This is a genomic window from Kitasatospora sp. NPDC056800 (assembly GCF_042789775.1).
Lineage (GTDB): Bacteria > Actinomycetota > Actinomycetes > Streptomycetales > Streptomycetaceae > Kitasatospora.
Window position 1 is genome coordinate 1 of record NZ_JBHUAL010000044.1, and the last position, 47591, is coordinate 47591.

The 47591-nt window shown below is 73.8% G+C and carries 37 protein-coding genes and 1 tRNA gene; 11 read left to right on the forward strand and 27 right to left on the reverse strand.

Annotated elements, in window-relative coordinates; all coding sequences use genetic code 11:
• The 7 genes from ACFRQN_RS12855 to ACFRQN_RS12885 form a co-directional block, all read right to left on the reverse strand.
• A partial coding sequence (locus ACFRQN_RS12855) for a Rho termination factor N-terminal domain-containing protein (RefSeq protein WP_380740217.1) occupies positions 1 to 1323 on the reverse strand: 1323 nt, incomplete at its 3' end.
• 602 nt (positions 1324 to 1925) lie between these two features.
• On the reverse strand, positions 1926 to 2864 hold the full coding sequence (gene thrB / locus ACFRQN_RS12860; protein ID WP_049655887.1) for a homoserine kinase: 939 nt from the start codon (positions 2862 to 2864) through the stop codon (positions 1926 to 1928).
• A gap of 364 nt (positions 2865 to 3228) precedes the next feature.
• Positions 3229 to 4329, reverse strand: coding sequence for a threonine synthase (thrC, locus tag ACFRQN_RS12865; RefSeq protein ID WP_049655889.1), 1101 nt, complete (start codon positions 4327 to 4329; stop codon positions 3229 to 3231).
• A 10-nt stretch (positions 4330 to 4339) separates the two neighbouring features.
• Entirely contained in the window at positions 4340 to 5632 is a 1293-nt protein-coding gene (locus ACFRQN_RS12870; protein WP_049655891.1) for a homoserine dehydrogenase, read from the reverse strand.
• A 138-nt stretch (positions 5633 to 5770) separates the two neighbouring features.
• Entirely contained in the window at positions 5771 to 7162 is a 1392-nt protein-coding gene (gene lysA, locus ACFRQN_RS12875) for a diaminopimelate decarboxylase (RefSeq protein WP_117489540.1), read from the reverse strand.
• Between the two features lie 89 nt (positions 7163 to 7251).
• Positions 7252 to 8913, reverse strand: a complete 1662-nt coding sequence (gene argS / locus ACFRQN_RS12880) for an arginine--tRNA ligase (protein ID WP_049655895.1) — start codon at positions 8911 to 8913, stop codon at positions 7252 to 7254.
• Positions 8914 to 8996: 83 nt separating this feature from the next.
• Positions 8997 to 9452 (reverse strand): response regulator, encoded by a 456-nt coding sequence (locus ACFRQN_RS12885; RefSeq protein ID WP_049655897.1) that lies wholly within the window; start codon positions 9450 to 9452, stop codon positions 8997 to 8999.
• A 223-nt stretch (positions 9453 to 9675) separates the two neighbouring features.
• Here ACFRQN_RS12885 and ACFRQN_RS12890 point away from each other — a divergent pair.
• Positions 9676 to 9747: transfer RNA gene (locus ACFRQN_RS12890), tRNA-Arg, on the forward strand.
• A 123-nt stretch (positions 9748 to 9870) separates the two neighbouring features.
• Here the strand turns inward: ACFRQN_RS12890 and ACFRQN_RS12895 are convergent.
• The 4 genes from ACFRQN_RS12895 to ACFRQN_RS12910 all read right to left on the reverse strand — a co-directional run bounded on the left by ACFRQN_RS12895 (position 9871) and on the right by ACFRQN_RS12910 (position 15491).
• A complete protein-coding gene (locus ACFRQN_RS12895) occupies positions 9871 to 10848 on the reverse strand; it encodes a trypsin-like serine peptidase (protein ID WP_380740220.1) in 978 nt (325 codons plus the stop codon).
• Between the two features lie 108 nt (positions 10849 to 10956).
• Entirely contained in the window at positions 10957 to 11889 is a 933-nt protein-coding gene (locus tag ACFRQN_RS12900; RefSeq protein ID WP_380740222.1) for a carbohydrate kinase family protein, read from the reverse strand.
• 81 nt (positions 11890 to 11970) lie between these two features.
• Positions 11971 to 13500, reverse strand: a complete 1530-nt coding sequence (locus ACFRQN_RS12905; RefSeq protein ID WP_380740248.1) for an MFS transporter — start codon at positions 13498 to 13500, stop codon at positions 11971 to 11973.
• A 266-nt stretch (positions 13501 to 13766) separates the two neighbouring features.
• Complete coding sequence (locus tag ACFRQN_RS12910) at positions 13767 to 15491, reverse strand: DUF885 domain-containing protein (RefSeq protein WP_380740224.1); 1725 nt, start codon at positions 15489 to 15491, stop codon at positions 13767 to 13769.
• Positions 15492 to 15610: 119 nt separating this feature from the next.
• On the opposite strand from ACFRQN_RS12910, the gene ACFRQN_RS12915 reads away from it, so the two are divergent.
• Complete coding sequence (locus tag ACFRQN_RS12915; protein ID WP_380740226.1) at positions 15611 to 16345, forward strand: TetR/AcrR family transcriptional regulator; 735 nt, start codon at positions 15611 to 15613, stop codon at positions 16343 to 16345.
• 74 nt (positions 16346 to 16419) lie between these two features.
• Here ACFRQN_RS12915 and ACFRQN_RS12920 read toward each other — a convergent pair whose 3' ends face one another.
• The 8 genes from ACFRQN_RS12920 to ACFRQN_RS12955 form a co-directional block, all read right to left on the reverse strand.
• Positions 16420 to 17271, reverse strand: coding sequence for a fumarylacetoacetate hydrolase family protein (locus ACFRQN_RS12920; RefSeq protein ID WP_375876482.1), 852 nt, complete (start codon positions 17269 to 17271; stop codon positions 16420 to 16422).
• Between the two features lie 204 nt (positions 17272 to 17475).
• Positions 17476 to 18687: a serine/threonine-protein kinase gene (locus ACFRQN_RS12925; RefSeq protein WP_074001441.1), complete on the reverse strand. Its 1212-nt coding sequence runs from the start codon at positions 18685 to 18687 to the stop codon at positions 17476 to 17478.
• Positions 18688 to 18802: 115 nt separating this feature from the next.
• Positions 18803 to 19783 carry an ABC transporter substrate-binding protein gene (locus ACFRQN_RS12930; protein WP_375876485.1) on the reverse strand — a complete coding sequence of 327 codons (981 nt, stop codon included), beginning with the start codon at positions 19781 to 19783 and terminating at the stop codon, positions 18803 to 18805.
• 44 nt (positions 19784 to 19827) lie between these two features.
• Positions 19828 to 20580: an amino acid ABC transporter ATP-binding protein gene (locus ACFRQN_RS12935; RefSeq protein WP_049655467.1), complete on the reverse strand. Its 753-nt coding sequence runs from the start codon at positions 20578 to 20580 to the stop codon at positions 19828 to 19830.
• A 53-nt stretch (positions 20581 to 20633) separates the two neighbouring features.
• Entirely contained in the window at positions 20634 to 21647 is a 1014-nt protein-coding gene (locus ACFRQN_RS12940) for an amino acid ABC transporter permease (RefSeq protein ID WP_079271885.1), read from the reverse strand.
• Positions 21648 to 21675: 28 nt separating this feature from the next.
• Positions 21676 to 22620, reverse strand: coding sequence for an ABC transporter substrate-binding protein (locus ACFRQN_RS12945; RefSeq protein ID WP_380740229.1), 945 nt, complete (start codon positions 22618 to 22620; stop codon positions 21676 to 21678).
• Between the two features lie 10 nt (positions 22621 to 22630).
• Positions 22631 to 23149, reverse strand: coding sequence for a GNAT family N-acetyltransferase (locus ACFRQN_RS12950; RefSeq protein WP_049655459.1), 519 nt, complete (start codon positions 23147 to 23149; stop codon positions 22631 to 22633).
• A complete protein-coding gene (locus ACFRQN_RS12955; RefSeq protein WP_380740231.1) occupies positions 23146 to 24300 on the reverse strand; it encodes an LLM class flavin-dependent oxidoreductase in 1155 nt (384 codons plus the stop codon). The genes ACFRQN_RS12950 and ACFRQN_RS12955 overlap by 4 nt, the downstream gene beginning before the upstream one ends.
• Positions 24301 to 24939: 639 nt before the next feature.
• Between ACFRQN_RS12955 and ACFRQN_RS12960 the strand changes: the two genes are divergently transcribed.
• Positions 24940 to 25893: an amino acid ABC transporter permease gene (locus ACFRQN_RS12960; RefSeq protein WP_380740233.1), complete on the forward strand. Its 954-nt coding sequence runs from the start codon at positions 24940 to 24942 to the stop codon at positions 25891 to 25893.
• Positions 25890 to 27830: an FAD/NAD(P)-binding protein gene (locus tag ACFRQN_RS12965; protein WP_380740235.1), complete on the forward strand. Its 1941-nt coding sequence runs from the start codon at positions 25890 to 25892 to the stop codon at positions 27828 to 27830. Before ACFRQN_RS12960 ends, ACFRQN_RS12965 begins: the two co-directional genes overlap by 4 nt.
• Before the next feature lie 66 nt (positions 27831 to 27896).
• Here the strand turns inward: ACFRQN_RS12965 and ACFRQN_RS12970 are convergent, their stop codons facing one another.
• The gene (locus tag ACFRQN_RS12970; RefSeq protein ID WP_380740237.1) at positions 27897 to 29753 is read right to left on the reverse strand and encodes a protein kinase; all 1857 of its coding nucleotides are present in this window, start codon (positions 29751 to 29753) and stop codon (positions 27897 to 27899) included.
• A gap of 177 nt (positions 29754 to 29930) precedes the next feature.
• On the opposite strand from ACFRQN_RS12970, the gene ACFRQN_RS12975 reads away from it, so the two are divergent.
• Positions 29931 to 32210: an FdhF/YdeP family oxidoreductase gene (locus ACFRQN_RS12975; protein ID WP_074001433.1), complete on the forward strand. Its 2280-nt coding sequence runs from the start codon at positions 29931 to 29933 to the stop codon at positions 32208 to 32210.
• 70 nt (positions 32211 to 32280) lie between these two features.
• Here ACFRQN_RS12975 and ACFRQN_RS12980 read toward each other — a convergent pair whose 3' ends face one another.
• The gene (locus tag ACFRQN_RS12980) at positions 32281 to 33822 is read right to left on the reverse strand and encodes an NlpC/P60 family protein (RefSeq protein ID WP_074001432.1); all 1542 of its coding nucleotides are present in this window, start codon (positions 33820 to 33822) and stop codon (positions 32281 to 32283) included.
• Positions 33823 to 34158: 336 nt separating this feature from the next.
• Between ACFRQN_RS12980 and ACFRQN_RS12985 the strand changes: the two genes are divergently transcribed.
• Positions 34159 to 35337, forward strand: a complete 1179-nt coding sequence (locus tag ACFRQN_RS12985) for an anion permease (RefSeq protein WP_380740239.1) — start codon at positions 34159 to 34161, stop codon at positions 35335 to 35337.
• A gap of 26 nt (positions 35338 to 35363) precedes the next feature.
• Positions 35364 to 35618, forward strand: coding sequence for a hypothetical protein (locus tag ACFRQN_RS12990; RefSeq protein WP_049658085.1), 255 nt, complete (start codon positions 35364 to 35366; stop codon positions 35616 to 35618).
• A 99-nt stretch (positions 35619 to 35717) separates the two neighbouring features.
• Here the strand turns inward: ACFRQN_RS12990 and ACFRQN_RS12995 are convergent, their stop codons facing one another.
• Together ACFRQN_RS12995 and ACFRQN_RS13000 are read right to left on the reverse strand one after the other, a co-directional pair.
• Positions 35718 to 37271, reverse strand: coding sequence for an MDR family MFS transporter (locus ACFRQN_RS12995; RefSeq protein WP_049658083.1), 1554 nt, complete (start codon positions 37269 to 37271; stop codon positions 35718 to 35720).
• A 153-nt stretch (positions 37272 to 37424) separates the two neighbouring features.
• Complete coding sequence (locus ACFRQN_RS13000; RefSeq protein ID WP_234348623.1) at positions 37425 to 37874, reverse strand: MarR family winged helix-turn-helix transcriptional regulator; 450 nt, start codon at positions 37872 to 37874, stop codon at positions 37425 to 37427.
• Positions 37875 to 38000: 126 nt separating this feature from the next.
• Between ACFRQN_RS13000 and ACFRQN_RS13005 the strand changes: the two genes are divergently transcribed.
• Positions 38001 to 39041 (forward strand): ABC transporter permease, encoded by a 1041-nt coding sequence (locus ACFRQN_RS13005; protein WP_074001430.1) that lies wholly within the window; start codon positions 38001 to 38003, stop codon positions 39039 to 39041.
• A gap of 81 nt (positions 39042 to 39122) precedes the next feature.
• On the opposite strand, the gene ACFRQN_RS13010 is transcribed toward ACFRQN_RS13005, so the two are convergent.
• From ACFRQN_RS13010 to ACFRQN_RS13025, 4 genes are all read right to left on the reverse strand, one after another.
• Positions 39123 to 40283 carry an ROK family protein gene (locus ACFRQN_RS13010; RefSeq protein WP_380740250.1) on the reverse strand — a complete coding sequence of 387 codons (1161 nt, stop codon included), beginning with the start codon at positions 40281 to 40283 and terminating at the stop codon, positions 39123 to 39125.
• 75 nt (positions 40284 to 40358) lie between these two features.
• On the reverse strand, positions 40359 to 40934 hold the full coding sequence (locus tag ACFRQN_RS13015; protein WP_380740242.1) for a GtrA family protein: 576 nt from the start codon (positions 40932 to 40934) through the stop codon (positions 40359 to 40361).
• Between the two features lie 128 nt (positions 40935 to 41062).
• A complete protein-coding gene (gene lon / locus ACFRQN_RS13020) occupies positions 41063 to 43462 on the reverse strand; it encodes an endopeptidase La (protein ID WP_380740244.1) in 2400 nt (799 codons plus the stop codon).
• Between the two features lie 228 nt (positions 43463 to 43690).
• Entirely contained in the window at positions 43691 to 44458 is a 768-nt protein-coding gene (locus ACFRQN_RS13025; protein ID WP_143204494.1) for a rhomboid-like protein, read from the reverse strand.
• A 561-nt stretch (positions 44459 to 45019) separates the two neighbouring features.
• Here ACFRQN_RS13025 and ACFRQN_RS13030 point away from each other — a divergent pair.
• From ACFRQN_RS13030 to ACFRQN_RS13040, 3 genes are all read left to right on the forward strand, one after another.
• Entirely contained in the window at positions 45020 to 45757 is a 738-nt protein-coding gene (locus ACFRQN_RS13030; RefSeq protein ID WP_181970677.1) for a response regulator transcription factor, read from the forward strand.
• A 93-nt stretch (positions 45758 to 45850) separates the two neighbouring features.
• Positions 45851 to 47038: a cell wall metabolism sensor histidine kinase WalK gene (locus ACFRQN_RS13035; RefSeq protein WP_082346227.1), complete on the forward strand. Its 1188-nt coding sequence runs from the start codon at positions 45851 to 45853 to the stop codon at positions 47036 to 47038.
• Positions 47039 to 47271: 233 nt separating this feature from the next.
• A partial coding sequence (locus ACFRQN_RS13040) for a hypothetical protein (protein ID WP_380740246.1) occupies positions 47272 to 47591 on the forward strand: 320 nt, incomplete at its 3' end.

The window sequence follows — 47591 nt, forward strand, 5'->3', positions numbered from 1 at the left end:
CGACACCAGGTCGATGATCCGGGTGGTCAGCACGCCCGGGTCGGTCTCCAGGCGCAGCCGCTCCTGCGGGTAGAGCGGGGTGAGCTTGTTGAACTCGGGGCGGCCGCGGCCGCTCTCCGGGTCCATGCCGTTGACGGAGTCCAGGCGCACCATGGCGTTGAACTTCTCGCGGCGCTCGCCCTCGCGCGGCTGGCGCACCGCACCGGTGATGGCGTCACCCTTGCGCAGGCCGTTCTTGCGGACCTGGGCGAGCGAGACGTAGACGTCGTTCTGGCCCGGCAGGTAGCCGGAGGTGCGCACGAACGCGTAGTTGTCGAGGATGTCGAGGATGCCCGCGACCGGGATCAGGACGTCGTCCTCGCCGACCTGCGGCTCGGCCACGCCCGCGGCCTCGAAGCCGTCACGGCCACGACGGCCGCGGCGGTCGCGGTAGCGCCCGCGCCGGCCGCGGCGGCCCTCGCCGAACTCGTCGTCCTCGTAGCCGCCCTGCTGCTGGGCCTGCGGCTGCTGGGTCTGCTGGCCCTGACGGCCCTGCTGCTCGGCCTGGCCGCCCTGCTGCTGGCCGCCGCCCTGCTGGGGCTGGCGGTCGGCGCGCTCGCGGCGGTTGCGGCGGTCGCGGCGCGACTCGCGGCTGTCGCCGTCCTGGGCCTCGCCGCCCTCCTGGCGGTCGGTGCGCTCGGTGCGCTCGGTGCCCTCGCGGCGGTCACGGCGCTCACGGCGGTCGCGACGCGACTCGCGGCCGTCCTCGCGGCCCTCGAAGCCGCGGGTCTCGGCCGGGCGGGCCTCGGCCTGCTTCGGCTCGGCGACCGCGACGGTGGCGGGCTCGGCGGCGGCCTCGGCGACCGGGGCGACGGGCGCGCCGGCGGCCGAGGTGGCCCGGCGGCGGGTGCGCTCGGTACGGGCGGGCGCGGCGGTCTCCGCGGCGGCCTGGACCGGGATCTCGATCTGGGCCTGCGGCTCGGCGGCGGCCGGGGCCTCGGCCTTGGCGGCGGCGGCCTTGGTGCGGCGGGCCGGCTTCTCGGCCGGGGCCTCGGCGTCCGCCTTGGCGGCGGTGCGCTTGGCGGCCGGGGCGGTGCCACCGGCGGCGAGCAGCGGGTCCCCGCCGCTCTTCTCCTTGATGGTCTCGATCAGCTGGCTCTTGCGCATGCGTCCGGTACCGGTGATGCCAAGGTCCGCGGCGAGCTTCTGGAGCTCGGCCAGGACCATGCCGTCCAGGCCCGCGGCGGCACTGCGGCGGCGCCGCGCCGGAGCAGCGGGGGCGGCGGCTGCGTCCGACGCCTCTGCGTCCGGGCGCGCGCCCATCAGATCGGTGGAGTCGCTCACTAAGGGTCCTTCCCTGGAGCGGACGTCGGCCTGTCTGGCTCGGCGACCGGTTGTGCTGTCCTGACCAACGCTCGACTGCGTCGGTCCGAGGCGGTGATCCCTCGAATGGCGGGAGCCTGTCGAGAGAGGGTTACGTGCGAGGTGCGGTGCGTGAAGCACGGTGGTGCTGAGTGGCGCGTGGGCCGGTCGTGTGTCGACCTCCCCTGAGGGCGTAACCCCCACGCTTCCTGCGAATCCCGGGCCCCCGTCGCGTGACGGTGGCCCGTGCTCCGCCCGTCCTGGCCTCAGGTGGGAGGCTGCGGGTGGGAGTCAGGTGCCGTCACGGCTTCGGGATGCGGCCGCATGTCGCGCAGGCAGGCTGCGTACGCGCTGCGGTGGGCTCCCGGAGAATCGTCGCCCCGTGCATCGCCGGGACTCCACTGCCGTGGAGCGCTGGGATCGGGACGCGGCGCACCTAGCCCCGGAGGGCACCTGGTGCAGCAATGAGGTTAACACTACCGACCCCCTCAGACATTCCCCAGCCTTGCGCTTGCCAATCGTGTCCGTCGGACCCGGCTCGGCAGGGTGCCGGCGCCGGGTCCCGAGCGGCCCGTTCGGGCTGCTCAGACGTCCAGCGGGAGCACGACGGCCCCGGTGCGGTCGACGTCCAGCCGGTGCGCGGCGAACGCCGGGTCGCCGCCGTGGCCGTGGTGTCCGGCGAAGGAGAGCACCTTGTCGGCGCCCGCCTCGTCGGTGAGGGCCAGGACGGTCGGACCGGCGCCGGAGACGACCGCCGGGAAGCCCTCGGCGCGCAGGGCGCCGACCAGCGCGGCGCTGTCCGGCATGGCGGAGGCGCGGTAGTCCTGGTGCAGCCGGTCCTCGGTGGCGGCGAGGAGCAGTTCGGGGCGCCTGGTCAGCGCCTCCACCAGCAGTGCGGAACGGCCCGCGTTGACGGCCGCGTCGGCCAGCGGGACGGTCTTCGGCAGCAGTCCGCGCGCGGTCTCGGTGAGCACCTCGCCGGCCGGCACGAACACCACCGGGACGACCTGCTCGGACGGCTCCAGCACGACCGCCTTGGCCGACTCCTCGTCGGTCCAGGCGATGGTGAAGTTGCCGCGCAGGCAGGCCGCGACGTTGTCGGGGTGGCCCTCCAGCTCGGAGGCGAGGGCCAGCAGCGCGTCGTCGTCCAGCGCGGACCGGCCGCCGATGGTCACCGCGCGGGCGGCCACGATGCCGGCGCAGATGGCGGCCGAGGAGGAGCCGAGGCCGCGGCCGTGCGGTATCCGGTTGGCGCAGACCACTTCGAGGCCGCGGGGCTGGCCGCCGAGCCGGTCGAAGGCGGCGCGCATCGAGCGGACCAGCAGGTGGCGCTCGTCGCGCGGCAGCGTCTCGGCGCCCTCACCGGCGATGTCGACGGAGAGGCCGGAGTCGGCGACCCGGACGACCACGTCGTCGTACAGACCCAGCGCGAGCCCGAAGGCGTCGAAGCCCGGGCCGAGGTTGGCGCTGGTCGCGGGAACCCTGACCCGGACGGCGGCGGCACGGAACGCGGGACCGGCCATACGGTGGACTCTCCTGGGGTAAATCGGGCGGCGCGGAGCGCGTCGTCGGTGCGAGGGTGGGAACGGACCGCGGCCCCTCCGGGGGGCGGGCGGTCGCGGTGTCGGCGCGGCCCGGACCCGCCGGGCCCGGGGCATGTGCCACACGGCCGAAGCCAGAGTATCGAAGAGAGGTTCCCGAGCGGTACACCCCGTGGGCCTTCGATCTGGTGTGTTGCCGTTCTGGCCGGAAATGCTCACCCCTCCCCGTCGACGGGAGGGGTGGAAAAGGATCGCAATGCGGAACCCAATTGACACAAAAGTGTCAGGGGGGAACTCCGACGGGCCGACCCTCGAAAGAGTCGGCCCGTCGGGGCGTCAGGACCCTTTACCGGTCGAGCAGTCCGAGGCTGCGGGCGGCCGCCTCCGGGTCGATCGGGACGATCTGCGGCTGCGGCGCGCCGGCCACCGCCCAGTCCGGGTCCTTCAGGCCGTTGCCGGTCACGGTGCAGACGATCCGCTGGCCCGGGTCGACCAGACCGGCCTCCGCCTTGGCCAGCAGACCGGCCACCGAGGCGGCCGAGGCGGGCTCCACGAAGACGCCCTCCTGCGAGGCCAACAGCCGGTAGGCGGACAGGATCTGACGGTCCGTCACCTTGTCGATGAGGCCGCCGGACTCGTCCCGCGCGGCGAGCGCGAAGTCCCAGGAGGCCGGGTTGCCGATCCGGATCGCGGTGGCGATGGTCTGCGGCTTGAGCACCGGCGCGCCGTCCACGATCGGGGCCGAGCCGGAGGCCTGGAAGCCCCACATCCGCGGGGTGCGGGTGGCGAGGCCGTCGGCCGCGTACTCGCGGTAGCCCTTCCAGTACGCGGTGATGTTGCCCGCGTTGCCGACCGGCAGGACGTGGATGTCCGGGGCGTCGCCGAGCATGTCGACGATCTCGAAGGCCGCGGTCTTCTGGCCCTCGATCCGCACCGGGTTGACCGAGTTGACCAGCGCCACCGGGTACTTCTCGGACAGTTCACGCGCAAGGGTGAGGCAGTCGTCGAAGTTCCCGTCGACCTGGAGGATCCTGGCGCCGTGGACCAGCGCCTGGCCCATCTTGCCGAGGGCGATCTTGCCCTGCGGGACGAGCACCGCGGAGACCATCCCGGCCCGCACCGCGTACGCGGCGGCGGAGGCCGAGGTGTTGCCGGTGGAGGCGCAGATGACCGCCTGCGCGCCCTCCTCCTTGGCCTTGGAGATGGCCATCGTCATCCCGCGGTCCTTGAAGGAGCCGGTCGGGTTGGCGCCCTCGACCTTGAGGTAGACCTCGCAGCCCGTGCGCTCGGAGAGCACCTGGGCGGGGACCAGGGGCGTGCCGCCCTCCAACAGGGTGACCACCGGGGTGGCCGCGGTGACCGGCAGGCGGTCCCGGTACTCCTCGATCAGGCCGCGCCACTGGTGGGTGTGCGCGCCTCGGACGACGTTCTCGGCAACGGCGTTCATGGCTGGTTCCTTATTCCCCTTCGACCCGCATGATGCTGGCCACGTCCCGCACGCTGTCCAGCGCGCGGAGCTTGTCGACCGTCGCCGACAGCGCGGCGTCGGTGGCACGGTGGGTGACCACGACGAGCGAGGCGTCGCCGTCGCGGCCCTGCTGGCGCACGGTGTCGATGGAGACGCCGTGCTCGGCGAAGACGGATGCCACCTGGGCGAGCACGCCCGCGCGGTCGTCCACGTCGAGGCTGACGTGGTAGCGGGTGACCACCTCGTCCATCGGCTTGGCCGGCAGCCGCGTGTACACCGAGTCACCGGGGCCGGTGGCGCCGGCGAGCTTGTTGCGGCAGACCGCGACCAGGTCGCCGAGCACCGCGGAGGCGGTCGGCGAGCCGCCCGCGCCGGGGCCGTAGAACATCAGCCGGCCGGCCGCCTCGGCCTCGACGAACACCGCGTTGTACGCCTCGCGGACGGAGGCCAGCGGGTGCGACAGCGGGATCATCGCCGGGTGGACGCGCGCGGTGACGGACTCGCCGTCCGCGGCCCGCTCGCAGATCGCGAGCAGCTTGACCACACAGCCCATCTCCTTGGCGGAGGCGATGTCGGCCGCCGTCACCTCGGTGATGCCCTCGCGGTAGACGTCCGCCGCGGTGACCTTGGTGTGGAAGGCGATGCCGGCCAGGATCGCGGCCTTGGCGGCGGCGTCGAAGCCCTCGACGTCGGCCGTCGGGTCGGCCTCGGCGTAGCCCAGCGCGGTGGCCTCCTCCAGCGCCTCCGAGTAGCCGGCGCCGGTGGTGTCCATCTTGTCGAGGATGAAGTTGGTGGTGCCGTTGACGATCCCCAGCACCCGGTTGACCTTGTCCCCCGCGAGGGACTCGCGCAGCGGGCGCAGCAGCGGGATCGCGCCCGCCACCGCGGCCTCGTAGTACAGGTCCACCCCGGCCTCGGCGGCCGCGGCGTGCAGCTCGGTGCCGTCCTTGGCGAGCAGCGCCTTGTTGGCGCTGACCACCGAGGCGCCCTGCCGGAAGGCGGACAGGATCAGCGATTTGGAGGGCTCGATGCCGCCCACCACCTCGACCACCACGTCGATGTCGCCCCGGTTGACCAGGGCCTCGGCGTCGGTGGTGATCAGGTGCTCGGGGACGCCCGGGCGGGTCCGCCCGGCCCGGCGGACCGCGATCCCGGCCAACTCGACCGGAGCGCCGATGCGAGCGGCGAGGTCGTCGGCCGTCGTCGTCATGATGCGCGCCACCTCGGAGCCCACCACACCACAACCCAGCAACGCCACCTTCAGCGGGCGCGTACGCATCATCCGACTCCGCTCTGCATTCTTCTGCTTCGGTAATTTCCGGCGGGTTTTCCTGGACCGCCGGGAACTTCGGTCTCTACCAGTCTCCGGGACTTTCCGTACGGATCTACGGTCGTTCCATGATCTGAGACGAGGATTTCGTCATCCGATATCCAGACGCAGGAGATCCTCCTCCGTCTCGCGCCGGACGATCACCCGCGCCGCACCGTCCCTGACGGCGAGCACGGGGGGCTTGAGGGCGTGGTTGTAATTGCTCGCCATCGACCGGCAGTAGGCGCCGGTGGCGGGCACCGCGATCAGGTCGCCCGGGGCCAGGTCGGCCGGCAGGAAGGCGTCCCGGACGACGATGTCGCCGGACTCGCAGTGCTTGCCGACCACCCGCACCAGCATCGGCTCCGCGTCGCTGGTGCGCGACACCAGGGCCACCGAGTACTCGGCGTCGTACAGCGCGGTGCGGATGTTGTCGGACATCCCGCCGTCCACGCTGACGTAGGTGCGCAGGCCCTCCAGCGGCTTGACGGTGCCGACCTCGTACAGCGTGAACGCCGTCGGGCCGACGATCGCCCGGCCCGGCTCCACGCTCAGCCGGGGGGCGTCCAGGTTCGCGGCGGCGCACTCGCGGCGGACGATGTCGGCCAGCGCGGCCGCGATCTCGGCCGGCTCGCGCGGGTCGTCCTCGCTGGTGTACGCGATGCCGAGGCCGCCGCCGAGGTCGATCTCGGGCAGCTGGACGCCGTGCTCGTCGCGGATCCCGGCCAGCAGGCCGACCACCCGGCGGGCGGCCACCTCGAAGCCCGCCATGTCGAAGATCTGCGAGCCGATGTGCGAGTGGATGCCGCGCAGCTCCAGGCTGTCGTGGCCGAGCACCCGGCGCACCGCCTCGGCGGCCGCTCCCCCGGTGAGCGACAGCCCGAACTTCTGGTCCTCGTGCGCGGTGGCGATGAACTCGTGGGTGTGCGCCTCGACGCCGACGGTGATCCGGATCAGCACCTGCTGGCGCACGCCCTGGCGGGCGGCGATCGCCGCCAGGCGCCCGATCTCCTCGTAGGAGTCGACCACGATGTGCCCGACGCCGGTCTTCACGGCGTGCTCGAGCTCGTCCGCCGACTTGTTGTTGCCGTGCAGCGCGATCCGCTCCGGCGGCATCCCGGCGGCCAGGGCGACCGCCAGCTCGCCCGGGCTGCACACGTCGAGGTTGAGGCCCTCCTCGTGCAGCCAGCGCACGACGGCCTTGGAGAGGAACGCCTTCCCGGCGTAGTAGACGTCCGCGCCGGTGCCGAAGGCGTCCCGCCAGGCGCGCGCCCGGGACCGGAAGTCCTCCTCGTCCAGCACGTAGGCGGGGGTGCCGAACTCGGCGGCCAGCCGCCTGACGTCGATGCCGCCGACGGTCGCCACGCCCTCGGCGTTCCGGGCGACGGTGCGCGACCAGACCTTGGGGTCGAGCGCGTTCAGGTCGGCGGGCGGGGCCTGGTAGTGGCCCTCGGGCAGGACGTCGCCGTGACGGGGGCCTGCCGGGTGTGCGGAGCGACTCATCTTCGGAGATCCTTCGAGACCTATGGCGAGGGGCGGCGACGGTCCACGTTGACCGTCAGCCGCCCCCGCCGTGCGCTTGGGGGTGGTGCCTACATCCGCTCGGGCGCCGTCACGCCCAGGAGCGTGAGTCCGTTGGCGAGCACGGTGCGCGTCGCCTCGACCAGCCAGAGGCGGGCGCGGTGCGTGTCGGAGAGCTCCTCGTCGCCCTTGGGCAGGAACATGCAGTTCTCGTACAGGCGGTGGTACTTGCCCGCGAGGTCCTCCAGGTAGCGCGCGACCCGGTGCGGCTCGCGCAGCTCGCCGGCCGTGGCCAGCACCCGCGGGAACTCCGCGAGGTGGCCGAGCACGTCGGACTCCCACTCGGTGGCGAGCAGCTCGGGCTTGAACTGCTCGACCGTGCCCTTGTCCACGCCCAGCTCGGCGGCCTTGCGGGCCACGCCGCACATCCGGGTGTGCGCGTACTGGACGTAGAAGACCGGGTTCTCGTTGGTCTGGCTGGTCAGCAGGTTGATGTCCAGCGTGATCGTCGAGTCCGTGGAGGAGCGCGCCAGGGTGTAGCGGGCGGCGTCCACGCCGATCCACTCGATCACGTCGTCGATCGTGATGATGTTGCCGGCCCGCTTCGACATGCGGACCTCTTCGCCGTCGCGAAGCATCTTCACGAACTGGCCGATCTTCACCTCGATGTTGTGGTCCATGTCGTCGCCCGCGCAGGCCGCGATGGCCTTGAGGCGGTTGACGTAGCCGTGGTGGTCGGCGCCCAGCATGTAGAGCGCGACCTCGGCGCCGCGGTCCCGCTTGGACAGGTAGTACGCGGCGTCGGCGGCGAAGTAGGTCTTGTCGCCGTCGGCCTTGACCAGGACGCGGTCCTTGTCGTCGCCGAAGTCGGTGGTGCGCAGGAAGACCGCGTCGTCCTGCTCGAAGACGTGGCCCTGCTCGCGCAGCCGGTCGATGGCCTTCTCGACCGCGCCGGAGTCGTGCAGCGTCTTCTCCGAGAACCACACGTCGAAGTGGGTGCCGAACTCGTCCATCGAGCGCTTGATCTCGGCGACCATGAGCTTGAGGCCCTCGGTGCGGAAGACCTGGAGCTGCTCCTCCTCGGAGAGGTCGAGCACGCCGGGGATCGCGTCGGTGAGCGCCTTGGCGATGTCGACGATGTACTCGCCGACGTAGCCGTCCTCGGGCGCCGGGCGGCCGTTCGCGGCGGCCTGCAGCGAGGCGGCGAACTTGCCGATCTGCACGCCGGCGTCGTTGAGGTAGTACTCGGTGGTGACGTCGGCGCCGGAGGCCCGCAGCACGCGCGCCATCGAGTCGCCGACGGCGGCCCAGCGGACGCCGCCGATGTGGATCGGGCCGGTCGGGTTGGCGGAGACGAACTCCAGGTTGATCCTCAGGCCCTTGAGGGCCTCGTTGCGGCCGTAGGCCTCGCCCGCCTCGACGACGGTGCGCGCCAGCGCGCCGGCGGTGGCGGTGTCCAGGGTGATGTTCAGGAAGCCCGGACCGGCGATGTCGACCTTGGCGACGCCGGTGATCCCTCGCAGGCGGTCGGCCAGCAGCTCGGCAACGGCTCGCGGCGGCTTGCCGGCCGCCTTGGCGAGCTGGAGGGCCACGTTGGTCGCGTAGTCGCCGTGGTCCCTGTTCTTGGGCCGTTCGACCGTCACGTGCTCGGGCACGGCGACGGCCAGCTCGCCCGCCTCGACGGCGGAGCTCACTGCGGCCTGGATTGCCTGGGAAAGGTCTGCGGGGGTCACGACGCCAAGCGTAGGCGAGACGGGGTGCCCGCCCGCCACCCGGTTTACCGGTTGAGACGCCGGTGCGCCGTGGTTACCGGGTCTCAGCCGCGATCCGTCCGCTCTGTTCGCTCAGGGCGAACTGCGTCGGACGGGCCGGCACGGCGCCCGCCGGACGGCCCGGCGGACTGTTCCGCGAGCCCCATCAGGCGCCGGACCAGGGCCACCAGGTCGGCCGGGTCGAAGGGCTTGCCGAGGTAGCCGTCCACCCCGACCGTCTCCCCCAGGTCGAGGTCCGCCGGGGTGCAGGCGCTCACGATCGCGATCGGCAGCCGGCTGGTGTCCGGGGTCGCGCGCAGCCGGGCCGCCGTCCGCAGGCCGTCCAGCCTCGGCATCACCACGTCCAGCGTCACCACGTCGGGCCGCACCCGGCGGACGACCTCCAGGCACTCGGCGCCGTCGGCGGCGGTCACCACCTCGAAGCCCTCGAGCTCCAGGTTGACCCTGATCAGCTGGCGGATCACCTCGCTGTCGTCCACCACGAGGACCCGCCCGGACACTCCCGACACCTCACCGAGGGTATCGGCGGCCCCGCCGCCCCGTCCGGCCTTTGGGCACTTCCGCCCCCACCCGGCACACGGCCCGATCCCCGGGTCGATCCGCCGCCCGATTCGCGGCCCGATCCGCGGCCCGGACGATCTTCGGGGAAACCCGTGCACGGACCACCGCCGGAGCCTGGTACTGTTCTCACGTCGGAAGCGCGAGCGACCGACAGGCCAACAGGCCCCCGTAGCTCAGGGGATAGAGCACCGCCCTCCGGAGGCGGGTGCGTAGGTTCGAATCCTACCGGGGGCACTTCGCAGGAAGTGCAAGTCAGGCCCAGATCAGTGGAGTTGATCCACGGATCTGGGCCTTTGTCGTATGCGGACGCGCGACCGGGTCCGGGCCCGGGTGGGGGCCGGGTCCGGGCCCGGTGTCTCAGGCGGCGGCCGCCTCGGCCTGGGTGTACAGGTCCGCGATGGTGTGGTCGAAGAGGGCGCTGTACGAGATGTCGTCGGTGTCGCCGCCCTGCTGGTAGCCGCCGATCGCGCCGATCACGTCGCCGGTGGCGGTGTTGATCCACGGGCCGCCGCTGGTGCCGCCCGGGTAGGCCGGGCAGTGGACGACCCGCTGGTAGGTGCTCTGCTGCCCGGTGGTGTTGGTGCACAGGACGGGCGCCTCGGCGTCGGCGGGGTAGCCGTAGAGGCGGACGGTGGCGCCGAACGGCTCGTCGGTGCCCAGCCGGTTGCCGCCGACCACGTCCTCGACGTTGCGGCCGTTGCTGGGGGCGGTCTCCAGGATCGCGAAGTCCTCGTCCTCGTCGCCCTTCTGGGACCAACCGGTGGTGGTGTGGATCGCGGTCACCCGCCAGGTGCCGTACGGGGCGGAGCCGTCGCGGTAACCCGGGGCGAAGGTGACACCGTCGGTGCTGCTGAGGCAGTGCGCGGCGGTCAGCAGCAGGTTGCCGGTGGCGCTGTGCAGCACGCTGGCGGTGCAGAAGTGGTCGCCGGCCGTCGGCGTGCCGCTGAACAGCGCGCCGACCGTCCCGGTCTCGCGGTCGCCGGCCGGCGCCGGGGCGGTGGTGCCGAGCGCGACGTCGGCGGCGGTGGTGGTCGGGGCGGCCGGCGCGGCGGCGGGGGTGGCCGTCGCGGTGGCCGTCGGGTCGGCGGTCGGCGCCGCGGAGGGCGTGGGGGCCGCGACCGGGGCGGGCGGGGCGACCGCCGCCGGGTCGGCGGCCGGGACGGGCACGGCGGCCCGGGTGCTGCGGGCCGCCTTCCCGGCGGCCGTCGTGTCGGACAGGTCCAGCCCGTGCGTCCCGGTCAGCACCGCGGCGACCGCCACCGCGGACAGCGCGGTGAACAGGGACGGGGCCAGGAGTCTGCGGCGGCGCGAGCCCTCGCGGCGGTGCTTGCCCATGCCTGTCTCTCCTGCCGGGGCGGTCGGTGGCGTCGTTCGGTGAACGACTATGGCGCCTCAGCCTGGAAAGGGCGTGACCGGCTCCTTGGAGCTCGATGAGAAATACCGTCAGCGCGTCAGCACCGCGTCCAGTTCTGCGGCTCCGACGAAAGCGGTGTGCGTCCCGGCGGCGGTGCAGGCGAAGGCCCCGGCCACCGTACCGGCCCGGGCGCAGTCCAGCGGCGGGCGGCCCTGGAACCAGGCGTACAGGAAGCCGGACACGAAGGCGTCCCCGGCGCCGTTGGTGTCCACCACCGGACGGCCCGGGTCGACGGCCGGCAGCCGGCGCGGCGCCGGGTCGTCCCGGGTGAGCAGGTGGCAGCCCTCGGCGCCGGCGGTGGCGACGACCACCCGCGCGCGCCCCTCGGCGAGGATCGCGCGCATCACCTCCTCGTGGCGGCCGCGGCAGCCGGCCACCGAGAGGAAGACCAGGTCGGAGCCGAGCGCGTAGTCGCGGTGGTGCGGGTCGGCGCCGTCCCAGTCGTGCAGGTCGGTGGAGGTGGTGCGGCCGAGGCGGTGCAGGTCGCCGTACATGTCCCGGTTGACGCCGGTGATGGACAGGTGGACGTGCCGGCTGCGCTCGGCGTACGGCAGACAGAAGTCGCGCGGCAGCCGCAGGTCGGCGGGGTGGCGGCCGTCGAAGAAGGAGAACCGGCGGCCGGCCGGGTCCACCAGGTTGACCCCGCGCGGGGTGCCGTACGGGCTCACCAGGTGCGCGAAGTGCAGTCCGTGGCGCGCGTAGTGGGCGCGGACCAGGTCGCCCTGGGGGTCGTCGCCGAGGAAGTCGATGAACGCGGTGCGCAGGCCGAGGTGGTGGGCGCCGAGGGCGACGCCGTTGCCGGTGTGGCCGACGTAGTCCCGCACCGGCTCGACGAACCGCGAGTCGCCGGGCGGGAGTTCCAGCCGCTCGACCCGGACGATGGTGTCCACGCCGCTGCCGCCGACGACGAGCAGGTCGAACTCGGGCGCTGCGGCCTCGGGTGAAACGGTCTCGGGCAGCACGGCGGCGCCTCCTTGGTCCCTGGGCAGTGCCCAGGAGTCAAGCAGGCGCCGGAGGTTGACTGCAAGGACTTGCTGCAAATTTCAATCGGCGGGTGGCCGCTCCGGACCCGCCTCGGCCCGGACCTCGGCCCCGGTCCCGACGTTCGCCCGGACGTCGGCCCGGGCCACGGCCCGCGGGCTCGGCCGCCCGTCCACCGCCCGTACGGCGGACGCCGATGCCGCCCCGCCCTCGACGGCGGCGGCCGCGACCGGGGTCGGCCGGTGGTCGATCATCAGCACCGCGACCAGCGCGGCCGCCAGCAGCACGCCCATCGCCACCCAGGTCGCGACCACGTAGCCGTGCACCGCGCCCTGGGCCCGCACGGCCGGGTCGGCGGCGATCCGGGTGGCCAGGAAGCTCGCGGTGGCACTCGCGGCGACCGTGTTCAGCAGCGCGATGCCGACCGAACCGCCCACCTGCTGAGCCGAGTTGATGGTGGCCGAGGCCGCGCCGGCCTCGTTCGGGGCGACCCCGAGGGTGGCCAGGCTCATGGCCGGCATGAACACCAGGCCCATGCCGAAGCCGATCAGCAGCTCGGCGGGCAGCACCATGCCGGCCCACGGGCTGTCCACCCGCATCTGGGTCAGCCAGGCCATGCCGCCCGCGGCGAGCAGCAGGCCGGGGCCGATCAGGTTCCGGGACGGCACCCTGGTCATCATCCGGGCCGCGAAGCCCGTCGAACTCAGCACGATGGCGACCGTCATGGGCAGGAAGGACAGGCCGGACACGATCGGCGAGAAGTGCTTGATGGCCTGGAGGTAGTAGGTCAGGAACAGGAACAAGCCGAACATGCCGACCATCGCCAGGCCCACCGAGAGCGCGCCGCCGCCCCGGTTGCGGTCGGCGACGATGTGCAGCGGCAGCAGCGGGTGCGCGGTGCGCCGCTCCACCAGGACGAACGCCGCGAGCAGCGCCACGCCCAGGACCAGCGGGCCGATCACCAGGCCGTCGCCCCAGCCCCTGGTCACGGCCTCGGAGGTGCCGTAGACGATCGCCAGCAGGCCGCCGCAGCCGAGCAGCGCCCCGGGCAGGTCCAGCCGCAGCCGGCGGCCCTTCCCGACGTGGTCGCGCTTCAGCACGTTGAAGGCCGCGAAGGCGGTGACGGCGGCGATCGGCACGTTGACGAACAGGCACCAGCGCCAGTCCAGGTACTCGGTCAGCAGGCCGCCGGCGATGAAGCCGATCGCGGAGCCGCCGCCAGCGATCGCGCCGAAGATGCCGAAGGCCGTACTGCGCTCCCGCGGATCGGAGAAGGTGGTGGAGAGCAGCCCCAGCGCGGAGGGGGCGAGCAGGGCGCCGAACGCGCCCTGGAGGGCGCGGGCGCCGAAGAGCATGGCGGGGCCGACCGCCGCGCCGCCGAGGGCGGAGGCGAGGGCGAAGCCCAGCAGGCCGACGGTGAAGACGCGCTTGCGGCCGAAGAGGTCGCCCAGCCGGCCGCCGAGCAGCAGCAGGCCGCCGAAGGCCAGCGTGTAGGCGGTGATCACCCACTGCCGGTCGGCGTCCGAGATGCCCAGGTCCCGCTGGGCGGACGGCAGTGCGATGTTCACGATGGTGATGTCGAGCACGATCATGAGCTGGGCGGTGGCGATGACGGCCAGCGCCCACCAGCGGCGGCGGTCCGCGTCCTCATGACCGGCGACGGTTCTCGCAGTCACTGGTCGAGCCTTCCGGAGTGGGGCGGAGAGGTCACGCAGTCGCCTTCCAGCCAAACCCCGCTCCGGACGGATGGCAAGGAAAAACCTCACCAAATCAGACCTTCAGGACAAAAGAACCAGGCCCCCGGGACTGCGGACCGAGTCCCGGGGGCCTGGTTCCACGGCTCGCGCCGCGTGGTGGCTCAGAGCGCCGAGAGCTCCTCGACCAGGTCGTCCAGCCCCAGCGAGCCCTGCGAGAGCGCCGCCATGTGCCAGGCCTTGAGGTCGAACTCCTCGCCGCGCGCCTCGTGCGCCGCCTTCGCCGCCGCCCGGCCGCGCAGCCAGGCGCGCTCGCCCAGCTTGTAGCCGATCGCCTGGCCGGGCAGGCCCAGGTAGCGGACCAGCTCGCTGTCCAGGAAGTCGGCCGACAGGCCGCAGTACAGGCCGAAGAACTCCCGGGCGTGCTCCGGGGCGACCGGCTCGCCCGGCCGGTACGGGGAGTCCGCCGGGAAGTCCAGGCCCACGTGCATGCCGATGTCGACGATGACCCGCAGCGCGCGCATCATCTGCGCGTTGAGGTAGCCCAGGCGGTGGCCCGGGTCGGTGAGGTAGCCGAGCTCGTCCATCAGGCGCTCGGCGTACAGCGCCCAGCCCTCCAGGTTGGCGCTCACCCCGCCGAGGCTCACCTGGTAGGTGGAGAGCCGGTCGGCGACGTAGTTCCACTGCGCGAGCTGGAGGTGGTGGCCCGGGACGCCCTCGTGGTACCAGGTGGAGACCAGGTCCCAGACCGGGAAGCGGTCCCGGCCGACCAGCGGCAGCCAGGTCCGCCCGGGGCGGCTGAAGTCCAGCGAGGGCGCGGTGTAGTACGGCGCGGCGGCGCTGCCCGCCGGGGCGATCCTCGACTCGACCCGGGTGACCGGCTCGGCCAGGTCGAAGTGGGTGCCCTGGAGGTCCCGGACGGCCTGGTCCATCAGGCCCTGGAGGTACTCCCGGGCGGCCTCGGCACCCTCGATCGCCGGGCCGTCCGACTCCAGCCAGCGCATCGCCGCGAGCGGACCCGCGCCCGGCAGGACCTTCTCGGCCTCGGTCTCCATCTGCGCCAGCAGGTCGTGGAACTCGCTCCAGGCCCAGGCGTAGGCCTCGTCGAGGTCCAGGTCGGCACCGGTCCAGTAGCGCACCCAGCGGACGTAGCGCTCCCGGCCCGCGGTGTCCGGGGCGCCGGCCGCGGCCGGGCCGTACACGTCGCGCAGCCAGTCGCGCAGCTCCGCCAGCGCCTCGGCGGCGGCCACCGCGTGCTTCGACAGCTCGGGGTGCAGGCCCTCCGGCGCGCCCTGGACGAAGGTGCCGAACCAGGCACCGGGCACCCGCTCGGCGGCGGGCGCGTCCTCGCCCAGCCACTCGGCGAACTGCCCGAGCACCGTGGCCACCTGGCGCGGGCCGGACAGCAGGCCGCGCTCGACGCCCTCCGTCAACGTGCGCCGGTACTGCGCGAACGCCTCCGGGAGCCGCGCCATCCGGCGGCCGATCACCTGCCACTCGGCCTCGGTGTCGGTGCCCATCAGGGTGAAGGACTCCCGCACGTCGTGCACCGGGGAGCCCAGGTTGCGCAGCGAGCGGAAGTTCTCCCCCGCCTCGTGGACGGCGAGTTCGGCGGTCAGCCGCTCGCGCAGCAGCCGGGCGCAGCGGCGCTCCGCCTCGTCGTCGGCGGCACCGGCCCGCTCGGCCTCGTCGAGCTTCGCCAGGGTGCGGCGGGCGAGGTCGGCGACGGCCTCGGGACCGGCCGGGGAGAGGTCGGGAAGCCGGTCGTCGTCAAGGTTGAGACCGAGGTACACCGCGGTCAGCGGGTCGAGCTCGGCCAGTTCGCGGACGTGGTCGTCGGCGATGCGGCGAGGGGTGGCGCCGGCGGCGGTGATCAGTTCTTCACGCATTCGGACATCATTTCGTGGCGCGGCAGCTTTGCAACCCCTTTGCGAGCCGGGTTCGCCTGCGAAAATCCGTTCGGCGCGACCGGATCCGATCCGTCCGGCGCCCATTACGCTTGGCCGCCATGGAAGCCAGCCCCGCCCCGGCCGCACCCGAGCCGCGCCCGCGCCGCACCGGCTACCGGCGGCTGCCGGTCCAGCAGCGGCGCGAGCAGCTGATCGCGGTCGCCCTGGAGCTGTTCGCCTCCCGGCCGCCCGAGGAGGTGGGCCTGGACGACGTCGCCGAGGCCGCCGGGGCCTCCCGCCCGCTGGTGTACCGCTACTTCGCGGGCGGCAAGCAGCAGTTGTACGAGGCCGCGCTGCGCACCGCGGCGGACGAGCTGAGCAGCCGCTTCGCGGTACGGCTGAGCGGGACGCCGTCCGAGCAGCTGTCGGCGGTGCTGGACGGCTACTTCGCCTTCGTGGCCGAGCACGACGCGGGCTACTCGGCGCTGCTGCGCGGCGGTTCGGTGGTGGAGACGGCCCGCACCTCGGCGATCGTGGACGACGTCCGGCGGGAGGCGCTGCGCCGGACGCTGCGCCACCTGGGCGTGCGGGAGGCCGGGCCGCGGCTGACCCTGCTCGTGCGCTCCTGGATCGCGGTGGTCGAGGGCGCGTCGCTGAGCTGGCTGGACGAGGGGCGCGCGCTGCCGGTGGCGGAGCTGCGCGACTGGCTGGTGGACCAGTTCACGGCGATGGCGGCGGCGACCGCGCTGCACGACCCGCAGACGGCCGAGGTGCTGGCGGGGGTGCTGGCGCTGGAGGGGCCGCGGCCGGAGCGGGCGGAGCGGCTGCGGGCGGTGCTGGGCGGCGGCTCCTAGCCGGCGCGGCCGCACCCGAGCGGTCCCGGCGCCCCTCCCGACCCCCGTGCCAAGGGTCGGGGCGGCCTACGTGATTACGCCTTGCCGAGCACCTGGCGCTGGCGGCCGAGCCCGTCGACCTCGATCTCGACCACGTCGCCCGGGGCGAGGTACGGCGTGCCGGGGCGGCCCAGGGTGACCCCCGCCGGGGTGCCGGTGATGACCACGTCGCCGGGCTCCAGCACCATGAACCGGCTCGCGTAGCGGACCAGTTCGAGCACCGGGAAGACCATCTCCGCGGTGCTGCCGTGCTGCCGCCGCTCGCCGTTGACCCACAGCCGCAGGGTCAGCGCCTGCGGGTCGGCCACCTCGTCGGGGGTGACCAGCCAGGGCCCGAGCGGGGTGAAGGTCTCCGCCGACTTGCCCTTGTCCCACTGGCCGCCGCGCTCGAACTGGAAGGCCCGCTCGGTGACGTCGTTGGCGATCGTGTACCCGGCGATCACCCCGGCCGCCTCGGCGTGCGAGTCCAGGTAGCGGGCGGTGCGGCCGATCACGACGGCCAGCTCGGCCTCGTAGTCGGTCTTCTCGCCGCCGCGCGGCACCAGCACCTCGTCGTACGGGCCGACCACGGTGGAGCCCGGCTTGAGGAAGATGACCGGCTCGGCCGGGATCGCGGCCCCGGCCTCGGCCGCGTGGTCGCGGTAGTTGAGCCCGATGCCGACCACCTTGCCCGGCCGGGGCACCGGTGCGCCCACCCGCAGGCCGTCGAGGTCCAGCACCGGCAGGACGCCGGCGGCCGCGTCCCGGGCCAGTGCGGCCGGGTCCAGCCCGGCCAGGAAGGCCCCGTCGAGGTCGCGGGTCCGCCCCGAGAGGTCGTACGCGGTGCCGTCCTCACCCAGGACGACCGGGCGCTCGGCGCCCGCGGGTCCGACGCGCAGGAGCTTCATCGATCCGTCACCAGCCTTTCGTCGCAGCTCACCGGGGCGGCCCGGAGGCCGCTCCCGAGTCCGGCAACGAGGTATACCAACGCGCCGGGGCGGCGGGCCAGACCGTCCCGATGGGCGAAATCCTCCCGGTTGGCGCTCCGGCCGCCGCCCCGGCTCGGCGGCCCGCACGGTTGACACCCGCCGGGCCGGCCGCGCGGCGGCGGCTCAGCCGTCCTGCGCGCCGCCGCCGAGCAGCGCCGCCAGGGCGACGGCCCGCGGCCGGCCCGGGCCGAGCCGGGCGGCCTCCCGCTGCCAGTGCGCGAGGTCGCGCCGGGCGTCCGCCCGGGCCTCCGGGGTGGCGCCGGGCACCTGGGCCAGCTCGTCCAGCAGGGCGGCGGCCGCGCCCGGGCTGCCGTCCCGGGCCAGCCAGAGGGCCAGGTCGTGGCAGGTGCGCAGGGTGCGCGGGTCCTCCGGGCCGCAGATCCGGGCGAAGTCGGGGACGAGCGCGGTGAGGATCTCCACCGCCTCCGCGGCCTCGCCGGCCTCCCCGTGCCGCCAGGCCCGGTCGGCCCGCCGGCGCAGCTGCTCCGGGCTGGGGTCGTCCGGGCGCAGCATCCCGGGCCGGATGGCGCGCAGCCGCTCCAGCACCTCGGCGGCGCCGGCCGGCCGCTGTCCGGGCCGCTTGGCGAGCAGTTCGGCGACCAGCCCGGCCAGGGCCGGGTCCTTGCCGCGCACCCGGGGCGGGACCTCCTCCAGGTGCTTGTACATGTACTCGGCGGCCGAGGCGGCGCGGAACGGGCGGGTGCCGGTGCAGACCTCGTACAGCATGATGCCGAGCGCGTAGAGGTCGGCCCGGCCGTCCACCGGGCCGCCGGACCAGCACTCGGGCGCCAGGTACGGGACGGTGCCGACGACGTTGCCGGTGGAGGTGAGCCGGACGGTCTGGGTGACCAGTCGGGCGATGCCGAAGTCCAGGACCTTGGCCCGCTCCCCGTCCTCCACGATCATCACGTTCTCGGGCTTGATGTCCCGGTGGACGATCCCCGAGCGGTGCGCGGCGTCCAGCGCCTTGCACACGTGCCGCATCCAGCGCAGCCCCTGCTTGTGGTCCGGCCGGCCGTCCTTGAGCACCTCGGACAGCGCCCGGCCGCGGACCAGCTCCATCACCAGGTACGGGATCTTCCCGGAGCCGGACTCCGTCCACCCGTAGTCGTACACGGTGACGATGTGCGGGTTGTTGAGGCCGCCGGCCGTCCGGGCCTCGCGGACGAACCGGCTGACCGCCTCCCGGTCGGTGGCGTGCTCGGCGAGCAGCACCTTGACCGCGACCGGCCGGTCGATGGTCGTGTCGGTCGCCCGCCAGACCACGCCGAAGCCGCCCCGGCCCAGCTCCTGCTCCAGCCGGAAGCGGCCGCCGAGCACCTCGCCCTTCTCCATTCCCTCCCCCAACCCGACCGCGCCCGCTCGGCGTTCGCCGCCGGAGGGGTCGGAGGGGTCACCATAGCGGCGGGCGGGGACGAACGGGTGAACGAGCCGGGCCCACTTCCCATGGCTACGGCTTGGGCAGCCCGGGCGGGTTGATCTCGGAGCTCTTCACGGCCTCGTTGTCCAGGCCCCAGCGCTTGAGCACCTGCCCGTACGTGCCGTTCCTGATCACCTCGTCGATCGCCCCGTTCAACGCCTTGACCAGGCCGTTGTCCTTCCGGGTGGTCGCCGCGATCTTGCCGAGGACGTCCGCGCCGCCGCCCGAATAGGTGCCGACGACCTCGGTCTCGCCGGTCTGCACGGCGTGGAAGGCCAGGCTGGGGTTGGGGCCGGTGTAGACCTCGATCCGGCCGGAGGAGAGCGCCAGGTAGTACTCGGTGCCCTGGAAGTACTTGATGTCGATCGGCTTGAGGCCGTTCCTGACGTTCTCCTCGCTCCAGGAGACCAGCAGCTTCTCCTGGTTGGTGCCGGTGGCGACGCCGACCGCCTTGCCCGCGAGGTCCCTGGGGCCGGTGACCTTGAGGCCGCCGCCCTTCTTCGCCTCGAAGCCCAGGACGTCCAGCCGGTAGGTGGCGAAGTCGTACTTCTCCTTGCGCGCCTCGGTGACGGTGATGTTGGACAGGCCGACGTCGTACTTGCCGCTGTCCAGGCCGACGAAGATGTTCTCCCAGGAGACCGGGTTGAACTCGACCTTGAGGCCGAGCACGTTGCCGATCAGGAGGGCGAGGTCCGGTTCGACGCCGATGATGGTCTTGTCGTCGTTGGCGTAGAAGTCCAGCGGCGGGGTGGAGCCGATGGAGTCGACGACGCTCAGCGTCCCCTTCCGTCTGATCTCCTCCGGGACCAGCGCGGCGATCGCGTCGACCTTGGGCGTGGTGACCCGTTCCTGGTTCGGCGACAGGTTCACCACCGTGCCGTCCGGCGCGGTGCTGCCCTTGGCCGGGGCGAGCTCCCCCGCCGCGCCCGTGGCGCCGCTGCCGCAGCCGGCCAGGACGAGGGCTGCGGTGAGCGCGGCGGCGGTCACGAGGGCGCGACGGGGTAGGGACATGGCGGAACTCCTGCTCGGTGAAGGGGGGTTGGGGAAAGGGAAGGTCAGAGGACCTTGGCCAGGAAGGCCCGGGTGCGCTCGTGCCGCGGCCGGTCCAGGACCTCGGCGGGCGGGCCCTGCTCGACCACCACGCCGCCGTCCATGAAGACCACGGTGTCGGCGACCTCGCGGGCGAAGCCGATCTCGTGGGTGACCACGATCATCGTGGTGCCGCTGCGGGCCAGGTCCTTGATGACGTCCAGCACCTCGCCGACCAGCTCCGGGTCGAGCGCCGAGGTCGGCTCGTCGAACAGCAGCACCTTCGGCTCCAGCGCCAGCGCCCGGGCGATCGCCACCCGCTGCTGCTGGCCGCCGGACAGCTGCCGGGGGTAGGCGGCGGCCTTGTCGGCCAGCCCGACCCGCTCCAGCAGCGCCAGCGCCGTCGCCCTGGCCTCGGCCCGGGGGCGGCGCAGCGCGGAGACCGGCGCCTCGACCAGGTTCTCCAGCACGGTGAGGTGCGGGAACAGGTTGAAGTTCTGGAACACGAAGCCGATGCCGGTGCGCTGGCGCAGCACCTCGCGCTCCTTGAGCTCGTACAGCCGGTCGCCGGAGCGGCGGTAGCCGATCAGCTCGCCGTCGATGGCGACGTGGCCGCGGTCCAGCTTCTCCAGGTGGTTGATCGCGCGCAGCAGGGTGGACTTGCCGGAGCCGGACGGGCCGAGCACCACGGTCACCGAGCCGGCCGGGACGTCCAGGTCGACCCCGCGCAGCACCTCCAGCCGGCCGAAGCTCTTGTGCAGGCCGCGGACCTGCACCATCGGGGCGGCCGGGGTCGGGGCGGCCGGGCTCGGCTCGGGCTTCGTCAGGGTGGTCACGACTGTCCTCCGGGGGTACGGGCGGCGGCGGGCCGGGTGCGGTCCGGCAGGCTCCGGGCGAGGGCCCGGACGCGCTGCCACGGGGTGGGCGGCGGGGTGCGCTGGGCGCCGCGGGCGAAGTGGCGCTCGACGTAGTACTGGCCGACCGAGAGCACGGTGGTCAGCAGCACGTACCAGACGGTAGCGACCATCAGCAGCGGCACCACCCGGCCGGTGCGGCCGTAGACCACCTGGGCCTGGTAGAAGAGCTCGCCGATGGCCATCACGTAGACCACCGAGGTGCCCTTGAGCAGCGAGATCACCTCGTTGGCGGCGGCCGGCAGGATGCCGCGCATGGCCTGCGGCAGCACGATCCGCCGGCCCTGCCGCCAGCGCGGGATGCCGAGCGCGGCGGCGGCCTCGCGCTGGCCGGCGTCCACCGCGATGATGCCGCCGCGGATGATCTCGGCGGCGAACGCGGCCTGGTGCAGCCCGAGGCCGAGCACCGCCGCGCCGAGCGCGCTGAGCACGCCGACCGTCTCGACCTCGCCGAAGGTCGGGCCGAACGGGATGCCAATCCCGAACCGCTTGTACAGGTAGGAGAGGTTGAACCAGAACACCAGCTGGACGATCAGCGGGATCGAGCGGAACACCCACACGTAGGCCCAGGCGATGGAGCGCAGGATCGCGCTGCGGGACAGCCGCATCGCGGCCACCACGGTGCCCAGCAGGAAGCCCAGCACCGTGCCGTAGGCGGTGAGTTCGAGGGTCCGTCCGATCGCCCGGAGGATGGTGTCGGCGGTGAAGTAGAGCCGGAAGGTGGCCCAGTCCCAGCCGGGGTTGGTGGCCAGGCCGTGGGCGAACTGGGCGAGCACGACCAGCGCGGCGATCCCGGCGGCCCAGCGCCAGGGGTGCCGGGCGGGGACGGTGCGCAGGCCGGCCAGCCGGTCGAGGTCGAGGGCGGCGGCCGGGGCCGGCCGGCTGGGCGGGGCCGCGCTGGTCCCGGTGGTGGCGGTGGTGGCGGTGGTCATCGGGGGTCTCCTTCGCTCGGGCCGGCGCTCAGGCGTGCTCGGGCGGGCTGATCTGCGACTCCTTGATCGCCGACTCGGCGACCCCCCACTTGCGCAGGATCCGCTCGTACGTCCCGTCCTTGATCAGCTGGTTGACCGCCGACTGGAGGGCCGGGGCGAGCTTCGAGCCCTTCTTCAGGGCGAAGCCGACGTCGAGGCGGTGGAACTCGTTGAGGAAGCGGGTCCCGGAGGCCTCCTGCGCGACCTGGTGGCGCAGGCCGTTGATGGTGGACATCTCGATGTCCACCCGGCCCTGCTGGAGGCTGGTCAGCAGGGCGCCGCTCTCGCTGAACGCCTTGACCTCGTACGGCTTCTTCCCGGCGTCGGTGCAGACGCTCTTCCGGCTGTTGAGGGTGGTCTCGAAGGTGGTGCCGGCGCCGGTGCCGATGGTCAGTCCGCACAGCTGGACCAGGTCGGTGACCGGCTGGATCGCGGTGTTGTCCTTCTTCACCGCGAAGCCCTGGCCGTCGTCGATGTAGGTGACGAAGTCGATGGTCTTCAGCCGGGCCGCGGTGACCCCGAAGTTGCCGGTGCCGACGTCGTACTTCCCGCTGTCCAGGGCGGGCAGGATGGTCTCGAAGGCGGCCTGCTCGCGCTGCACGGTCAGGCCGAGCAGCTTGGCCACCGCGTCGGTGAAGTCCACGTCGATCCCGGCGGGCCTCCGGTCGGCCTGGTCGGTGTAGAAGGCGCTGGGCGGCGTGCCGAAGGACGAGCCGAACCTGATCGTGCCGGCGGCGCGGACGTCCTCGGGCAGCAGCGCGGCGGCGGCCTGCGAGGTCCTGAGGCCGGAGACGAGGTCCTCGGTGGCGGCGGCGGACGGACCGCCCGCCGCCGCGCCCGCGATCTTCGGGTCCGAGCCGCAGGCGGCCAGGGCCAGGACCGGCAGCAGGGCGGCGGTCGCGAGCAGGCGGCGGCGGACGGTGCTGGTTCTCACGGGGGGCCTTTCAGGGAGTGTGGGCCAGAACGGGCGACTGCGGTCCGAGGACCGGCAGCCGCTTCTCGAAGGGGAGCGGGCCGATGGTCAGCGGATCGGCCGAGACGTCGAACAGCGGGGTGTAGCCGGCCGCCAGGTAGAGGTTCCTGGCCTCGGGCTGGCGCGGCCCGGTGGTGAGGTAGAACCGGCTGTAGCCGGCCGCTACGGCCGTCCGCTCCAGCTCGGCCAGCACCCGGCGGGCCAGGCCCCGGCGGCGGTGCGCGGAGTGCGTCCACATCCGCTTCACCTCGGCGGTGCGCTCGTCGTAGCGCTTGTACGCGCCGCCGGCCACCGGTTCGCCGTCCTCCAGCAGGAGCAGCAGCACGCCGTGCGGCTCGGCGAAGGCCTCCCCCGGGTAGCGGGTCATCTCCTGGTGCGCCTCGGGGCCGTACCGGGTGACGTACTCGTGGGTGAGCTCGCGCAGCAGCGGTTCGACCAGGGGGTCGTCGACGGACGCCTTGCGGAACTCCCACCCGCCGGCCGCGCTCACGCCTGCGCCGCGATCAGCTGGTGGCGGTCGCGCTCGGCCCGCTCGGCCCGGGCGGCCCCGGCCTTGGCGGCGTCCCGCTTGGCGACCTCCTCGCGGACGATCGGGATGACGTACCGGCCGAAGTCGATCGCGTCGTCCAGCAGGTGGTAGCCGCGCGCGGAGAGGATGTCCACACCGAGGTCGTAGTAGTCGAGCAGCGCCTGGGCGACCGTCTCCGGGGTGCCGACCAGCGCGTTGGAGTTGCCCGCCCCGCCGGTCGCCGCGGCGGTCGGGGTCCACAGCGCGCGGTCGTAGCGCTCGCCGGCCTCGGCGATCTCGATCAGCCGCCGGGAGCCGGTGTTCTCGGGTGTCACGGCCTCGGGGGTGCTCTCCGGCCGGTCGGCGCCCCGGCGGGCCCGGATCGCGGCCACCGTCCGGTGCGCCTTCTCCCAGGCCAGCGCCTCGGTCGGCGCGATGATCGGCCGGAACGCCACCTGGATCCGCGGCACGTCGGTGCGCCCGGCGGCCCGGGCCGCCTCCCGCACCCGCTCGATCTGCTCGGCGGTGCGGGCCAGCGGCTCGCCCCACAGGCAGTAGACGTCCGCCTCGGCGCCGCCGGCCGCGTAGGCCGCGTCCGAGGAGCCGCCGAAGGAGACCCCGGGGCGCGGCTGCTGCACGGGGAAGACGTCCGAGACGAAGTCGTTGAAGCGGTAGTGCGGGCCCTCGTGGTCGAAGGGCTCCCGGCTGGTCCAGGCCTTCTTGACGATGCCGATGTACTCGCGGGTGCGCTCGTAGCGCTGGTCCTTGGTCAGGAAGTCGCCCTCGCGCTGCTGCTCGTGGTCGTTGCCGCCGGTGATGAAGTGGACGGTCAGCCGGCCGTCGCTGATCCGGTCGAGCGTCGCGAAGGTCTTGGCCGCGAAGGTCGGGTAGGAGACGTTCGGCCGGTGCGCCAGCAGGATCTGGAGGCGGTCCAGGTGCGAGGCGAGGAAGGCCGCCGCGGCCGCCGGCTCGGGGGCGCCGGCCCCGTACGCGAAGAGCACCCGGTCCCAGCCGTGGTCCTCGTGCGCCCGGGCCAGCCGCAGGGTGTAGTCGCGGTCGAAGGCTGCGGTGGTGCGGGCGGTGGTCTCCGAACCGTCGCCGGTGGCGGCGATGCCGAGGAATTCGACGGGCATGGCGGAACCTTTCGGGGTGGGTGGAGGTCCGGTGGACCGCGGGTGGGCGGCACCGGAGGCGGCCGCGGCGGGGCGGCCGTCGAGCGGGTGACGGTGGGAGGGGTGCGGGAGCGGAGGTACCGGACGACGGGAGGGCCGGAGCGCGGGAGGGCCGGAGCGCAGTGCGGGGTCATCGGCGGCAGCGGGGGCCTGACGCGTCGCCGGTCGTCGACGACGGATCCGGCCGCGACGGGGCGGTCCGAGGGAGGGCTCTCCCCGCCGGGGGATCAGGCCGGACGGGCGGCCCGCTGCCGGGTCAGCCGCGACACGCCGCGGACCACACCCGACCGAAGTCGATGTGGTCGCGGGTGACCAGGGGCTGCTCGGCGTACATGGCCCCAAGTTGAACAGTCGGCCGATCGGTACGTCAACCATCCATCATTGCCGCACTGTTGCGATCTCCTGTCGGTTTTTCGACGCGCTTCGACGAAGCCGTCCGGCACCCCCGACCACCCTTGACAGCCGTCGATCGCGCGTGCGTACGATCGACGCGGAGTGCAGTGCCACGCGCCGGCCGTGTTGAGGGACACGGGCCGCCGCCCCCGTACGTGACCACCGCCGTACCTCTCCCCGCCCGCACTCCGCCCAGGAGCCGCCGCCATGGCCACCCCGCAGGACGTCCTGCCCGCCCCCGCCCTCCTCGACCGCCCCGACGCGCCGCCCGCCCCCGAGGCCCGGATCGTCGCCCGCCGCAAGCCCGGCCAGTGGGCCGCGGCCGCCGTCGCCCTGCTGCTGGCCGCGATGGCGGTCAACTCGGTGGTCCGCAACAAGGCCTTCCAGTGGAGCATGGTCGCCGACTGGTTCACCGCCCGCTCCGTGCTCGACGGCCTCGCCCTGACCCTCTGGCTGACCGCCGCCACCCTCGCCCTCGGCTTCGTGCTCGGCACCGTCCTCGCCACCATGCGGCTGTCCGACAACCCCGTCCTGCGCACGCTCAGTTGGGGCTACATCTGGGTGTTCCGCTCCACCCCGCCACTGGTGCAGCTGCTGTTCTTCTTCAACATCGGCGCGCTCTACCCGACCCTCGGCCTGGGCATCCCGTTCGGCCCCGAGTTCGTCACGGTCAAGACCGTCAACCTGATGGGCCCCACCCTCACCGCCGTCATCGGCCTCACCCTGCTGGAGACCGCGTACGCCGCCGAGGTGATCCGCGGCGGCATCCTCTCCGTCGACCGCGGCCAACTGGAGGCGGCGGCCGCGCTCGGGCTCGGCCGGTGGCGGGTGCTGCGCCGGATCGTGGTGCCGCAGGCGATGCGGGCGATCGTGCCGACCGCCGGGAACATGCTGATCGGCGCGCTCAAGGGCACCAGCATCGTCAGCGTGCTGGCCGTCTCCGACCTGCTCTACTCGGTGCAGCTGGTCTACCTCCAGTCGTACCAGGTCATCCCGATGCTGATGGTCGCCACCATCTGGTACCTGGTGGTCACCACCCTGCTGTCCATCGGCCAGTACTACGTGGAGCGCCGCTTCGCCCGGGGCGCCACCCGCGACGGCCTGCCGCCCACCCCGCTGCAGCGGGCCCGCGCGGCCCTCGTCAAGGTGGTGCGGGCATGACGGAGCTCGTCATCGTCGGCGCCGGCCCGCGCGGCACCGGGCTGCTGGAGCGGATCGCCGCCAACGCCGCCGAACTCCTGCCCGCCGACCGGCCGTTGGCGATCCACCTGGTCGACCCGTACCCGCCGGGCGCGGGCCGGATCTGGCGCCACGACCAGTCCCCGCTGCTGCGGATGAACTCGATGGCCGAGGACGTCACCATGTTCACCGACGAGCGCTCCACCCTCGACGGACCGGTCCGCCCCGGCCCCTCGCTCGCCGAATGGGCGCCCCGGCAGGAGGAGTTCGCGCCCTACCGGGAGGTCGCCGACCCGGCCGTCCGGGCCGAGCTGCGCACCCTCGCCCCCACCGACTTCCCCACCCGCCGGGCCCAGAGCGCCTACCTGGACTGGGTGTTCCGCCGCGCCGTCGCCGAACTGCCGGCGCACGTCACGGTCACCGTCCACCGCGACACCGTCCGCCGGATCGAGGGCCCGGCCGACGGCCCGCAGACCGTCCGCCTCGGCGACCGGACCCTCGCCGCCGACCACGTCGTGCTCACCCTCGGCCACCTCGACTCCGTCCCGCACCCGCGCTACGCCGCCGACGCCCGGTTCGCCGCCCGGCACGGCCGCTTCCACCTCCCGCCCGCCTACTCCGCCGACGCGGCCGACGACCTGGCCGCCCTCGCCCCCGGCGAACACGTGGTGCTGCGCGGCCTCGGCCTCGCCTCGGTGGACCTGGTCGCCCTGCTCACCGAGGGCCGCGGCGGCCGCTTCGAGCCCACCGGGGACGGGCCCGCCCTGCGCTACCTCCCCTCCGGCCGCGAGCCGGTGCTCCACCTCGGCTCCCGGCGCGGCGTCCCGTACCACTCCAAGACCGGCTACCGGCTCCAGGGGCCGCCCGCCCCGCTCCCCCGGTACTTCGACGAGGCCGCCGTGGACGCCGTGCTCGCCACCGGCGGACAGCTCGAACTGCGGCGCGACTTCTGGCCGTTGATGGCCAAGGAGATCGCCTTCGGGCACTACCACGAGCTGTTCCACGCCCACCCCGGACGCACCGCCCTGCCCTGGCCGGAGTTCCTCGCCCGCTACGACCGGCACGCCTGGTACTCCCCCGAACTCGCCGCCCTGGTCGCCGAGGCCGTCCCCGACCCGGCCGACCGGATCGACTTCGAACGGCTCGACCACCCGCTGGCCGGGCTCGAACTCGGCACCGACGAGGAGCTCCAGGCGCACCTGCGCGGGTACGTCACCGCCGACGCCGACCGCCGCGCCGACCCCGCGCACAGCGCCGACCTCGGCGCCTTCCTCGCCCTGCTCTCGCTGTTCGGCCGGCTCCCCCGGGTCGTCGCCAGCGGCCGGCTCACCGCCCGCTCCCTCGCCGAGGAGGTGGACGAGTGGTTCTTCGGCTACTTCAGCTTCCTCGCCTCCGGCCCGCCCGGGTTCCGGCTGCGCCAGCTGCTCGCCCTCTCCGAGGCCGGGGTGGTGCGCTTCCTCGGCGCGGACGTACGGATCGAACGGGACGAGGCGAGCGGCACCTGGCGGGCCTCCGGCGCCACCGTGCCCGGCCACCACGTCACCGCGACGGCCCTGGTCGAGGCGTACCTGCCCAAGCACGCGCTGGCCCGCACCCTGGACCCGGTGCTCGGCGAACTGCACCGCACCGGACGGATCGTCGAGGAAGTGGTCACCGACCCGGACTACACCCACCGCTCCGGCCTGGTCACCATCGCCGCCGGCGACAGTCGGCTGCTGGACCCGGCCCTCGGCGGCGCCCCGCACCCGCGCCGCACCGCCCTCGGCCCGCACACCAGCCTGCGCGCGGCCGCCGCCTTCGCCCGCCCCCGCGCCGACGCCCCCGGCTTCCGGCAGAACGACGCCGCCGCCCGCGCCCTGCTCCGGGCCCTGGCCGCGCTCCCGGCGGCCGCCCCGGCGCTGGCGGCGTGCGCTCGGTGACGGCGGTATCGGCCTGAGCACCGCGGCGACGGCACCGGCGTGGCCTGGGCGCCGTGGCGGCGGCGCTCAGGCCCCGAAGATCTCCTCCACCAGGTCCTCGTCCGAGACGTGGTCCGGCGCGTCGAACACCACGTCCGCGACGCCCTTCAGGCCGATCCCCCGGTCCAGCGCGTCCATGCAGGCCCGGGCCTGCTCGTCGGTGGCGAAGTCCCACACCCGCAGCCGCCGCACCAGCACCAGCGCCTCCATCGGGCTCATCCGCGGCGTCCGGCGGCGCGGCCCCGGCCCCTTGCGGCCGGCCTCGGCCAGCTGCCGCTGGTAGCCGGCCAGGTCCTGCCAGGCCTGCACGGTGCTCGGGTGCTGCTCGCCCAGCACCCGGGCGAGGTCCGGCAGCAGCCCGTGCAGCTGGATCACCGCGCCCTGCGGGTCGCCCCGGTTGGCCTGGTGCAGCGCGAGGTCGTGCCGGGCCTTCAGGACCCGGGGGTCGTACGGGCCCCAGGCGGCGTGCAGGTCGGGCAGCAGCTCGTGCATCAGCCGGATCGTGGTGATCGGCGCACCGCTCTCGCCGACGCACCAGACCAGGTGGTAGCGGGCGCCGAGGGTGTCCGGGTCGAGCGGGCCGAGCGCCGAGCGCATGTCGCCCACCAGGGCGGTCAGCAGCCGGATCGCGCCGTTCAGGTCCCCGGTCCGGCTGAGGTACCAGGCGAAGTCCCGCCAGGTGCACAGGGTGTCCCGGTCGCTCGCGCCGAGCACGGTCACGCACTCCTGGGCGACGGTCTGCAGGAGCATCGCCGACTCGCCGGCCGTCGCCGCCCGGTAGGCGGCCGACCGGCGCTCGCGCAGCCCGGCCCGTACGGCCTCGGAGGGCGGCGCGGCCGTCACCGGCGGCGTGGTCAGCGGCGGCAGCACCGACGGGACGGCGGGCGGCGCGGCGGGAGCGGGAACGGCGGGAGCGGGAACGGCAGGCGGCACGGCGGGCGGCACGGCGGGCGCGGGGACGACCGGCGGGGCGCTCGGCGGAGGCGGCACCACCGGCGCCGGCCGCTCCACCACCGTCGGCACCGGCGCCGGCGCACCCGCCCGGCCGCCCGCCCACCCGGCCAGCTCGGCGAGCCGCCGCTCGACCGTACGGGCGTCGGCCGGCCGGTCCGCCGGGTCCTTCGCCAGCAGCTCCGCGACCAGCCCGGCCACCTGCGGCGGCAGCCCGAACTGTGCCGGGTCCAGCGGCGCGGGCACCTCGTTGAGGTGCTGGTACATCAGCACCGGCGTCGAGTCCCCGCCGAACGGCCGTGCCCCGGTGAAGAGTTCGACCAGGACGCAGCCCAGCGCGTACAGGTCGGCCCGCCCGTCCACCCGGCCGCCGGTCCACCGCTCGGGCGCCATGTACGCCGGGCTGCCGACGATCGTCCCGGTGGTGGTCAGCCCGCCCGCGCCGGTGTCCAGCTGGGCGATGCCGAAGTCCAGCACCTTCAGGTGCCCGGCGTCGGTGATCATCACGTTGTCCGGCTTGATGTCCCGGTGCACCATGCCCGCGTCGTGCGCGGCCGCCAGCGCGCCGCTGATCTGCCGCCCCCAGCGCAGGCTGAGCCCGGGCTCGGGCACCCCCGCCTCCAGCACCTCGGTGAGGGTGCGGCCGGTGAGCAGCTCCATCACCAGGTAGGTGACCTCCTCGCCGCCGAGCTCGCACTGCCCGAGGTCGTGCACCGTGACGATGTGCGGGTGCGAGAGGTTGCCGGCCGCGCCGGCCTCCCGGACGAACCGCAGCGCGGCCTTCGCCCGGTCGCCGCCGTGGTGCCCGATGACCTTGACCGCCACCGGCCGCCCCATCCGGGTGTCCTCGGCCCGCCACACCACCCCGAACCCGCCCTGCCCGAGCTTCTCCACCAGCTCGTACCGGCCGTCCAGGACGTCCCCGACTCGCACGCGCGCTCCCCTCCCGCCATGACGCCCAGACTCTACCGACGCCGGCCGCCGCCCTTCGCCCCGCCGTCGCCCCTCCCCGCCCACCCCCTCCCCCGGCCCCCGGCCAGGTGGAAGGATGGAATCGAACCCCCGCACGAAGGCGGCGGTACGCACCAGCAGAGCCCGAGGAGAGCGGCCATGGCCAAGCAGGCCCCGCAGAGCGACCCGGCGCAGGACGCCCCCGAGGTGTCCGCGCCCCAGCACGCCGCCGCCGGGCTGCCCGCCGTCGGCCACAGCCTGCGGATGGCCGCCGAGCAGATGGGCGCCCGCCGCACCCTGGCCACCCTGCTCAAGGTCAACCAGCAGGACGGCTTCGACTGCCCCGGCTGCGCCTGGCCGGAGCCGGACAAGCCGCACACCGCCGAGTTCTGCGAGAACGGCGCCAAGGCCGTCGCCGAGGAGGCCACCGAGCGCCGCGTCCGCGCCGAGTTCTTCGCCGCCCACCCGGTCGCCGACCTGGCCGAGCGCTCCGGCTACTGGCTGGGCCAGCAGGGCCGGCTCACCCAGCCGATGCTGCTGGACGAGGGCGCCACCCACTACACGCCGGTCTCCTGGGACGACGCCTTCGCGCTCGTCGCCGAGGAGCTGAAGGCCCTGGACACCCCGGACGGCGCCGCCTTCTACACCTCCGGCCGGACCAGCAACGAGGCCGCCTTCGCGTACCAGCTGTTCGCCCGCCGGCTCGGCACCAACAACCTGCCGGACTGCTCCAACATGTGCCACGAGTCCTCCGGCTCGGCGCTCACCGAGACGCTCGGCGTCGGCAAGGGCAGCGTCAGCCTGAAGGACCTCTACCAGGCCGACCTGATCATCGTGGCCGGCCAGAACCCGGGCACCAACCACCCCCGGATGCTCTCCGCGCTGGAGCGCGCCAAGCGGGCGGGCGCCACGATCGTCAGCGTCAACCCGCTGCCGGAGGCCGGCCTGGAGCGGTTCAAGAACCCGCAGCACGCGCGCGGCCTGGTCGGCCACGGCACCAAGCTGACCGACCTCTTCCTGCAGATCCGCCTCGGCGGGGACCTCGCGCTGTTCCGCGCGCTGAACCGGATCGTCCTGGAGCAGGACGGCGTCGACCGCGACTTCGTCGCCGAACACTGCTACGGCTTCGAGGAGTTCGAGGCCCAGGCGCGGCGGACCGACCGCGCCGAGGTGCTCGCCGCGACCGGCCTGCCCTGGGAGCAGATCGAGGAGCTCGGCCGGCTGGTACTGAAGTCCGAGAAGATCATCGTCTGCTGGGCGATGGGCCTCACCCAGCACAAGCACGCCGTGCCGACCATCCGCGAGGTGGTCAACTTCCTGCTGCTGCGCGGCAACGTCGGCCGCCCCGGCGCCGGGGTCTGCCCGGTGCGCGGGCACAGCAACGTCCAGGGCGACCGGACGATGGGCATCTTCGAGCGCCCCGGCGACGCCTTCCTGGACGCCCTGGGCCGGGAGTTCGGCTTCGAGCCGCCGCGCGAGCACGGCCTCGACTCGGTGGACACCATCCGCGCCATGCGCGACGGCCGGATCGGGGTCTTCTTCGCGATGGGCGGCAACTTCGTCGCGGCCACCCCGGACACCGAGGTCACCGAGGCCGCGATGCGCAACTGCCGGCTGACCGTCCACGTCTCCACCAAGCTCAACCGCTCGCACGTGGTCACCGGCGCCCGCGCCCTGATCCTGCCCACCCTCGGCCGCACCGACCGGGACGTCAGCGCACGCGGCGCCCAGTTCGTCAGCGTCGAGGACTCGATGGGCCAGGTGCACGCCTCGCGCGGCGGCCTGCGCCCGCCCGCCCCCGGCCTGCTCTCCGAGACCGCGATCGTCTGCCGGCTGGCCCGCACCGTGCTCGGGCCGCGGGACACCGTGCCGTGGGAGGACTTCGCCACCGACTACGACACCCTGCGGGACCGGATCGCCCGCGTCGTCCCGGGCTTCGAGGACTTCAACGAGAAGGTCCGCCGCCCCGGCGGCTTCACCCTGCCGCACGGCCCCCGGGACACCCGCACCTTCCCGACCGCGACCGGGAAGGCCAACTTCTCCGTCAACCCGCTGACCGCCCCCGAGGTCCCGCCGGGCCGGCTGCTGCTCCAGACCCTGCGCTCGCACGACCAGTACAACACCACGATCTACGGCCTCGACGACCGCTACCGCGGCATCAAGGGCGGCCGCCGGGTGGTCCTGGTCAACCCCGCGGACGCCGAGGAGCTGGGGCTGACCGACGGCGGGTACGTCGACCTGGTCGGCGAGTGGAGCGACGGGGTGGAGCGCCGCGCCCCGCACTTCCGGGTCGTCCACTACCCCGTCGCCCGCGGCGGCGCGGCGGCCTACTACCCCGAGACCAACGTGCTGGTGCCGCTGGACTCCACCGCCGACATCAGCAACACCCCGACCTCCAAGGCGGTCGTGATCCGCTTCGCCCCCGACAGCGGCGCGTAACCCCGAGCACCGCGAAGGCCGCCCCGCGTCCGGTGACGTGGGGCGGCCTCCTCGTGGCCTGATCGGCGCGTCAGTGCGTCGGGGTGCCCAGCGGCAGCGTCGCCGTCGCACTGCCCGCGGCCGTGGCGGTCGCCGAACCGGTGCCGCTCGGGCTCCCCGTCGGGGTGCCCGTCCCGGTCGGGGTGGGCGTGCCGGTCCCGCTCGGGGTGCCCGGCCCGGTCGGCGTCCCGGTCGGGGTCGTGGTCGGGGTCGTGGTCGGCGTGCCGCCGGTCGGCGTCCCCGGGTCGGTCGGCGTACCGGTCCCGCCCGGCGTGCTCGGCGTGCCCGGGTCGGTCGGCGTGCCCGGCACGGCCGGCGGCGTCACCGTGCCGCCCGTGGCCGGCGGGGCCGGCACCTGGTTGGCCGGGCTCGGCGCGATCGGCGTCACGGAGTCCCAGTTCGCCGGGAGGTCGGGCACCTTCCAGGCGCCGCCGGCCTCGTCCGCCGCACCGGTCGGGTCCGGACGGACGGCGCCGAGGATCGGCATCGAGCCGATCGGCGAGATCTTGATGAACGCCCCGGGCCGCGGCGCCTGCACGATCAGCCCGCCGCCGATGTACATCCCGATGTGCGAGGCGTCCTGGAAGTACACCACCAAGTCGCCGGGCCGCAGCTGGTTGAGCGCCACGTGCGGCAGCTGCGCCCACTGCTCCTGGCTGGTGCGCGGGATCGGCCGGCCGGCGTGCAGCCAGGCCTGCGAGGTGAGGCCCGAGCAGTCGTAGGCGTCCGGGCCGGTGCCGCCCCACAGGTACGGCTTGCCCACCTGCGCCAGCGCGAAGGCGATGGCCCCGCGCCCCTGCTGGGAGGGCGTGCGCTCGCCCTTGCCGAGCGCCCCGGAGGCGAGGAACGCGAGCTGCGCCTCGTCCGCCTTGGCCTTCTCCAGCTGCTCCAGCTCGGCCCGCTGGGCGCCGGTCAGGGTGGCGACCGTCTGCTCGACGGCGGCCAGGTCGGAGGCGGCCTTGGCCTTGGCCGCGTCCTGCTGGGCGACCAGCGCCTGGGAGGTCTTCAGCGCCTCCTCGGTCTGCTTCTTCAGCCCGTCCAGCGCGTCCCGGTCGCTCTTCAGCTTGTCCAGGAACTCCGACTGCGAGCGGCTGGCCGAGGCGAGCAGCTCGGCGATGACGACCGCCTCGTACGGGTCCTTGGAGAGCAGCAGCTCGGCGTAGGCCGAGGCGGACCCGTTGCGGTACTGCGCGGCGGCGAGCTGGGAGGCGATGTCGGTGCCGGCGTCGACCTGCTTCTGCTGGCGGTCCTGCCGGCCCTGGAGGTCGGTGAGCGAGGTCTGCTGCTCCGCCGCCTTGGCGACGGCGCCGTTGTACTGCTCGGTGGCGGCCTCGGCACTCTGGTACAGCGCGTGCAGCCGGTCGAGCAGCGGGCCGAGGGTGGCCTTGGCGTCGGCGAGCGGGTCCGCGCCGGCGACGACCTGCCCGGCTCCCGGGTCGGGTGCGGCCCAGGCGGCCGCCGCGCCGACCGGCAGCGCGAGCGCCGCGGCCGCGAGGACGGCTCCGCAGCGCAGTGCCGCCCGTACCCAGGGCCGTACGCGTGCCGTCTCCGCTCTCTGTCCCGCCCCGCCCATGACTGGTCCTCCCCGCCGCGCACTGCCCCTGTCCCGGCTTCCCGGATCCCGCAGATCCTCCCACGGGTTACTCACCGGAAACAGGGCGCATGCGGACTGGGAGGTTAATTCTCGATTGACCTGTGAGACAGCTCTCAGCAAACCGGGTCGAACCGGCGCGTTCTTCGCTAATGTCCTGCTCAGCGCGCCGTATGTCACCCCGACGAAACCCAGTGGTCACTGCGAGTCAACCATTGGAACCACGATTCCCGACCCAGTTCACCTTCCGTTTACCAAGCAGACCTACGGTCGCGACGTCACCAACGTCCGTGCGACAACTACGACGATTGTTTGGGTATGGAACACATCTCGTTCCTGGTAGCCGTTGTGATCATCACGGCGCTCGCCTTCGACTTCACCAACGGGTTCCACGACACCGCCAACGCGGCCGCCACCGCGATCGCGACCGGGGCCCTTCGTCCGAAGGTCGCGGTCACCATCGCGGCCCTGCTCAACTTCGCGGGCGCGTTCCTGTCCGTGAAGGTCGCCACCACCATCTCCGGCGGCATCGTCAACGAGAAGGCCGGCGTCCATCCCGAGATCATCTTCGCCGCCCTGGCCGGCGCGATCCTCTGGAACCTGCTGACCTGGCTGCGCGGCCTGCCGTCCAGCTCCTCGCACGCCCTGTACGGCGGCCTGATCGGCGCCACGATCGTCGGCGTCGGCACGAGCGGCGTCAACTTCGACACCGTGGTCACCAAGATCCTCATCCCGGCCGTCGCGTCCCCCTTCGTCGCCGGACTGGCCTCCTGGGGCGCCACCAAGCTGGCCTACGCGATCACCCGCAAGGGCAACACCGCGACCACCGAGAAGGGCTTCAAGACCGGCCAGGTCTTCTCCTCCTCGCTGATCTCGCTCGCGCACGGCACCAACGACGCCCAGAAGACGATGGGCATCATCACCCTGACCCTGGTCTCGGTCGGCGCCCTGCCGCACGGCGCGCTGCCCCCCACCTGGGTGATCGTCTCCGCCGGCGCGGCGATCGCGCTCGGCACCTACATGGGCGGCTGGCGGATCATCCGCTCGATGGGCAAGGGCCTGGCGGACATCCGCCCGCCGCAGGGCTTCGCCTCCGAGTCGGCCGCCGCGACCGTCATCCTGACCTCCTCGCACATGGGCTTCGGCCTCTCCACCACCCAGGTCTGCTCCGGCGGCATCATGGGCGCCGGCCTCGGCGGCCCGAAGGGCGAGCTGCGCTGGAGCCTGGTCCGCCGCATGGTCTACACCTGGGGCCTGACCCTGCCGGCCGCCGCGGTGGTCTCCGGCGGCGCCGCCCTGCTGGCCGAGCAGGGCAGCTGGGGCGTCGCCCTGGTCGGCGTCGTGCTGGTGGCCGGCGCGGCCGCGATGTGGGTGATCTCCCGCCGCCAGCCGGTCGGCGCGGACAACGTCAACGACGTCGACGTCACCCCGGTCGAGGTCGCACCGGCCGGTACCGCGAACACCCCCACCCCCGCCTCGACCACCGTCGCGGCCTGAGCGCCACCGGCTGAGGAGCACTCACCATGCACATCAAGTGGAACGCCCTGGCCCAGACCGCCGGTCTCAGCTTCGGCATCACCGTCGCCGTGGTCGCCGTCTTCGCGCTCGGCATCCTGGCGCTGTCCCGCCGCGAGGCCGCGGTGAGCGCCGCCGGTACGGGCGAGGGCACCGCCGGGGCCGCGGGCGGCGGGCGGCTGGCCCTGGCCGGCGCGTACGTCTGCTTCGCCCTGTGCGGCGGGGTCGTCCTCTACGGGCTGTCCCTGATCGCCGGCCACTAGCCACCGCACGCGCCGCGCACGACGGAACGGGCCGGGGAGTGTCTCCACGCTCCCCGGCCCGTTCGCGCATCCCTGCCCGCGGTCGGTCCCGCCGGCCGGTCAGCCCTCCTGGGTGGTCCTCAGCACGGTCTCCCGGATGAAGAGGACGGTGACGAAGGCCAGCGCCGCGAACGGGGCGGCCCACAGGAAGACGGTGCCGACGCCGTGGCCGAAGGCGTCCGTCACCAGCGGCACGATCGGGGCCGGCAGCTTGGCCAGGTCCGGGATGCCGCCGCCGGTCGCCGCGGGCGAGGCCGGGACGTGCGCCGCGGCCAGGTTCTCGGCCAGGTAGTGGCCGACCTTGTTGGTCATCAGCGCGCCGAGCGCGGAGACGCCCATCGCGCCGCCCATGGTGCGGAAGAAGGTGACCACCGAGCTGGCCGCGCCGAGCTCGTGCCGGGGCACCGTGTTCTGCACCGCGAGCACCAGGTTCTGGCTGGTCAGGCCGAGGCCGACGCCGGTGATCGCCATGTAGAGGGAGAGCAGCGCGTAGTTCGTGTCGGCCCGGGCGGTGCCCAGCAGGCCGAAGCCGATGGCGAGCAGCGCGGTGCCGGAGACCAGGTAGGCCTTCCACTTGCCGTACTTGGTGATCAGCCGGCCGGCCACCGCGGAGGAGACCGCCAGGCCGAGGATCATCGGCAGGGTCATCAGGCCGGCCATGGTCGGGGACTTGGCGCGGGCCAGCTGGAAGTACTGGCTGAGGAAGGTGGTCGCGCCGTACATCCCGACGCCGACCAGCACGCTGGCGATGGCGGCCAGGGTGACGGTGCGGTACTTGAAGAGGCTCGGCGGGATGATCGGCTCGGCGGCGCGGCGCTCGATCACGACGGCCAGGACGCCCAGCACCAGGCCGCCGCCGACCATGGCCGCGGTCTGCCAGGACAGCCAGGCGTAGTTCTTGCCGGCCAGGGTGATCCAGATCATCAGCAGGCTGACCGAGGCGGTGATGACCAGCGCGCCCAGGTAGTCGATCTTCGCCTTGCGCTTGACCAGCGGCAGCTTGAGGGTGCGCTGCACCACCAGGATCGCGACCAGCGCGAACGGGATGCCGACGTAGAAGCACCAGCGCCAGCCCAGCCAGGAGGTGTCCACGATGACGCCGCCGATCAGCGGCCCGCCGATGGTGGCGAGCGCGAAGACCGCGCCGAAGTAGCCGCTGTACCGGCCGCGCTCGCGCGGCGGGACCATCGCGGCCAGGCAGATCTGGCCGAGCGCCACGACACCGCCGGCGCCGACGCCCTGGAGCGCGCGGCAGGCGATCAGCTCGCCGGTGTTCTGCGAGAGGCCGGCCAGCGCCGAGGTGCCGATGTAGATCAGCAGGGCGATCTGGAGCAGCAGCTTCTTGCTGACGAGGTCGGAGAGCTTGCCCCAGATCGGGGTGGAGGCGGTGAGGGTGAGCAGGGCCGCGGTGATCACCCAGGTGTACGCGGACTGGCCGCCGTGCAGGTCGGCCAGGATGTGCGGCAGGGCGTTGGAGACGACGGTCGAGGAGAGCACGGCCACGAACAGGCCGAGCAGCAGGCCGGAGAGCGCCTCCATCACCTGCCGGTGCGTCATCTGGGGACTGTCGGCCGCGGCGGCGGTTCCGCTCGCGGCCTCGGTGGTCACGGTCATCTGGGTCCTTCGGCGGGCGGGCGGGATGCGCGGATCATGAAATTTCGTTGCCGTAAGCAACCATAAAACGAGATGGTTGAATAAGGCAACTTTCTTCAAGGGCAAGTAAAACCCGCAGCTACGGGCCCTGTCGCACCGCCGGGGACCGCCCGATCAGTCGGCCGCCGACTCCCCCAGCACGTCGTTGAAGCGGTGCAGCAGCTCCGCGAAACGGGTCACGTCCTCCGGCGACCAGCCGCCCATCACCTCGCGCACCCGCCGCATCCGGACGCCCTGCGCGGCCAGGTAGCGCCGCCGCCCGTCCTCGGTGAGCGAGACCAGCGCGGCCCGGCGGTCCAGCGGGTCCGTCTCCCGGGCCACCAGGCCCAGCTCCTCCAGCGTCCGGACCTGCCGGCTCACCGTCGCCTTGCCGACCGAGAAGTGCGCGCCGACGTCGGTCACCCGCACCGGCCCGGCCTGCTCGATGTAGCCGAGCAGGCTGTACGCCATCCCCTCCAGCCCGGGGTGCACCCGCCGTGAGAGTTCCGCCACTCTGGCCCGGCCCCGTCGGAACATCAGCGCGACCTCGCGCTCCACCGCCACCAGGGATTCCTCGTCACTCACCGCGCCAGTATCGCGCAGCGACGCCGGCGGCGGCCCGGCGCGGCCGGTGCGACAAGCCAACTACTTCATGGTATGAAGTATCGGTTCTGGAAGTACCGTTTTTCCCCATTACACGAGGAGATGTGGATGGCAGCCCCGGGGCAGGGTTTCATCGCCGAACTGAAGAGCGCGGTCACCCCGCGCGCGGCACTGCTCGTGATCGGCGTGCTGCTGCTCCAGCTCGGCTTCATCACCTCCTACATCGGGGCGCTGCACAAGCCCGCCCCGCAGAACCTCTCCATCGCGGTGGTCGCCCCGCCGCAGGTCGCCCCCAAGCTGGTCGGCGCGCTGGAGTCGGTGCCGAACGACGCCGTCCGCGCCAGCACCGCGCCGGACGCCGAGACGGCGACCCAGCTGATCAAGGACCAGAAGCTCTACGCCGCACTGGTCGTGGACCCGACCTCCACCCAGGACACCCTGCTGGTCGGCAGCGCCCGCGGCACCTCCGCCGCCAAGGCCGCCGAGTCCATCACCACCGCGATCGACCAGTCCCAGGGCCGTACGGTCAAGGTCCACGACGTGGTGCCGCTCGCCAAGGGCGACACCAACGGCCTCTCCGCCTTCTACCTGGTGATCGGCTGGTGCGTCGGCGGCTACCTGGTCGCCTCGATCCTGGGCATCAGCGCGGGCTCCAAGCCGGCCAACACCCACCGCCTGCTGATCCGCCTCGGCGTCCTCGCGGTGTACTCGGTCGGCGCCGGCGTCCTCGGCACGGTGATCGCCGGGCCGGTGCTGGACGCCCTGCCGGGCTCGGTCCTCGGACTGAGCGCCATCGGCGCCCTGGTGGTGTTCACGGTCGGCGCGTTCACCATGGCGCTGCAGTGCCTGTTCGACATCCTCGGGATCGGCGTCGCGGTGCTGATCTTCGTGGTGCTCGGCAACCCGAGCGCGGGCGGGGTCTACCCGGCGCCGATGACGCCGCCGTTCTGGCGGGCGATCGGCTCCTGGATCCCCAACGGCGCCGGTACCACCGCCACCAAGTCGGTCGCCTACTTCGGCTCCACCAACCTGGGGCTGCCGATCCTGGTCATGGTGGTCTGGGCGCTGATCGGCATCGGCGTCGCCCTGCTGGCCGTGCTGCGCGGCCCGCGCTCCGGCGGCCGCGAACTGGCCGCCACCGAGAGCTGAGCCCCGCACTCCTCCCGCTCGTCACCGAGCCCCCGGCCGCCACGGCCGGGGGCTCGGCCGCGTTGCCGCCGGGCCCCGCCGCTACCCGACCGGGCCCGGGTCGGCCACGACGGCCCGGACGACCCGCACCGCCGCGCCCAGCAGCGGGCCCCGGCGGCCCAGCCGGGAGACCGTCAGCCGCTCCTCCGACCAGGGCCGCACCGTCACCCGGGCGGCCAGCTCGGCCCGCATAGCGGGCAGCAGCCAGGGCGCCAGCCGGGCGTAGCCGCCGCCCAGCACCACCTCGGCCGGGTCCAGCAGGTTGACCGCGCCGGCGGCCGCGGTGCCGAGCGCCGTACCGGCCCCGGCCAACGCCGCGCGGGCGGCCGCGTCCCCGGCCCCGGCGCGGTCGGCGAGCAGGGCCACCCAGTCGCCGCGGGCCCCGGTCAGGCCGGCCGCCCGCAGCACCGCCGCCTCGCCCGCGTACTGCTCCAGGCAGCCGTGCGCCCCGCAGGCGCAGCGGGGCCCGTCGGGGTGGACCGGCACGTGGCCGAACTCCCCGGCGAAGCCGCCCGCCCCGCGCAGCAGCCGGCCGCCGACCACGATCGCCGCGCCGACCCCGGCCTCGGCGGAGACGTACAGGAAGTCCTCCGGGCCCTCGCCCAGCCAGCGCTCGGCCAGTCCGCCGAGGTTGGCCTCGTTGTCCGCCTCGATCGGCAGGTCGGCCAGGCCGCCCCCGGCCGTCCGCAGCGCGGGGCGCAGGGCGGCGGCCAGCGGGACGTCCTGCCAGCCCAGGTTGGCGGCCCGCTGGAGCATCCCGCCGGAGCCGCCGACCAGCCCGGGCACGGCCAGGGTGAGGGCGGCCGGGCGCAGCCCCGACTCGGCGACGGCCTCGTGCAGCAGGTGGGCGAGGTCGGCCATCACGGCGGCGGGCTCGCGGCCGTGGTTGGAGACCTCCCGGCGCCGCCAGCCGCGGACCTCCCCGCGCAGGTCGACCACGCAGGCGCCCAGGTGCCGCACGCCGATCTCGGCGCCGAGGCCGCCGGGCCCGGCCGGGTTGAGGCCGAGGGCGGTGCCGGGGCGGCCGACCTTGCCGCTGGGCGCGGCGGGGCCCTCCTCGACCACCAGGCCGGCGGCGATCAGCTGTTCGGCCAGCGAGGAGACGGCGGCCCTGGTCAGCCCCGTCCTGGCGGCCACCTCGGCGCGCGAGCGCGGCCCGCTCGCGATCGTCCCGAGCACCAGGGCCAGGTTGGCCCGGCGCATCCCCTGCTGGCTGGCGGGCCCGGTCCGGGCGGGGTCGGACTCGTGCACAAGGCTCACCTCGCCCCTTTTACGTCCTTACGGCACATCCCGTGGCATCTCGGGTGCAGCGTAGCCGGGTTCCGGGGGCACCGTCGTCGGCACCGGGACGGGCTCGGCCGGGGCCGTCCCGGCGGGCGGGAAGACCCACCGCCGGATCGCCCAGTAGCGGAACAGCATCGCCACGAAGGTGCCGACGACCATCCCGCTGAGGAAGTCCGCGACCTCCTGCCGGAGCGGGTCGACGTACGGCTCGCGCAGGTCCAGGAGGTACCGGGAGACCGCCAGCGGCACGTCGTTGACGGCGATCGCCACCGCGCTGACCAGGACGAACGCCAGCACCTCGCGCCGCCTGCCGTCGGCCCGCAGGGCCCGGAAGGCCCAGCGGCGGTTCAGCACGTACGAGACGACGGTGCCGATCACCGTCGCGACGGTCAGCGCGACCACCGGCTTGTGCTCCAGCACGGTGAACTTGAGCTCGAAGTCGATCACCGTGGTGAGCGCGAAGCAGCCGCTCCCGACCAGCAGGAACTTCACCAGCCGGCGGTGCCGCACCAGGAACGGGCGCAGCCGCGCGGGCACCCGGGCCAGGGCCCGCTGCGTGGGGGACGGCATCTCCGCAGTCTCGCACGCGGGGGTGCCGTCGGCCCCGCAGACCGCCGCGGCCCCGCGGGGCGCCGACGGGCCGCCCGGACCGCCGCTCGGGCGGCCGCGGCGGCCGGGCGGCGGCCGGGGCGAGCCGGTCAGGCGGCGACCAGCACCGCGGCCCCGGCCGGCTCCAGCGCCAGCTCCAGCACCTCCCGGACGTCCGCCACCGGGTGGACGGTGAGCCGCTCCAGCACCTCGGCCGGGACGTCGTCCAGGTCTGCCTCGTTGCGCCTGGGGATGATCACCGTGGTGACCCCGGCCCGGTCGGCGGCGAGCAGCTTCTGCTTCACCCCGCCGATCGGCAGCACCCGCCCGGTCAGCGACACCTCGCCGGTCATCGCCACGTCGGTGCGCACCTTGCGCCCGGAGAGCAGCGAGGCCAGCGCCGTGGTCATGGTGATGCCGGCGCTCGGCCCGTCCTTGGGGATGGCCCCGGCCGGGATGTGCAGGTGCACGCCGCGGTCGCGCAGCGAGGTGACCGGCAGCTCCAGCTCGGCGCCGCGCGAGCGCAGGTAGGAGAGCGCGATGTGCGCGGACTCCTTCATCACGTCGCCCAGCTGCCCGGTGAGGGTCAGCCCGGTGCCGCCGGTCTCGGCGTCGGCCAGCGAGGCCTCGATGTAGAGGACGTCGCCGCCGGCGCCGGTCACCGCGAGGCCGGTGGCCACGCCGGGGACGGCGGTACGGCGCTCGGCCGGCTCCTGGGCGGACTCCGGCACGTGGTGCGGCCGGCCGATCAGGGCGCGCAGGTCCTCGGCGCCGACCGCGGCGGGCAGCTCGCGCTCGCCCAGCTCTGCCTGTGCGGCGATCTTGCGCAGCACCCGGGCGATCGAGCGCTCCAGGGTGCGGACGCCCGCCTCCCGGGTGTACTCCCCGGCGAGCCTGCGCAGCGCCGGCTCGTCCACGGTGACCTGCCCGCCGCCCAGACCGGCCTTCTCCAGCTGGCGCGGGAGCAGGTGGTCGCGGGCGATGACGACCTTCTCGTCCTCGGTGTAGCCGTCCAGCCGGACCAGCTCCATCCGGTCGAGCAGCGGCCCGGGGATGGACTCCAGCACGTTGGCGGTGGCGAGGAAGACGACGTCGGAGAGGTCGAGCTCGACCTCCAGGTAGTGGTCCCGGAAGGTGTGGTTCTGCGCCGGGTCCAGCACCTCCAGCAGGGCGGCGGCCGGGTCGCCCCGGTAGTCGGAGCCGACCTTGTCGATCTCGTCGAGCAGGACGACCGGGTTCATCGAGCCGGCCTCCTTGATCGCCCGCACCAGCCGGCCGGGCAGCGCGCCGACGTAGGTGCGCCGGTGGCCGCGGATCTCCGCCTCGTCCCGGACGCCGCCGAGCGCGACCCGGACGAACTTCCGGCCCATGGCGCGGGCCACCGATTCTCCGAGCGAGGTCTTTCCCGTTCCGGGCGGCCCGACCAGGGCCAGCACCGCTCCCCCGCGGCGGCCGCCGATCAGCCCGAGCCCCTGGTCGGCCCGGCGCTTGCGGACGGCCAGGTACTCGACGATCCGCTCCTTCACGTCGGCCAGGCCGGCGTGGTCGGCGTCCAGCACCGCGCGGGCGCCGGCGATGTCGTACGCGTCCTCGGTGCGCTCGTTCCAGGGCAGCTCCAGGACGGTGTCCAGCCAGGTGCGGATCCAGGAGCCCTCGGGCGACTGGTCGGAGGAGCGCTCCAGCTTGTCGACCTCCTTGAGCGCGGCCTCGCGGACCTTCTCCGGCAGGTCGGCGGCCTCGACCCGGGCGCGGTAGTCGCCCTCCTCGTCGGCCGGGTCGCCGTTCAGCTCGGCCAGCTCCTTGCGGACGGCCTCCAGCTGGCGGCGGAGCAGGAACTCCTTCTGCTGCTTGGCCACGCCCTCCTCGACGTCCTTGCGGATGGTGTCGTTGACCTCCTCCTCGGCGAGGTGGTCGCGCAGCAGGGCGAGCGCGTACTCCAGGCGGGCGACCTGGTCGGCCTCCAGCAGCACCTTGAGCTTCTGCTCGGCGGTGGCGAAGGGCGCGTAGCCGATGTTGTCGGCGAGCTCGCCGACGCCCTCGATCTGCGCCACCCGGTCGACGATCTGCCAGGCGCCGCGCCTGCGCAGCCACTGGGTGGACAGCGCCTTGTACTCCTTGACCAGCTCGGCGGCCCGGCCGGCCACCGGGGTGCCCACCGAGGACTCCGTGAACAGCGTGGTCTCCACCCAGAGGGCGGCGCCGGGGCCGGTGGTGCCGACCCCGATCCGGACCCGGCGCACGGCGCGCACCAGCGCGGCCGGCTCCCCGTCGGCCAGCCGGCCGACCTGCTCCACGGTGGCCAGCGTGCCGGCCGCCGCGTACGAGCCGTCCACCCGCGGGACCAGCAGGACCTGCGGCTTGCCGGCGCCGGTGGCGGCGGCCCGGGCGGCCTCGACGGCGGCGCGCACCTCGGTGTCCTTCAGGTCCAGCGGGACGACCATGCCCGGCAGGACGACCTCGTCGTCGAGCGGCAGCACGGGCAGGGTGAGCGGTGTGGACGTCGATGCCATGATCTCTCCCCAGTCAGTGAACTTGAGTCGACCTGACTAAGGCTTCACGGGCGCCGGATGTTCCCGGCCCCCTGTTCGCCATGAGCGAACAGGAATCGGCGGGGAAAGCGCGGCACCCGACTTCGTCAAAAGAGCACCGGACACGCCTCGAAAAGTCCCGACGGGGAGCCCCGCGAGTCCGGGGAGGTCCGACCGGGCGACGGCGTAGACGCGCCTAACGCACAGGCGTCAGCGCGCCGCACGCACCCGCGCGGGCGCACCGCCCGCGGCCGTCGCGGCGGCCGGGCGCGGCCGGGGCGGGCGCCGCTCGGCCCGGCGCAGCCAGCGCCACAGCGCGACCCCGGTCAGCACCGCGGCCGGGTGCCCCACCCCGGTGATCACGTCCTTGTCGGTGGCGATCTGCTCGGCGATCATCAGCCCGGCGCCGCCCAGCGCGAGCAGCCGCCCGCGCCAGGAGAGCAGCCCGGCCACCGCGCCCAGGCAGGCGAGCACGCCGTAGCTGACCCCGATGTCCAGGTAGTCCATCGCCTCGGGCGCCATCCGCCCGGTCTCCACCGCGGTGATCACCACCCCCTGGGAGAGCAGCGTCGCCGCGACATGCCCGGCCGCGAACACCGCCGCGGCCCGGGCCGGGCCGACCCTGCGCTCCAGCGGGGCGAGGGTGAGGGCGAATCCCCACAGGTACGGCATCCACACCTCGCCGGCCACCCAGAACCCGCTCAGCACAAGGGCGCGCAAAGGATGCTGGAGCAGGTTGTGGCCGTCCGAACTGGAGGCCTCCTGCAGACGCTGGACGAGTTCCGGATCGGCGAGCCTGGCGAAGGTCGTGGTGGCTCCCACGACGGCGAGGTACCCGAGCGTGAAGGGCGTTCTCCGGGGCGTCGGCACCCGTTCCAGCAGCCATTCCAGGACGCCGGTGCGCAGCCCGAGGCGGAGCATTCCGTACGGCGCCCCCGCACTCCCGTACCCGTCGGCACCCCGCCCGAGTCCCGCCATGCCGCCTCCGCTCCACGCCGCAGCCACCGGCTCCCCGCCGGATGCCCAACGTACCGGCGCGCGCCGCGGATTCCGCCCGGCCGGGCGCTCACGTGGCCACGGTACGTCGAGGTTCTGAGAGGCACCTGAAAGAAGCCCGTGAAGACCGTCGCCGTAGCGGACCGCCGGATTCCCGACATTGGTCCAGACCTTCTCCCCATAAACGGGGCACCAGGGCCTCTGACCGGCGACTTGGCGTCAACTGCACTGCATACGTACCGTTACGCAGAGAAAATTCGACGGGTAAGGTATCGGCCCGTGCCCACTCGTGCAGTGGGTCCGAGGGCGGCCCGACAGCCGGCCCACGGGCCGGAAACGTCCGGTCCACCTGCCGGGAAGCATCCGCTGTCCGTACGCTGCGAAGTGCGCGGGAGAAGTGGGCGGCCGACCATCCGTCCTCGGCTCCCGATCGCGCGACGGGACGGCGGACCCGGCACAGTCCACGACGGAACAAGACTACGAGCGGAGCCCCGCCATCCCCACAGGTGGCCGGCCCGCAGCCCTGGGGGCGGTGGCGTGACCGTGACAGAGATTCAGCAGGACAACCACAACGCCGGCGGCACTGTGAGCAGCCAGCGCAGAGTCCTGGTGGTGGAGGACGAGCCCACGATCGCCGAGTCGATCGCCGCCCGGCTGGGCGCCGAGGGCTTCAAGGTCGCCGTGGCCCACGACGGCCCCGGCGCGGTCGACGGCTTCCACACCTGGCAGCCGGACCTGGTGGTCCTCGACATCATGCTGCCCGGCTTCGACGGCCTGGAGGTGTGCCGCCGGATCCAGGCCCAGCGCCCGGTGCCGGTGCTGATGCTGACCGCCCGCGACGACGAGACGGACCTGCTGGTCGGCCTCGGCGTCGGCGCGGACGACTACATGACCAAGCCGTTCTCGATGCGCGAACTGGCCGCCCGCGTCAACGTCCTGCTGCGCCGCGTCGAGCGCGCCCAGCAGGCCGCCCGCACGCCCGCGCTGGGCAGCCTGCGGTTCGGCGAGCTGGAGATCGACCACGTGCAGCGCCGGGTCCGGCTGGCCTCGGGCGACGTCCACCTGACGCCGACCGAGTTCGACCTGCTCGCCTGCCTGGCCGCCCAGCCGCGCGCCGTGCTCACCCGCGAGCAGCTGCTGGCCGAGGTCTGGGACTGGACCGACGCCTCCGGCACCCGCACGGTGGACAGCCACGTCAAGGCGCTGCGCCGGAAGATCGGCGCCAGCTGGATCCGCACCGTCCACGGTGTCGGATACGCGCTGGAGGCCCCGCTCTCCTAGGGCCTCCCAGGGCGACGGGCCACCGGGGGGCCCGCAGCCCGGACGACGCCGTGCCACCACGCGGGCCGACACCGCGGGGACCACAAGGAACCGATGACCTTTCCACAGCAACGCAACGGGGAATCCGCCGACACGCGGCCGCAGAACCTGGCCGCCCGTGCCGCCCGCCGGGTCTGGGCCGACATCCGGCCGCTCGACCCGGTCCGCTCGATCAAGGGCAAGCTCACCCTGCTCGTGATCGTCTCCGTGTGCCTGGCCACCGGGATGGTGGTCGTGGCGATCCGGTCCGAGACCCAGATCCGGATCATCATGGTCTTCTCCATGATCGCCTCACTGCTCTTCATGCAGTTCCTCGCGCACGGGCTGACCGCCCCCCTGCGCGAGATGACGGCCGCCGCCCGCGCGATGGCCTCCGGCGACTACAGCCGCCGGGTCGAGGTGAACTCGCGCGACGAGATCGGCGAGCTGGCGGCCGCCTTCAACGCCATGGCCGCCGACCTCCAGGCCGCCGACCGGCACCGCCGCGAGCTGGTCGCCAACGTCTCGCACGAACTGCGCACACCGATCGCCGCGCTGCGCGCCGTCCTGGAGAACGTGGTGGACGGCGTCGTCCAGCCCAATCCGGCCACCCTGGGGGCGGCCCTGGAGCAGACCGAGCGGCTCGGCCGCCTGGTCACCCACCTGCTCGACCTCTCCAAGATCGACGACGGCGTGGTCGCCCTGGACGCCCGCCCCTTCGAGGTGCGCGAGTTCCTGGACGGCGTGCTGCGCGGGGTCACCGTGGACGGCGCGACGGCCGGCGGCGCCTTCTCCCGGCGCGGGGACGTCCGGCTGGCCCTGGAGGTCAGCCCGACCGGCCTGACCGGCGTGGCGGACCCGGAACGGCTCCACCAGGTGGTCGCCAACCTGGTCGACAACGCCTGCAAGCACTCCCCGCCCGGCGGCACCGTGACGGTGCGGGCGAGGCCGGAGGGCGAGGAGGGCGGCCTGCTGCTGGAGGTCGAGGACGAGGGCCCCGGCATCCCGCCGGCCGACCGCTCCCGGGTCTTCGAGCGGTTCAGCCGCAGCGGCACCGCGACCGCCGCCGGACCGGGCTCGGACGGCGGCACCGGACTGGGCCTGGCCATCGCCCGCTGGGCGGTGGACCTGCACGGCGGACGGATCGCGGTGGCCGAGTCCCCGCGCGGCTGCCGGATCGAGGTCCGGCTGCCCGCACGGCGTCAGAGCGACGGTCGGGACATTTGTCACAGATCCGACACAGCGGTCTACGAAGATCGTTAGAGGATTTGGCCGGGTTTTTGTCCGCTTTGGCCCCGGTATGCCCCCTGTTCGGCGCTGATCGGTTCCCCTCAGATACGGCTTTCTAACGCACTTTTTCAGCCAAAGTGCAGGTCAGCACTGTGATCTGGGCGACGCCTGGGCCCCGGGGACTGCGCGATCACTGGTCAGGGGCGTAGCCTTAATCCCCGCTGTCCAAACATCCCAAAAGGAAGCGGAAGAGGGCGGTTGCCGCCGTGTCGCCACAGTCCCCTGAAACCCCCAACAGCTCGGCAAGCTCCACTGGCTTCGGCCCCAATGAGTGGCTCGTCGACGAGATCTACCAGCAGTACCTCCAGGACCCGAACTCGGTCGACCGAGCCTGGTGGGACTTTTTCGCCGACTACAAGCCCGGTACCGAGGTGACCCCAGTGACCCAGGCCGCGACCCAGGCCGGCCCCGCGCCGACCCCTGCCGCTGCCCCCGCGCCCGCCGTCGCAGCCGCTGCTCCGGCCGCGCCCGCCGCCGCTCCGGCTCCGGCCGCTCCGGCGCCGGCCGCCCCGGCTCCGGCTCCGGC

Excerpts from the sequence above, each read along its gene's own strand:
- ACFRQN_RS12930 (WP_375876485.1), bottom strand. The coding sequence starts at position 19,783 with ATGTCCCTACCCCGTCGCGCCCTCGTGACCGCCGCCGCGCTCACCGCA.
- ACFRQN_RS12940 (WP_079271885.1), bottom strand. The coding sequence starts at position 21,647 with ATGACCACCGCCACCACCGCCACCACCGGGACCAGCGCGGCCCCGCCC.
- ACFRQN_RS12960 (WP_380740233.1), top strand. The coding sequence starts at position 24,940 with ATGGCCACCCCGCAGGACGTCCTGCCCGCCCCCGCCCTCCTCGACCGC.
- thrC (WP_049655889.1), bottom strand. The coding sequence starts at position 4,329 with ATGAACGCCGTTGCCGAGAACGTCGTCCGAGGCGCGCACACCCACCAG.
- ACFRQN_RS13015 (WP_380740242.1), bottom strand. The coding sequence starts at position 40,934 with ATGCCGTCCCCCACGCAGCGGGCCCTGGCCCGGGTGCCCGCGCGGCTG.
- ACFRQN_RS12955 (WP_380740231.1), bottom strand. The coding sequence starts at position 24,300 with ATGCCCGTCGAATTCCTCGGCATCGCCGCCACCGGCGACGGTTCGGAG.
- ACFRQN_RS12915 (WP_380740226.1), top strand. The coding sequence starts at position 15,611 with ATGGAAGCCAGCCCCGCCCCGGCCGCACCCGAGCCGCGCCCGCGCCGC.
- ACFRQN_RS12910 (WP_380740224.1), bottom strand. The coding sequence starts at position 15,491 with ATGCGTGAAGAACTGATCACCGCCGCCGGCGCCACCCCTCGCCGCATC.
- ACFRQN_RS12895 (WP_380740220.1), bottom strand. The coding sequence starts at position 10,848 with ATGGGCAAGCACCGCCGCGAGGGCTCGCGCCGCCGCAGACTCCTGGCC.
- ACFRQN_RS12975 (WP_074001433.1), top strand. The coding sequence starts at position 29,931 with ATGGCCAAGCAGGCCCCGCAGAGCGACCCGGCGCAGGACGCCCCCGAG.
- ACFRQN_RS12965 (WP_380740235.1), top strand. The coding sequence starts at position 25,890 with ATGACGGAGCTCGTCATCGTCGGCGCCGGCCCGCGCGGCACCGGGCTG.
- ACFRQN_RS12920 (WP_375876482.1), bottom strand. The coding sequence starts at position 17,271 with ATGAAGCTCCTGCGCGTCGGACCCGCGGGCGCCGAGCGCCCGGTCGTC.
- ACFRQN_RS13025 (WP_143204494.1), bottom strand. The coding sequence starts at position 44,458 with ATGGCGGGACTCGGGCGGGGTGCCGACGGGTACGGGAGTGCGGGGGCG.
- ACFRQN_RS13005 (WP_074001430.1), top strand. The coding sequence starts at position 38,001 with ATGGCAGCCCCGGGGCAGGGTTTCATCGCCGAACTGAAGAGCGCGGTC.
- lon (WP_380740244.1), bottom strand. The coding sequence starts at position 43,462 with ATGGCATCGACGTCCACACCGCTCACCCTGCCCGTGCTGCCGCTCGAC.
- ACFRQN_RS13035 (WP_082346227.1), top strand. The coding sequence starts at position 45,851 with ATGACCTTTCCACAGCAACGCAACGGGGAATCCGCCGACACGCGGCCG.
- lysA (WP_117489540.1), bottom strand. The coding sequence starts at position 7,162 with ATGAGTCGCTCCGCACACCCGGCAGGCCCCCGTCACGGCGACGTCCTG.
- ACFRQN_RS12990 (WP_049658085.1), top strand. The coding sequence starts at position 35,364 with ATGCACATCAAGTGGAACGCCCTGGCCCAGACCGCCGGTCTCAGCTTC.
- ACFRQN_RS12925 (WP_074001441.1), bottom strand. The coding sequence starts at position 18,687 with ATGGAGAAGGGCGAGGTGCTCGGCGGCCGCTTCCGGCTGGAGCAGGAG.
- ACFRQN_RS12980 (WP_074001432.1), bottom strand. The coding sequence starts at position 33,822 with ATGGGCGGGGCGGGACAGAGAGCGGAGACGGCACGCGTACGGCCCTGG.
- ACFRQN_RS12935 (WP_049655467.1), bottom strand. The coding sequence starts at position 20,580 with ATGGTGCAGGTCCGCGGCCTGCACAAGAGCTTCGGCCGGCTGGAGGTG.
- ACFRQN_RS12870 (WP_049655891.1), bottom strand. The coding sequence starts at position 5,632 with ATGATGCGTACGCGCCCGCTGAAGGTGGCGTTGCTGGGTTGTGGTGTG.
- thrB (WP_049655887.1), bottom strand. The coding sequence starts at position 2,864 with ATGGCCGGTCCCGCGTTCCGTGCCGCCGCCGTCCGGGTCAGGGTTCCC.
- ACFRQN_RS13010 (WP_380740250.1), bottom strand. The coding sequence starts at position 40,283 with ATGCGCCGGGCCAACCTGGCCCTGGTGCTCGGGACGATCGCGAGCGGG.
- ACFRQN_RS12905 (WP_380740248.1), bottom strand. The coding sequence starts at position 13,500 with ATGATCGTGCTCGACATCACCATCGTGAACATCGCACTGCCGTCCGCC.
- ACFRQN_RS12995 (WP_049658083.1), bottom strand. The coding sequence starts at position 37,271 with ATGACCGTGACCACCGAGGCCGCGAGCGGAACCGCCGCCGCGGCCGAC.
- ACFRQN_RS12985 (WP_380740239.1), top strand. The coding sequence starts at position 34,159 with ATGGAACACATCTCGTTCCTGGTAGCCGTTGTGATCATCACGGCGCTC.